This is a genomic window from Candidatus Pantoea carbekii, assembly GCF_000971765.1.
GTDB classification, from domain to species: domain Bacteria; phylum Pseudomonadota; class Gammaproteobacteria; order Enterobacterales; family Enterobacteriaceae; genus Pantoea_A; species Pantoea_A carbekii.
On sequence record NZ_CP010907.1, the window covers coordinates 1,060,172 to 1,117,842 of the forward strand.

Here is a 57,671-nt window from a genome sequence, read left to right on the forward strand (position 1 = left end):
TTTCAATAATGATTTTAGAATCAAAAGAAAAAGCTAACTCTAAAGATGTATTAAACATTTCTATAGTATCAACTTTACTAACACCGATTGAAGATCCTTGATTGACAGGTTTGATAAATAATGGTAATCCAAAACGATCAACTAATTCTTCTACATTAATATATGGACGCTCAGTCTTGGTAATACAAACCCAAGGAGTAACTTTTATACCAGCATCGCGTAGTAAACGTTTAGTACAATCCTTATCCATATTAATTGCTGAACCTAAGATATCAGAACCGACAAATGGGATGTTCATTAAACGTAATAAACCTTGTATACAGCCATCTTCCCCTAATGGACCGTGAAGAATTGGAAAAATGATATCTAATAACAATAGCTTTTTTTTGCTACATTTAATAAATGTCTGATATAGACTGAGTCTTTTACTAGCACTAAATACTAATACGATATTTGATGTATTTGATTTATTCAGTGAACTTAGTGACGGGAAGTTTGTATTAATTAAAAAATCGGATGTATTATTTAAATGCCAACCCCCTTGTTTATCAATTGCTATTAAAACTACTTCATATTTTTGTTTATCAATAGCTTCGACAATATTTTTAGCAGATTGTAATGAAACCTCATGTTCGACGGATTGTCCGCCACATAAGATTCCTACACGTTTTTTTGTCATACCGATTTATCCAAATACACCCCAAGTAAATTATAATTAAATTATTATCGATTAAATTATAATGCATATAAAAATATTATGGGATTTTTAGAGATTCGTTTACTATAACAATAGCTTTCGCAATTACTCTCATGTGATTTTAGATGATAATATTTAGGATGATGCAATAAATAATGGAGGCAATGTACTTATTAATCAATACCAATAAAGCTATACCGATGCTAAAATATCGTTAGCATGAGCATAAATATTACATTATAATAATTAATACGTTATATATACATATACATGGTCAAATTGTATATTTAAATGTTTTCAAAAATTAATATATTGTGATGTGACAAAAAAAAATAAAGATAAGAAACATTCTGCCATTCAAATTGACAGATTAATAGATATTTAACTGTGGCCCCTGCTGGGTTTGAACCAGCGACCAAGCGATTATGAGTCGCCTGCTCTGACCACTGAGCTAAGGGGCCAGCAAAAAAATATATCAGTTTTAATAAAAATCTTTGGTCAATGCGAATGTTTTCATAAACAGTAACATTAATCAAATTTTTGTTTTCAATTTTATATATTTTTACTTTTTCAATCTTTTAAAATAATGTAATCTTAATATAGAATAATTGATATTTCTACCTTTAGAAAATCTACTTATTCTTCAATTCAACATATTCTCATGTAAAAAGAAGGTTATTTATATTACATAAACATACAAATTCGTCAAGTAGCATTAATAATTTTTTGTGATTTAATTTAATTTTTTATTTGAAATAACTAAAAATATTGACGTTTAATTACATTAAATAATTTGTTAAATTGTATGAATATAGAGAAAAATTTATATGCCTAATTACATAAGTGCAGATGAATAAAATTACTTTTCAAAATATCATTTAGCTATTAAATACTAATAATTTTTAAATTTTTCTTAATTTTCTCTTTTAAAGATAGAGGTTATATCCTTTATCTTTCAATTAACATGAAGAAAAATGATTTTTATCATATTATAATCAATTTACAAAAGAAGAAAAATAGCTTCATTTTAGTACAAGTTACTTTAATAAAAATCCCCTCTTAAATATTAGATACCAAGAGTAAGAGGGGGCTCTTTAAGAAATTAATCGTCAAGAAAACTACGCAATACTTCAGATCGACTTGGGTGACGTAATTTACGCAGTGCTTTTGCTTCAATTTGACGAATACGTTCACGCGTTACATCAAATTGTTTTCCTACTTCTTCTAATGTATGATCTGTACTCATGTCAATACCAAAACGCATACGTAGCACTTTTGCTTCACGTGCTGTTAGACCAGCAAGCACATAATGGGTAACAGAACGCAGACTTTCTGAAGTAGCAGAATCTAAAGGTAACTCTAGAGTACTATCTTCAATGAAATCTCCTAAATGCGAATCTTCATCATCACCGATTGGTGTTTCCATGGAGATCGGTTCCTTAGCGATTTTTAATACCTTTCGAATTTTATCTTCTGGTATTAACATCCTTTCAGCTAATTCTTCCGGAGTAGGTTCACGACCCATTTCTTGTAACATTTGACGCGAAATGCGATTAAGTTTATTAATAGTTTCAATCATATGTACTGGAATACGGATAGTACGTGCTTGATCAGCAATAGAACGCGTAATAGCTTGGCGAATCCACCAGGTAGCGTACGTTGAAAATTTATATCCCCGACGATATTCAAATTTATCGACTGCTTTCATTAAACCTATATTACCTTCTTGAATAAGATCAAGAAATTGTAAACCACGGTTAGTATATTTTTTAGCAATAGAAATGACTAAACGTAAATTTGCTTCAACCATTTCTTTTTTTGCACGTCGTGCTTTAGCTTCACCAATAGACATACGACGGTTAATATCTTTTACCTGATCAATAGTTAGACCAATTTCTGCTTCAATTTGAAGTAATTTTTTCAATGAACGCATCACATCTTTTTCTACTTCGTGCAATTTTTGCGAGTACGGTTTGTTCATCGTAAGTGCAGTTTTAAACCATTTACCATTTGTTTCGTTCCCGCTAAATAAAACGATGAAACTTTTTTTCGGCATTTTACAAGATTCGACACATAATTTCATAATTAGACGTTCTTGTGTACGTACCCGTTCCATCATTCCACGCATGTTTTTAACTAAGTAATCAAATTGTTTTGGTACCAAACGAAATTGTTTAAATACCTCTGATAAATTTTGAATTTCGGTTATTGCATCAGCATGGTTACGACCTTTAGTTTTAATTACAGTGCGCGTAGTTTCATATTTATTACGCAATTCAAGAAATTTTTGGCGAGCTAATTCTGGATCGATTGAATTGTCATCTTCAGAATTTTCATCATCGTTCTCTTCATCATTACACCGATCTTCTGTAGATAGCTCAGAACCAATATGAGTTCCAGTTGGTATGAAATCTTCCACAATATTTGGATCAACAAAACCAGTGATTAAGTCGGATAATCTAAATTCACCTGCTTCTACGCGATCATACTGATCAAGTAAATAAGTTATCGCTTCTGGGTATTCAGCAACAGAACATTGAACTTGGTTGATACCGTCTTCAATACGTTTGGCAATATCAATTTCACCTTCACGGGTTAATAATTCAACAGTACCCATTTCACGCATATACATACGTACAGGATCAGTAGTACGTCCTATTTCAGATTCAACACTGGATAATACTTGTACTGCTTCTTCTGTAGCATCTTCATCATCAGCATCAGTACTGTTTTCATTTAGTAGCATCAAATCATCGACATCAGGCGCTTGTTCTACCACCTGAATACCCATATCATTAATCATTTGGATGATGTCGTTAATTTGATTGGAATCAACGATATCTCGTGGCAAGTTGTCATTGACTTCAGCATAGGTCAGATAGCCTTGTTCCTTGCCGCGAGTGACAAGTAGTTTAAGCTGTGACTGCGAGTTTTGCTCCATAAGACGGTATCCACACTTCTGTTAATTAGATTAGTGTCGGTCGACAACAAGCTAACAATAATCAGAAAAGGCTTTATATTACTTTCTTATCCTTCAGGATATAAAATTTAAATTACTGATTTGTAGTACTTCTAGCTTGTTTTCCTATTATTATTTGGGCGCTATGTTCTATGCTCATGCTTAAAATTTTAACAAATATCTCTATCATTATAGAATTATAAACAATTGCTGAATTAAAAAATATTTATATTTAGATTACTATAATGTTATATCAAATTTTCTATTTTAGAAAAACTTAACGTAAAGTACTTTGTTTGTCTATACGCTTTTATTTTCATGATATAAATTTATTTTTTCGCAAGAGCTTGGCTTAAAGCCCATAACTCGCGTCGTTCAGTACCATTAAGACCTTCTGTACGATCGCGAGCAATAAGAACTTCAATATGCTCTTCAAGCATAGAATTATAAATTCTTTCTAGCGAGTCTCTAAATACTTCTTCTACTTCTCTCTCTGCTACCATGTGGTTCCAAAAAGCTAATTTTTCAAGAGTATATCTAAAATTTGTTCCGCGATATAATTCTAGCAATTGTCCTGTAGTTAAATTAGCATTTTGTCTGTAATGATTTACTAATTCCATAAATAAGGTTAAACCTGCTACTTTTGACTGTTGCAATCCATCTAAACTAGGTACAATCTCTGAAAGTTGAGGATTTTGTATTAATAAAGAAATTAATACACGCATTGTTGTTCTTTTAAGTAATGGTACGACTGAAGTGACTTTATCCCCTACTACCTGTGGCATCAGTTTATCTAATCGATAATCATCCAATATACCTAATTTTGCACCCAACATTTCTTTTATGTAAATTCGTAAAATTTTGCCAGGAATCTGTTTTATTAAAGGTAATGCTAACATCGATAATTTTGTTTTACCAGCACATGTGCTTAGATCGACTTGTAAAAGCAAACTTTTGAGTAGAAACGTTGAGAACGACATTGCGGTTCGTATTCTTGATTCAAAAGCTTTTTTGCCTTCTTTACGTATCAGAGTGTCTGGATCTTCATTATTCGGTAAGAACATGAATTGTAATTGACATCCATCGTGCATATAAGGTAGAGCAGTTAAGAGTGTATTCCAAGCTGCCTTGCGACCAGCATGGTCACCGTCATAGCAACAGATTATATTATCGGTTAAACGAAATAATAATTCAATTTGTGAAGATGTAGAGGATGCACCAAGCGATGCCACGACATGATTCATACCAAATTGCACTAATGTTAATACATCTATATAACCTTCAACAACTAATAAAAATTGTGGTTTTAAGTGTATTTTTTTTACTTCATAAAACCCATAAAGATGATGGCTTTTATGGAAGATAGCAGTTTGAGGGGAATTCAAATATTTAGGTTGACCATTATTTATTTCACGTCCTCCGAACCCAATTACACGTCCATATTTGTCGCGAATTGGAAACATAATACGATTACGAAAACGATCATAGCAAGTAGAATTTTTATTATTACTAACTACCATGCCGGCTTTAATAAGTAACTCACGGTTCTTTTGTGTTTGACCAAAGTTTTTTAGTAGATTATCCCAGCCTATAGGTGCATAACCAATAGCAAATTGCTGAATTATCTTATTATTCACACCTCTTTGAGCAAGATATTGTTGTGCGATTTGTGCTTGACCCAAGTTTTGTTGATAAAAATTGCTTAAATTTTCCATCAAGTTATAAAGATTTTGATTATAAGAATGTGCCGTATGACTATTAATACCGTATTCATAAGGAATGTTTAAACCATGTATTCTCGCTATTTCTTCAATACTTTCAATAAAATTCAAGTGATCGTAATTCATTAAAAAATCAATTACATTACCTTTAGCGGCACATCCAAAACAATAATAAAATTGTTTTTCAAGACTTACTGTAAACGAAGGGTTTTTTTCGTAATGGAAAGGACAACAAGTACGATAGTATTTCCCCTGTTTTTTTAGCTTTATACGACTGTTAATAATATCTACTATATTTGTACGAGCCAATAAATCATTGATAAATAGACGAGGTATTTTAAAAATCATAACAATCAGTTATTAAAAATAATAAATACAATAACAAACTATTTTCTTAAATTTAGAAAACGTACTTTCTTGATCAATCTTGTCTGTCTACCTATCCATAAATCTTGACATCGTGTATATACCAAAATTTAATACAGACGAGTACGACGTGCGTTTTCTCTGGCTAGTCTTTTAGCGTGGCGCTTCACTGCGGATGCTTTAGCTCGTTTGCGTTCAGTAGTTGGTTTTTCATAAAATTCACGACGACGAACTTCAGCTAAAATACCTGCTTTTTCACAGGAACGTTTAAAACGACGTAGTGCTACGTCAAATGGTTCGTTTTCACGTATTTTAATTACCGGCATTTACGTTTTTCACCTCGATGAAAGTTGTTTTTGATGTTAATAGATTGATTGAAACGTATTAAATAATCTTATTTTATTCTTATTTAGATTGTTTTGTAAAGTAAGAATAATGTTATATCCAATTTAAACTAAATAGAGATACTTTGAGTTATAATATTACAAATATTTAACATTACATAATGTTGAACTTATAATAAACTTCCAATAAATAAATAGAAAATTTTTATTACTAAAAATTTTATGAAAATTTAGATAGTTACATATAAAATTATACAGAAAAGAAAGATTGGTGTACGATAATGCGAATTTTAGGAATTGAAACATCCTGTGATGATACTGGTATCGCGATTTATGATGATCAATATGGTTTAGTGGCAAATCAATTGTATAGTCAAGCAAAACTCCATGCTAAATACGGCGGAATTGTGCCTGAATTAGCGGCACGGAATCACGTACATAGGACAATACCGCTTATTCAGGCGGCTCTTAGAGAATCTGCTATTTTTCCAAAGCAAATCGATGCGATAGCCTATACTGCTGGTCCTGGATTAATCGGTGCACTGATAGTAGGTGCTAGTATAGCTTGTGCACTAGCATTTGCTTGGAATATCCCCTCCATTCCAATTCATCATCTTGAAGGACATCTTTTCTCACCTATGTTAGAAGAAAATCCGCCTAAATTTCCATTTGTAGCGTTATTGATCTCTGGTGGACACACACAACTTTTTCAAGTTACTAATATTGGCAAATATAATTTATTAGGTGAATCTATCGATGATGCTGTAGGCGAAGCTTTTGATAAAACTGCAAAATTACTTGGATTAGATTATCCTGGTGGAGCAATTTTGTCACTTCTAGCCAAAAAAGGAAGAGCAGGGCGTTTTAATTTTCCACGTCCTATGACTGATCGACCTGGCTTAAACTTTAGTTTCTCTGGTCTAAAAACCTTTGCAGCAATTACCATTAGTCAAAATCAATTAAATGATCAAATGCGAGCAGATATTGCTCGAGCGTTTGAAGATGCAGTAATTGATACCTTAATCATCAAGTCTATGCGTGCATTAAAGGAAACTGGTTTGAAACGCTTAGTTATTGCTGGCGGAGTGAGTGCTAATTTCGCTTTGCGTAAACGTATGCGTAAAAAAATTGAAGATTATAATGGAGAAATGTTTTGTGCTCGCCCTAATTTTTGTACAGATAATGGTGCAATGATTGCTTATGTTGGTATGGTGCATTTTAAAAGAGGTATGGTGAATAGTAAGTCTAGCGCTTTAAGCATTAACGTAAAGCCTCGTTGGCCATTGACAGCATTGTCAATTGTATAATTAATAAAAATTATTTATATAAGAAAACATAATTACTAAAAATTAAGATCCTTTAATTTAAATATTTTAATATTTGGAATAGCATTTTCTTATAAATAAATACCCATGTATTAATATTGAACTATTCAATTATTAATTCAGTATTTAATTTCAATATATTATTGGTATAATAACACAATTTTTAGAGCTTGTTTTTTTGTAATTTTGAAATCTTTTAAAATTGAACTCAATTAAGATGATGATATAATGGACATGGTATATATAGAACAATTAACCGTTTTTACTACTATTGGAGTTCATGCATGGGAACAAAATATAACACAAAAATTATTGATTGATATTCAAATGACATGGGACAATCATTTAGCTGCAGTTAGTGATAATGTTAATCATTGCTTAAATTATAATGATGTTAAGGAAGCCATTCTCATCCATGTTCAAAACAAACGTTTTAATTTAATTGAGCGTGTAGCTGAAGAAATTGCTAATCTATTGATAAAGCGTTTTAAAAGTCCTATTGTGCGGGTGCGAGTAGCTAAACCAGGCGCTATTGCTCAGGCAGAAAATGTAGGTGTTTGCATTACGCGCAGTCTTTAATCAAAACCTATATTTTAAACCTAATTATTATTAAATCAAATATAATGGAACTACGATAAGATTGAATCTATCTTTACAATAAAACAAGTTAATTTAAATAAATAATGTAATTATAGAGATAAATTTTGCAATGTAAATACAGTAATTATCTAATTTTTTAAAAAAAAATTTATTTTCGATTTAGTGAATTTTTGCTGCTCTACTAACTAAGATATTTTTGCTATTAAATAAATTTTAATATCATCTAAACATGAATTTGAATTCTGCAAGTAATGGAACATTAGTTTTTAAATATTTTAAAAAAAATATAAAAGATACTTTGGACTAAGCAATATTTTTGGAAGCTAAAAAATTATCAACAACCATAATACGTCGTCGTGTTAGTTCTTCTTTGATTTTTTCACCTTTAAAGCCAGCAGAAATGATTTCTTTTATTGGTATTGTACATGCTAATGTAAAAACTGTACGTAAGTAGTTAGCTTGCGAAAATACTATATTACAATTAGAATTTGTACGTGCATTAGCTTCACTGATTAATGCTATTTTTCTTACGCGTTGTGGTTTTCGCCAAGCATCGATACGATCAAAAAAAGCTATTAGAGAATTAGCGGATAAACTCTCTATATTTTTTATTGTATCATGGCACTCTGTAGAAATTAGTGCTAAATCACGTATTTGATGCGGTACATGCAAGCGTTGACAAAATTTTTTCATCAGATCAATTTCTGAAAGTTGATCGTTACAATGACTAGGAAATCTTATCCATGATGTTAACATTTTGATGCCATAAAATAGTGTAGCAAATCGTACATCTAGTTCATTAGATAATGTTGCCACTGTACTCAAAGTCATCAACGAATGTATGATAGCATCAATTCCACAATAGTATCTGAGCGAATCTAGTATACTAAATAAACTATTAAGCTCTGGAAATAAAACTGCTAGTGCCCCGCAATCATGTAATACTTGAAAATATACTTGTGGATTACGTGTTAAAAGTGCTTTTTCAGTTTCTTTCCAAATGCGTTCAACGGTAAGATATGCTAGCTCGCCACTTTTGCTCATCGTTGACATAAGTTCTTGTGTGCTTTGTACAATGCGAAAATTCAAATGGGCAAAAGATGCAGCAAAACGTGCTATTCGCAATACACGAAGCGGATCATCACTAAAAGCTTTAGAAACATGTCGTAGATTACGGTTTGATAAATCATATTGACCATTATAGGGATCAAATAACCTGCCATGTTCATCTTGGGCAATGGCATTGATAGTTAAGTCACGGCGCTGTAGGTCTTGCTCTAGTGTTACATTGGGAGTAGAACAAATTGTAAATCCAGTATAACCATTACCACTTTTTTGTTCAGTGCGTGCTAGTGCATATTCTTCATGGCTATCTGGATGTAAAAAAACAGGAAAATCCTTGCCTACTTGTTGAAAACCCTTTGCTAGCATTGCTGCAGGTGTAGAACCAATTACTACCCAATCTTTATCTTTTACAGGTAAATGTAGTAAGGCATCGCGTACTGCTCCACCTACTAAGAACACTTTCAAGTTCAGTACTCCATCATGATTTTATGTTTTAAGTTACTTGCATATAAATTTTTTCAAAAAACAAAAGATTATAATATATAGTCGGGATATATATAATATATAATTGAATTATTTTTAAAATTTTGTATTTATTCAATTTATTAAATATTTTCTTTATTGATATTATGTAGTACGCAGAACAATTTTCTTGTATATATTTTAGCTGTATGTTGAATTCATTGATAATGAAAGATGGATTACGTAATTTTTATTGTCTATATAATTAGATTTTGAATTACGGCTTTAAATGTAATTTAATTTTTACATCCATAAACTATATATCTGATCAAAACATATGATGTTACGAATAAATCATAATTTTGTTGAAAATTTTTTCATAAAATAAATCAAAAACAATCATTATTGTAAAATAATAGTCTATTTAATAAAATATATTTAATTAATCATGAGTTATTTTAATAATATGTTCGCTAATGTAATGTAAAAAAACATTTCAGAACCCAAATTCATTATAAAAATAATAATGCATAGATTATGAACTCTAAAAAATTTACTAGATCAATGCAGTTACATACTGAGATATTTTAAATATTGACTTGAATATAAAATTATTAATATTACAAGATTTTTACAGAGGTTATACAAATCCTATATATATTCCACATATGAATTTTCAATTCTATACATATAATTTTCATTACATTAAATAATCTAACATTGTAGAAACTATGAGCTTACGTGTTTATAACAATGTTTTAACGCTCATTTGATAATCTATTCAGTAATTATTAGCAATTTTTACTATTATCATAATATTTTCTTCCTAATGTGCAGATCTAGATGAAAATAACATTCCCTAAATTTAATAAGGCTTCTGTGTTAGTGATCGGTGATGTAATGTTAGATCGTTATTGGTACGGACTAACAAGCCATATTTCACCAGAAGCGCCAGTACCCATAGTTAAAATAGATACTATGGAAGAACGTCCAGGCGGTGCTGCTAATGTAGCAATGAACATTGCAGGTTTAGGTGCTTGCGCACATTTAATTGGATTAATTGGTGAAGATCACGCTGCATATATATTGCGCAAAATACTAAAGTCAGTAAAGGTAAAATATGATTTTGTAGTAGTTAAAAGCCATCCAACTATTACTAAACTGCGAGTTCTTTCACGTAATCAACAATTAATTCGTCTTGATTTTGAGCAAGAATTTAATAGAATTGATCTTCAACTTTTAGAGGACCGCATATATAATTCACTATTACAAGTTAGGGTATTAGTGCTTTCTGATTACGGAAAAGGTACTTTAAATAATAATGTACAGACAATAATTCAGTTAGCTCGTCAAATCGGAATACATGTATTAGTAGATCCTAAAGGAACAGATTTTAAACGTTATTATGGTGCAACACTACTGACTCCTAATCTATCTGAATTTGAAGCTGTAGTAGGTACATGTAAAACTGAAAATGAAATAGTTAGTCGAGGCATGCATTTAATGACAGACTATAATTTTGCAGCGCTATTAATTACTCGTTCAGAAAAAGGTATGACATTATTACAACCTAGTAAAGCACCGTTACACTTACCTACTCAAGCACAGGAAGTTTTTGATGTTACCGGTGCGGGTGATACTGTGATTAGTGTGTTAGCAAGTGTATTAGCTACCGGTCGAAGCTTTGAGGAAGCTTCTTTTTTTGCTAACGTTGCTGCAGGTGTAGTTGTCGGAAAAGTTGGTACTTCTAGTATTAATGTAATTGAACTAAAAAATGCTATTTATTATGCGTCTCCATTAACCAGTGATTTTGGTATATTAAAGGAAGCAGAACTTAAAGTAGCTGTGCAACAAGCTCGTCGACGTGGTGAAAAAATAGTTATGACTAACGGTGTATTTGACATTTTACATGCTGGTCATATTTCTTATTTAAGGAATGCTCGGAAACTTGGAGATCGTTTGATTGTAGCAGTTAATAGCGATCAGTCAACTGGACGTCTTAAAGGTGATATGCGTCCAATAAATTCCTTAAAAAATAGAATGATCGTACTTAGTGCATTAGAAGTCGTTGATTGGGTAGTGTCTTTTGAAGAAGATACTCCTCGACGTTTAATTAAAGAAGTACTGCCAGATTTTTTAGTAAAAGGCGGCGATTATACAATAGGGGATATTGAAGGCAGTAAGGAAGTATTAAAACATGGTGGTGACGTTCAAATAATTAATGTTGAACACTATACTTCAACTAGTAAAATCATTAAAAAAATTTTGGATAATTCAAATTAATATTCAGTGAATAATTTGTGCTCTGGTTATTAATCATTATTGTTGTATTTTTGTGCAGAGTGTAAATTTTTAATTCAATTAAAAACATTATGTCAATTCTACAATATAATAGTATATTTTTAAATATTATTTACCTAAGCATCATGTCATATAGATAGAAACAGGTGTAATGTGCTAAATACATTATTAAATCATGTATTATATAAAATTAAAGGCTTTAATTTTATATCGATCGATATAGAATAACAATAAATTATTATTTTGATTGTAAAATAAAATACATTATATTACAATACGTTTTAATAAAAAGGCAAAATGTTTGTAATATGCTTAATAAGTTAATAGTATTTCTAAAATTTAGAACATCTTTTATAAACTAATGTCAAAATAGATAATAAAACGCACTGTAGAACAATGTGTTAATAATAGTCAATGTATCATATTTGTATTTGTTGCTTAAAATTCATTATTAAATCTCATTGTAGTTCTAGTGCTTATATTAAAAGGTTTATACCATGGATCAGGTACTTACTCATGAATTTGGCACGCCAGAGCAGCGTGTCGAGCGTGCTGTTAATGCGCTACGTAACAGTCACGGGGTGATGGTACTAGATAACGAAAATCGTGAAAATGAAGGCGATATGATTTTCTCTGCTCAAACAATGACAGTTGAACAAATGGCAATGAGTATTCGCTATGGTAGCGGAATTGTATGCCTGTGTATTGATGAATATTATCGTCAGAAATTAGCTTTACCAATGATGGTAGAAAAAAACACCAGTTTTTATGGTACCAATTTTACAGTTACTATTGAGGCAGCTTTTGGAATAACGACCGGCGTATCAGCGAAAGATCGAATTCAAACTATTCGCACGGCTATTGCTGATAGTGCAAGACCAAGCGATTTGAATCGTCCAGGACACGTTTTTCCACTGTGCGCTCGTAAAGGAGGAGTATTAGAACGGCAAGGCCATACTGAAGCAACGGTTGACTTAATGATCTTAGCAGGTTTAAAACCAGCTGGAGTATTATGTGAATTAACTAATGATGACGGTACGATGGCGCGTTTACCTGAAGTAGTCGTTTTTGCAAAAAAGCATAATATGTCAGTAGTTACTATTAAGGATTTAGTAAGCTATCTTACTGTTTAATCATAAAAAATATTTTTTCAATTTTTAATTTGCATTCATTAAGATTAATAAATATCAGTAATGTTTGATTCTGAAATTTTTTTCTCTAAACAATAAATTAGCTAAAAATTTTTACGCATGGTAGGTAATTTATATATTAAAAATTCTAAAATCATTGCAATAGAGAAAAATGATCACTTGAATCTTACATCTATACTGAATTTTTATAAGTGAGGGTGGAAAAGTGCAGAAAAAAAAATCCCCTATAACTTTTACAAAAAAAGACGTAGAAATTATTAAACGTGAAAAATGTTATAATGGTTTTTTTTCTATTGTAAATTATTATTTTCGACATCGCTGTTTTAATGGTCAAATGAGTAACGAAATCACACGTGAAATTTTTGAACGTGGTCAATCAGCTATTTTATTACCTTACGATCCTTTGCGTGATGAGGTAGTGCTAATTGAGCAGATTCGTATCTCAGCATTTGATTCTAGTCTAACGCCTTGGTTATTAGAAGTAATAGCTGGAATTATTGAACCGGGTGAAACTCCTGAGCAAGTAGTACGACGCGAGGCATTTGAGGAAAGCGGTCTAGATGTTATACGAATTAAACCAATAATGAATTATTTAGCAAGCCCAGGCGGGACATCTGAACGTGTGTCAGTACTAGTTGGTGAAGTAAATACCAGTTTAGTTCAAGGAAATCATGGTATCAAAAAAGAAAATGAAGATATTTTCGTTCATGTAGTAACGCGACAACAAGCTTATTGTTGGGTAGAAGAAGGAATTATTAACAACGCAGCATCTATTATTGCTTTACAATGGTTAATGTTACATTATAACGAACTAATTCAAGAATGGAATTACCAAATTATGTGATAACGTTTCTTACTATAAATTTAGCAAATTACAGTTAAATATAATACTTTTTAATATGTTATATTATGTTATTTTTAAATTATAGAGAATAGTTTTTATTATATTGAATGATAGTTTTTTATTAGCAATATTTCAATTCACTGTGTACAAATTTTAATATGGGATCAAATATTACATGATATACATATAAATATACACTGTTAAATCATGATATATTTTATGTATAAAAATTACCATGTCGTTATTTTTTTAATAGCTAAACTTAAACATAGTTAATCTATATGTTTTTTAAAGTAATATAATATATATTAGATATAGTTTTGTATAATTATATTATCTTGTTAGCAAGAATTTAAATGAAAATCAAAAGTTATTAATAGATTATTAATATAAATTAGATTTCATGTGATCAAAAAAAGCTTGATGCTTATAAAATATAAGATTATTATTATAAAATAATATAATTTTTTTACAGTCTATTGCTATTATAAATTATAATATAGATTGAGCATTAGCATGACTAGAAAACGCCAATTCAATAATTTAAATATTTTTTGAATATAATCATTCAATATATTATTCTTGATATAAATTTAATAAGAGGATTTATTGATAATACACAATAAGTGTTAATTACAATTTATTAATACTTAAAGCATAAAAATCAGTATATTATTAGCTCTTAGGTGCTGTGAACGTTAAACTACATAACATATTAAAAGGATATAAAAATCGTGAATCGAAGAAATTTATGTTAATAATTGCCCGTTTGATTATTGTAACTATTTATTCATTGTTAATATGCATATTTGGCAGTATTTGGTGTGTATTATTTTCTCCACGTAACCCACGTCATGTAGCAAATTTTAGCCATCTATTTGGACGCCTTTCAAAAGTATTTGGTGTGAAAATAGAACTGCGTCAACTAATCGATACAAAAAAATACGGTAATGTCATTTATATTGCGAATCATCAAAATAACTACGATATGATCACCGTATCTAATATTTTACAATCATACACTGTTACTGTTGGTAAAAAAAGTTTATTCTGGATTCCATTCTTTGGTCAATTATATTGGTTATCAGGTAATTTATTGATTGATCGTAATGATCACATTCAATCTTATAAAACTCTTAATGAACTAGCAATAATATTAAATAAAAATCATATTTCGTTATGGATTTTCCCAGAAGGTACACGTAGTCGCGGTAGAGGTTTATTGTCTTTTAAAATTGGTGCATTTTATTTAGCAGTAGCAGCTAAAGTACCAATAATTCCAATAGTTGTTTCTAACACACATAAAAAAATTAAATTGAATCGTTGGAATAATGGCTTAGTTATCGTTGAAATGTTACAACCTATAGATACATTACAATTTAAATCTTTTTCAATACGTCAATTAAGCACGTATTGTCATCAATTAATGTTAGAAAAGCTAATAGAATTAAATGCTGAAGTTATTGAACGAGAGCGAAATGGCAATATCTAACTACCTTAGCTTAATGAATTTTAAATCTAGCAGAATTATTCTTCAGATTTTATTCAATTTATTATAAAGTGAATCTACTAGCACCCCGAAATGTTTAAAATGTAACTCATTCTAATTATGAAATAATGTATTAACTTGTCTCGGATTAGTCTTTACAAATTAAATTTACACACATTCCATTTACTAATATTATGGCTGTATAGCCATTTAATAATGTATAGTTGTATTATTTTAAGTCTGTTAATAATTTAATATTATGATTATGCATCATATAAAGGGTTATTTTCTTTTAATTAGAATTTTACGACTTTTAATTATGTATTGCAAATAATTTTAATAATTTTTTAATACTAATTAGTATTAAAATGGTTTAAGTTTATTTTCTACCGATTAACTTATGTTCAAAAAGTAAAAAAGAGATAACTTTATAATATTAAATGAGAAAGTTTAGATGCTTTAACTCAATATTTTATTGATATTAAAATAATTACATTGATAATAAAATTATTACAAATCGAATTTTAAAGCATAGTATGATGGTATTGATTGAGAAAATATCTTTTAAAAAGACTAATTAAGCGCAATATATAAAATCATAATTTAAAAAATGCATTTTAATAACAAATATAAGTATGTAAAAGTGTATTCCGTAACACGAAGACGCTTGACTTATCAAGTAATTATCTACATTAAATAATGCTATAATATAGATAATTACTTGAATAAATTAAATAATTTCTTCTACTGTTACACAGATAATTATCATAACCATCAATAGCGTATGCATTAATAACACTGATATTGCATCATGGATCAGTATAATTACATTTTTCAAATTTTTATTTTTTTATTATTAGCAATTCGAAAAACCAATGCCTAGTATGCGATTTCAGTAATTTACGATAATTAAGAATTAATATAAAATTTTCTAATATTTTTAAGATAATATTTATTTTTATTTCTTAAAATAAGAAAATAATTCTATATTTTATTAAACAATTAATTACTATAATCCATTGATTTTTATAACTATATTGTTATTGATTTAATGTTATGGAATTCATTTATCTTAATACGTTAGTACTCATTTAAGAAGTAAAAATTACATCGCATATTAATATATATACAGTTTGCTGGTATAGTAACAGGTTATTTTTCGAGATAAAAATCTATGATCAAACCAAAAATAGTAGAATTTTGTATATATAAACCATATATAGTACTATACGCTAAGAAAATGATCCTGTAGTGTTAAAGCTGATACAATAGATTATTCTTAATATGTCGTATAGATAAAGGAACGTATGTTTTTCTAATTTCTTAAACGTACAAAACCTGCTTTAAGATCCGCTATTAAATCATCTACGTTTTCCAAACCAATATGCAAACGTACTAATGTGCCGTTAAAATCTACTCCTCCTGCTGGACGAATCAGAGTCAGTTCTTCAGGTTGATTCGTTAAAATAAGTGACTCGTATCCACCCCAAGAATAAGCCATGCTAAAATAACTAAAATTATTTAGATAATTTTCCAAGCGTTCAGTATTCAACTTTTCTTTTAAAATAAATGAAAATAATCCGCTGCTACCATTAAAATCACGGAGCCAAAATTCATGCCCCTTGCTATTAATTATGGCCGGATGATTTACTCGTAATACTTCTGGTTGTACAGCAAGCCACTCTGCAACCTTCATACTACTTTCTTGATGTTGACGTAAGCGTGTACTAAGCGTTCTTAAACCACGACTGGCTAAGTAGGCAGTATCGGCATCAACTATTTGCCCCATTAAGTATGAGTTTTCACGTAGCTGTGCCCAACAACGTTCATTTGCAACAGCAGTACCAATCATGGCATCACTATGACCAATTAAATATTTCGTACCTGCCTGAATTGAAATATCAATATCATGTTTTAGTGCGTTAAATAGTATACCTGCTGACCAAGTATTATCAATCATAATAATAGTATTGGGTGCTTTAGCACGAATAGCATTTACGATAGCAGGGATATTTTGTACTTCCATTGTTATAGAAGCTGGTGATTCTAAAAATACAATACGCGTATTAGGTTGAATAAGTAGACTAATTTCATTACCAATAGAATGTTTAAAGAAAGTTGTAGTTATGTTCAATTTACTCAGAATCTTAGTACAAAATTTTTGTGTGGGTTCATATGCAGCTCCGCTCATTAATATATGGTCGCCTCCTTTAACGAAGGCAAGAATCGCATTACTCACCGCTGCTGTTCCGCATGGATAAAGTGCGCATCCAGCACCATTTTCTAGCTCAGTCATTGCATCTTGCAACGAAAAATGGGTTAATGTGCCACGTCGACCGTAAAATAATTCACCTTTAGTTGAACCAGCAGTAGCGCATTTTTGATGTTCGACTGTATCAAAAATTAATGATGAAGCTCGTTGAATAACGCTGTTTACTGCCCCCTGAGTATAACGTTTACTACGTCCTGCATTAATTAAGATAGTGTCAATTTTTTTCATGTAAATAATACCTTAGTGCTATATTTATAATGTTTTATTTTTATTAAAATGAAATATCTTTCAGCATACTTCTAATATAGCATAGTAAGAGTTTACAAGATGCTAAAACACAATATCTATTTGTTACATATTAACTATTTAGAAAAATGACAAATCATTATTATATATATGGCATAGTATTCATAAAATGAATAAAGTTTCAAAACAATTTTAAAAAATTAAATTTTAATTTTAAAAGTAAAATACTATCTACTTTACTAAACGCATAAACAATTTTTATTTCAGTGAGACAAGATCACTATATTGATTAATAGATTATTTGATTGCTTAAGAATAAGCATGTAGTTTAATAACGTATGATAAATGCAATGTTTAAATTTAAAAATCTAATACAGTAATATAGCAAATATATTTACTTAATCAATAAACACTGTTTCGAAGTACAGGTATTGTAAAAACTTAAATAAAGAATATATCAAGCTAATCATGCGATATCACAATAAAAAAATTTAAGTGAAATTATAATTCATAGAACAGAGAGAAAATATTTTAATTAAAATTAATATAATCAAAATAACTATTAAATATTTGGTAAATTTGATAAAATTGCTGTGAGCAGAAAAATTTTTATGAAGTTTTATTCAAAAAATTTAAATTTTTATACAGATATCTTTAATAATTCTATATTTTATAAAAAATAAATGTTAGTTATATTAATAACAGTGAAAATCAAATTGATAAAATATTTAATTTTAATGAAAATTACGATCTAGTTTAAAGTATCTGTATTAATGCAATTAAGAATAATTCAGCATTATCCAGAATTATGAATCGTTATCTTTAAATCATAAGTTAACAATCCATTAAAAAACATGTTATTGAAGCTTTTATTGTTTTACTACATCATAAATCTTAAAGAGAGAAAAAGATGCATAATAATTTAGGAAATAATTATGATAAATCGTTAGTGTCTAATGCATTTGGTTTTATGCGTTTTTCTTTAAATTTTCAACCATATGATAGTAATGCTCAATAGGTCATTACAGGTGTCCCGTTTGATAATGCGACTACAGGCCGTTCAGGTAGTCGCTTTGGCCCAGCTGCTATACGTCAAATTTCTACCCATCTTACATGGGAAAACTGTAATTGGCCATGGGATTTTGACCTATGTCAGCGTCTCAAGGTATTAGATTGTGGAGATCTTGTTTACAATTTTGGTGATGCTCAAGAATTTTCTAACAGGTTACAGTTGCATTCAGAAAAATTGTTATATAATGGTAAACGCATGCTAACCTTTGGAGGTGATCACTACATTACATTGCCCCTATTACGTGCATACAAAAAATATTTTGGCAAAATAGCATTAATACATTTTGATGCCCATACAGATACATATTCTAGCGAAACAATATTTGATCATGGTACAATTTTTTCAACAGCACTTAAAGAAAAATTAATTGATCCCATTTGCTCTATACAAATTGGCATTCGTACTGCATTTAATAGAAGCATAGCTTTTAAGGTATTGGATGCTCAATATGTAAATGATTGCAATATTGATGATATTTTAATTCATATAAAAAATACAGTTAAAAATTTACCCGTTTATTTGACATTTGATATTGATTGTCTCGATCCAGTGTATGCTCCAGGTACTGGAACCCCTGTTATCGGTGGTCTTACTAGTGATAAAACACTCAGAATAATTCGTCGTCTGCGGCATATTAATATAGTAGGCATGGATATTGTAGAAGTAGCACCATTTATGATCATGCTGATTTGATTTCATTAACAGCAGCTACTTTAGCAATGAATATGTTATATTTACAAGGATCTGATAAAAATTAATGATATTGAGAACGGAAAATGCATATTGATTGAATATCATAGTTTTTTAGTTAATGAATAATAAATTTTACATTTCATTTTCGTTTTTTTAATAAAAGTCTAATGTATATCTTCTTGTTAGTAATAGATTATATCTAGTAATATCAAATATATAACAAATTTTATTTAATAAAAAATAAAGTAACATATAATAAAATTTCAATATTAATAAATTAAGTAATTTTTTAATATTACATGTTTCTATTAGATAGAAATTATTTACGATATTTAGTTGTGAAGCAGATTTTGTAGTAAAATAGTTTTAAAAGAACTCAAGATATGCATCTTGAATATCTAAAGAATTTTAGATCAATTATTAAGAGTTAAAAAATGTATATAATAAAAAAGATTTTTCTATACGCGGTATTATCTAATTGATAGATAATACTGAATAAACAATCTCATTGACACATACATTTACAATGTTACATATAGCAAATTTTGTAGATTGCATTTTTGATTATTTTAAAAAATTTTATTTTATTTATTAAATTATGATATCAAAAATCGCAACATTTATTTTATTTAATTTTTATCTTTGAGTATAACTATATTAGTTATACTGTAGAATTTCAGATTTATTCAGAATAAAACATGTCTTTTAATTGCGATATTTTAACTGGTCACTTAATTATTAAATCAAAAGTAATAAGTGATGTAATTTTATCATTAATACTTCGTTCATTTTAGCACATAAATATATATAGTTTTTAGTAATTTTTGTTTTTAAACCATAACGATATAGATTGAATCGATTTAATATTTTTCATGCTAAGCTCAATAAAACCCTTAGAAATTTGTAATTGCAATGCACTTAATTTAAAAATATTTTTTGCTTTTCTTAACATTATTTCTTCTTTTAAAGAAGACATTTAAGATTCTATTCTAAGACAGAAGATAGCAATTAATTAAGGTGAGATTAGTTTGAAGCTATTTAAACAAAAGAAAGAAGTTTTTTATTATAAATATATTGCTATTAATTATCTTAATATTTTCATGTTAGAAATTTTGGGATTTTTCAACGAATTCTTGGTATAATTTTCTATGTTGCTTATTGATTTATAAATGAAAGTATAGAATTTTTAAAAAAAGAAAAAAACTAAATAAGAAAGTTATGTAATGTAACACTAAATAAAATTATTTAAATAAACATGTTTTCATTGGTGATTAATACTAAAATACTTGAAATTTTTTTAAAGAAAAAATATTACACAATAATCTATTGTTTATAATGTCTTTTAAAGATTTACATAAAATTGAAAATTATAAAAGAAGAATAACTTATTGAATTATAAATATAATACTATTTTTAAATAAGTTTATCTAATGATTTTTACAAAAAAACATTTTTATTTTTTAATATAGAAAATGATTAATAGTTAATTGAGAAAAAATGAAATATTTAAATAAAATCAATTTATTAAATATTTTTAAAAAAATATAAAAACCATTTTTTTATCTGGAAAGATTTTTTTCCTTTTTGTAATAACTTCAGGTTAGTGTATTAACAGAATTAATATATTTCAGTAACTATCATGTATATGATTGATAATCTAGAGAGATAAGCTAAGATAAACGTTAGGAAAAATACAGAAGATCACAGACATAATATTTAATATATAAAAGTAAATATGTATTTATAGCGCTTAATATATAGCTAAAATTATTAATTTGTTATACCTGATGTGAGATAGTTACAATACATATTAGCAGGTAAAACAGTATGTTGAAAAAGATACATCTCATGATTGGAGTAAATCGTGCAGAATAGTAAAATTCCGGAACACGTTCAAGAAGTGCAATCCGAAAATAGAAAATTACTTAAGCAATTAGATAATCGTCATATACAATTAATAGCGATTGGTGGAGCGATCGGAACTGGATTATTTATGGGATCAGGTAAAATTATTCATCTTTCTGGTTCTTCAATTATTCTTACTTACACAATTATAGGTTTTTTTCTTTTTTTTGTAATGAGAGCCCTTGGTGAATTACTTTTATCAGATTCATCTTTTAATTCTTTTGCTGATTTTTCTACTGCATATATTGGTCCTTGGGCAGGTTTTTTTATTGGTTGGACGTACTGGTTAAGTTGGGTAGTTACTTGTGTTGGAGATGTGGTCGTTATAGGTGGTTATATGCAATTTTGGTTTCCAAATCTTTCTCTATGGATTTCTGCTTTTAGTGCATTAGGGTTTATGTTACTGATTAATACTCTTTCTGTACGTTTATTTGGTGAAATGGAGTTTTGGTTTGCGATTATTAAAATTGTAGCTATATTAGCATTAATATTAGTAGGTTTTGTAATGATCTTAGCAGGTTATACATCACCCGATGGTGTTAAAGCTTCCTTTAGCCATCTGATACAGAACGGTATGATATTTCCAAACGGTTTTCAAGGCTTTGTTTCTGGTTTTCAAATTGCTTTATTTTCTTTTGTTGGTATAGAATTAGTGGGCATAGCAGCTGCTGAAACTAAAAATCCTGAAGTCAATTTACCTAAAGCGATCAATGGAATACCTATAAGAGTAGTGCTATTCTATGTATCTTCTCTTGTATGTATTATTTCAGTATGTTCATGGGAGTATATTGTTCCAGATAAAAGTCCATTTGTCGGTCTATTTACATTAGCTGGTTTACCTACAGCAGCAGGAATAATTAATTTTGTTGTATTAACTTCTGCTCTTTCTTCAGCTAATAGTGGAGTATTTTCAACAAGTAGAATGTTATTTGGTTTGGCAAGGGAAAATGCAGCTCCGCATGCATGGGGCAAACTTTCAACACTTAATGTCCCATTAAGAGGATTGTTTGTTTCAGGATTGTGTATGTTCATTGGTGTAACACTTCTTTTCATTACACCAACAGTTATGGCGGTATTTACATTGCTGTCAACACTGTCATCAATAATGTTAATTTTTATTTGGAGTATGATTTTAATCTCGTGGCTTTCATATTATAAACAAGGAAAATGTATCTCTCACAATTTGAATTATAAATTACCTGGTGGAAAAGTAATGGCATGGAGTGGTTTAATATTTTTTTCTTTTATGTTAGTAGCATTAGCTTTTCAGCAAGATACTCGTAATGGTTTATTAATAGCACCTTTATGGTTTATCTGGTTAACAATCCTTTGGAAAACCAAAAAAACAACTAATCATTTAAAATTAAAGCAGCAGTAGAGAAATTTAATATAAATTAAAAATAAAATTTAAGAAAAAATAAAATATAATTTTTTTTGATAATAAATTTATCTAAATAATTGTAGAAAAATTTCAAATCTAATTAGTAGGTAATGCTATTTTATCTACAGAGTAAAAATTTTCTAAAATCCACTGAAACATGTAAATATCATATATGGAATTAAAGCAAATAATTAATTATTTACTAATATAGTAAATATCAAAAAATTATTACATGTATAATGAATGTAAATAATTAATTTATATCAGATGCTATAAAAATTAATTATAGAAAATATGATTTTTATAATAATTTAAAGGTAGATCGTAGATTAAATGTAATTTTTAATAAAATATTAAGATAATATATTGAGTATCAAGAAACTTGCTCTTAACGCAATAAATTTCAAAAATTTTTTTAAATATGTTGTAAATATTAATATATATTCATAAGTTAAAATTAATTAACTATAAAAAATGTAAACAATTTTGAAGATCTTACAAAATAAAAATAATTTAGAAAATTCTTTCAAAAGAAATCGAAATATAAATTAAAAAAATGAAACTATTAATTTCAAACTTATTAAAATCTAATCTTAGCATATGAAGTGTAATTTTCATGACTAGATTTAAATATAAAATATATATGGAAATGCTTTATTATTTTTATAAAATACTGTAAAACATAATTAAGAAAATTAAAACGTTATTATGTAAAAGTAAATTGAAATTTATAAAATAGTTCGCAGAAAATAATCAAATTGCTTTTGATCTGGATGTGATTAGGCCTCTTAATTATTCGTCGATAGAGAAATCAGATTACAATCTATTGAGCAATCTTCACATGTGCAAATAAATGTTTTTTATAAACATCGGAAAGCTAGTAATTAAATTATGCGTGAATATAAAATTTATTCAATGGCTAATATAATCATTTCTTTTTTTTATTACTATATCCAACTAGTCGAATCTAAAGTAACAAACAACGTCGTAAACAGAAATAAGACTGAAAACATATAATGGAAATTGCTATCTATCAGAATAGATCTTATAACAATCATGCTGAGCTTTCTGGCAATCTACATCAGTCTAAAATGGTCAGATAATGCTTTATGGGTTCATCACACAGAACGCTGACCAATCTTTAAAGGTCAAAGAATCCATATAGCAATTTAAGCACATCTATAGGTTTTTGTGAAGAAAATAATAAAATTGTTTATTGTTCATAGTTATAACGCCAAATATGTTTATAATTCTCCATATATTTTGATTTCTGACATTATGAATCCTTTTGTTACCGTTGTGATCTTATTGCTAATACATAATTATATGTTCGAATACAGTTTATCAATCACTATACATTGATATGCTTAGGTAAATTTCAATGTATTTTTGAAGAAAGAAAAAATCGATTTTTTAAAATGCTTATAAAGTAGGTGATGGATAAATTATCGCTTTAGAACTTTTTAACGTTTACAAAAAAATAACATATTAACCTGGTTGAAAAATATTAAATGATTGAACGTGAATTGTTAAATCAATAATGATCTATGAAGATCAATGTAAGTGTAAGTGAAGCAAAAATATATTTTTCTTTTTTACATAGATTAAGGATAATTAACTTTTAATTAATTGAATTAAAAGTTTTATATTACAGAACTAAACATATCATGCTAATTAATATAGTGAGTATGTTTTTGTAAAGTCAGTGTTTTCGCACAGTTGAATATTCATTAAAATTATTTTCAATGTCAATTTTTTAATAATTGACATTGAAAATAATTCGAGATGTTTTTCGTTCAGAATGCAATAAAATTCTATACATTCCAAAATTGCAAATTTATTTAGAGAACATTAGTCAGTCAATAAAGTACATTGCGTCCTTGTACACTGCCCCAAATTTTATCATGCTCTTCATAGATCATGATATTTTTTCATCAATTATTTCAAATAATTTAATATTTATTTTCATCTTTTAGTCTGCATTAAATAATGTTTAGTAAAATTAGTTCTTGTACCCAAATCGATTATTATCTGCTACACAATACGCCCCCCATAATAGGATACTATTATTTCTTTTACAAGATCAATCCATATAGTGTAGTCATCAATTCATTGAAAAATCTTTTATTGTTACTCCGCATCCTCTTTTTTTTTAAAATATTTTAAGTTTTATTAAAAATTTTTATATGAAAATCCCTTTCTTAATAAAATTAAAGTTTTTATGAATTTAAAATATATAAATATTTAATCATCCAATTGATATAAATAATATTTATTGGATATTAGGTCTGTAAGACAATCAATCTTATAGTAAATTTTCTTAATATATATAGACTCTAAAGCAGATTTTTCCCCTTTTAGATCACATGGTTTGATAAACATTCGCCATGCACCTTATATTGCTAACTAATTGCATTATAATGGTTTTTTGTTTATTATGTAAAATAATCTACCCATTTTCTATCTATAACTTAAGTAACAAGATAACACTGAAATATTAATAATTTAATTAATTTAAATAAATTCATAAAAATAAATAACTGCGTCTGCTGTTTTGAATTGCAACAATGAGGCTCTCATGGTCACAAGCAACTTACAAAAAATAGGTCCGTGTCTAGAGAGGTATAAACAAATAAATGCAACAGCGGAGTGCCTATGATGCTAAAATGCTTTTTTCCTCGGCCTGCGCTGTTTTTCACTTCTGCAGCAGTATGGAGTTTAATAGCAATTTTTGCTTGGTTTAATTATTTTAATGAAATTTTCGAAATATATCCATCAATACAAGAAAGAATGCAACAGCCCCTTCCAACTACAATAGGTCGTTTTGTAGCTCTAAGTCAATTATGGTTTTACACCTATTATTGGTTAGTAGGCGGAATGTTTGCTTGCATTTGGCGCATGATTGATGATCATCCTTGGCAATGTTGGTCTGTATGGGGATCAATATTAATTATATTTGTTACTTGGTTTGGTGTACAAGTTGGCGTAGGTATTAATGCTTGGTATGGACCATTTTATGATATGGTACAATTAGCTTTAAGCCAAACAAAGTCTATAGATATTAAACAATTTTATATTCAATTACTAGATTTCTTAGGAATTTCTTTAATGGCAGTACTTCTTGGTGTATTGAATTCTTTTTTTGTTAGTCACTGGGTATTTCGTTGGCGTATTGCTATGAATAACTATTATACACATAATTGGCATTATTTACGTATGGTAGAAGGTGCAGCACAACGTGTTCAAGAAGATACTATGCGTTTTGCTAGTACATTAGAAGATTGGGGTCTTAGTTTTATTCAAGCAATAATGACGTTAGTAGCATTTTTACCAGTTTTAATCGCTTTATCACATTACGTGGAAGAATTACCTATTTTTGGTGGTATTCCATATGCTTTAGTTATAGCAGCTGTACTATGGTCTTTATTTGGAACTATAATATTAGCGGTAGTAGGAATTAGATTACCGGGTTTAGAATTTCGTAACCAAAGTGTAGAAGCTGCTTATCGTAAAGAATTAGTTTACGGTGAAGATGACCCCAGGCGTGCTACCCCTATAACTTTGCAAGAATTATTTAATCGTGTACGATGCAATTATTTTCGTCTTTATTTTCATTATCTTTATTTTAATGTCACTCGAATTCTTTATTTGCAAATGGATAACGTTTTTGGTTTATTTATACTATTTCCGTCCATTGCAACCGGTGTCATAACCTTAGGTCTATTAAATCAAATTACTAATGTTTTTGATCAAGTGCGTTCAGCTTTTCAATATTTAATTACTTCATGGTCAACGCTCATAACTTTAATGTCAATTTATAAACGTCTACATTGCTTTGAGGAAGTTTTAAAAAATAACCCTATGTGGGGAAAAAATTAATTAGTGAACTGTCATGTTTAAACATGATTAATAATACATATTTAACAATCCCTCAAAATAACTTTCTACCAATTCCATATTTAAAAATAATTCAAAATTCTTCTAATATAATTTTATTTTTTTAATCTTATTTATAGTTTATAGAACAAATTTTATGTATAAATTAAGTTGATAATATAGATTAATTATTAAATTGAACTGCATTCGAGATTTTGATTATCAATACTATAATATAAAAATAATTATTTATTACAGTTAGTAATTAACGTATTACAATGTTAATTTAATTTTATTAAATTTTTTATTTAATATTTTATTAAATGATGTATAACGCATGTTCTTTAATGAATTCATATTAATTATTAATCAATAAATATACATTGATCTATCACTGTGAATTTTATTTTTTAATTGATATTAAAGACATATTTGTAATATATTTTCTAAATAATATTCATTAGGGTAAGAGATTATTTTAACAACATTTTTATTATTATTTTACAGTTTTTTTGAAATTCATATATTATATAAATACATAAACATATAAACTAATGCATTAATTTATATATAATATCGTTTGTATTATTAGGGTATTGAATAAATATTTTCAATTTTCTTAAATTTAAACACTTCTAATACTAAATATAACTTTATTATATTTAGTATATTAGCAGTAAGGTTTTTTTATTAAGATAATTATGGTTATCAAATCTCTCTCATACGTCCTAACTCCTTATCAATTAAAAATAAGCCTTCACCTTTATTACCTACTAATTTCAATTTATCTAGTACTGTTTTAAATAATTTTTCCTCTTTACGTTGCTCTGAAACATACCATTGTAGCAAATTAAAAGTAGAATAGTCTTGTGTGCTTACGGCGCAATTGATCAAATCATTAATTTTGTTGGTTATAAACTTTTCATGCTCTAAAGCTTCGCCAAGCACTTCTCTTAATGAATTCCAATTAAAAGGTGGTGCTGCAATATTGCCTATAATTGGTAATGCACCCGTATCACTTAAGTAATCAAACAAACGTTGCATATGTTCCATTTCTTCGCGGGCATGCATTTTTAGAAAAGAGCCGGTTCCCTCAAAACCCTTACTACTACACCATGCACTCATTTGTAAGTAAAGGTTAGAAGAGAAAAATTCTAAGTTCATTTGATTATTTAATAAAGAAGTCATTTCAATACTTAACATATATAGTATCCTTTAGTGTACTATGTATAAACAGAGTTAATTATATTTGTATTGATTTATTAGTTTTGTATATTACATTAAAGTTAATTTGATATTTTAACATAATTAATTAATATAAATCAATCATATAGATATATAACATATATTGGATGTTCTTATTGAAAAATTAAGAGTAATCGCTTAAACTTATATTATTAGAGCTATTATTTTGTTTAAAATAAATAATATTATTATTATTTATTTTAAACAAAATAATAGAATTAAAAACGAACAATAAAATTGATAACAATCAATTTTGATATTGATAACAATCAATTTTGATATTGATTAAAATTACAAAAATTTATTAATGAACTTTAATAAAAATTTTGCTAATATTGTTATTTATAAATGTTTATATTTAACTACTGAAGTAAGCAAATCTATAAAAATTATATTTTTAATTTATTAGTTTAAAAAATATTAATTGATTTTTTGTAAAAAAACAATGTAATATATGAAAATATTATTTTTAATGACAGATACTACAAATAAATTTACATATGATGATGCTAATATTAATTTTATTAAATAATAGTTAGTAACTTATATCTAAATAATATTAATGAAATGATTTTTACAATATTTCATTTGATTTAGACTTTGTAAAATTGTAAAATTATGCATTAATACTGAATTATTTTAAATATGTCAATTAATATATCATACTGTTAAATTATGATATATTAATTGACATATTTATTAGAATTAGTAATCTTTTATCATTGCAAGTGATATTATCTAAGTAAGGAAATCAATAAAAAATTTAATTTTTAAAAATTATTAAGATATTTCTATTTAATAAAGAAGAATACATATTATGTCCAATATTAAATTTTTAGAAGAGGTTAATCGTCGCCGTACTTTTGCCATTATTTCACATCCAGATGCTGGTAAAACAACTTTTACAGAAAAAGTTTTATTATTTGGAAAGGTGATTCAAACAGCCGGAACTATTAAGGGTCGTGGTAGTAATGGTCAATATGTAAAATCTGATTGGATGGAAATGGAAAAAGAAAGAGGCATTTCAATTACTACATCCGTAATGCAATTTCCTTATTGCAATAATATTGTTAATCTATTAGATACTCCTGGTCATGAAGATTTTTCTGAAGATACTTATCGTACGTTAACAGCTGTCGATAGCTGTTTAATGATAATTGATGCTACAAAAGGAGTGGAAGAGAGAACACGTAAATTAATAGAAGTTACTCGTTTGCGTAGTACACCTATTATTACTTTTATGAATAAATGTGACCGCGATATTCGAGATCCTATTGATTTATTAGATGAAATAGAAAATGAACTTAGAATAGCATGTGCATTAATTACCTGGCCAATAGGGTGTGGCAAACTGTTTAAAGGAGTATATCATCTTTACAATGATCAAACATATCTATATCAGTCTGGTAAAGGGCACACTATTCAACCAATCAATATTTTAAAAGGATTATATAACTACGAACTTGATAAAAATATCGGTAACTATTTAGCTGAAAAATTACGCGATGAACTAAAATTACTGAAAGGTGTTTTACATGAATTCGATCAAAAAATGTTTGTAAAAGGTGAAATTACACCCGTATTTTTTGGCAGCGCATTAGGTAATTTCGGTATTAATCATATGCTAGATGGATTGATTTCTTGGGCACCATGTCCGATTGCACGCCAAACTAATATTCGTATTGTCAATGCAACAGAAGAGCAGTTTAGTGGATTTGTATTTAAAATACAGGCTAATATGGATCGCAAACATCGTGACCGTATAGCTTTTATACGTATAGTATCCGGGAAATATAAAAAAGGTATGAATCTTTATCAGGTTCGTACTCGAAAAAATATATCAATTTTTGATGCATTGACCTTTATGGGTAATTGTCGTGTTCATGTAACGGAATCTTATCCGGGGGATATTATTGGTATACATAATCATGGTACGATTCAAATTGGCGATACATTTACTCAGGGTGAAAATATTAAATTTCAAGGTATTCCAAATTTTGCACCTGAGCTATTTCGTCGTATTCGATTACGTAATCCACTGAAGCAAAAGCAATTATTAAAAGGATTAGTGCAACTTTCTGAAGAGGGTGCTGTTCAAGTATTTCGATTGCTATATAATAAAGAATTAATTGTAGGGGTGATTGGTATTTTGCAATTTGATATGGTAGTAGAACGTTTGAAAAGTGAATACAATGTTGAAGCAATATATGAACCAGTAAATATAGTAGCGGCTCGTTGGATAGAATGTAGTGATGTCAAAAAACTTCAAGAATTTCAATGTAAAAATATGCTCAATCTTGCGGTTGATAATAGTGATAAGTTAACCTATATCGCACCCACTATGATCAATCTTAATATTGTGCAAGAACGTTATCCTGAAATAATTTTCCAAAAGATACGTGAACATTAGATGATACTTAACATCATTAAGATCTACAAGCATTAAAATAATATAATTTATACTATTGGCTAATAAATTTTAAATTCTTATTGTGATTAAGATCAACTGATGATATTTGAAAGTATCATAACTCAAATATAAAATTTAAATAGCTTGCATTTCTATAATAATATGTAGACAGTATTAAATATATATAATTAAATAATGCATCTCAATTAATTTAAACTATTTTGGTCTTTTTTAAAAGAACAAATTTTGCTACAGTTCATTAACTAAATATCCATTTTATATCATAATTATACACTTCTATTTTATAATGTATGTGATTGTAAATAAATCATTTTCAGAATGGAATGTATATAAATGATAATTTATAATTCAATAAGTGTAAATGAGAAAAAATAAAACTTAACTAATTAATTTATATGGAAGATTAAATATTAATGGTTAGTGACATTTTACTTGGTTTCGATTTTGGAACTAAAAGCATTGGTGTAGCTGTTGGTCAAAAATTAACATGTACAGCACGAGCTTTAACTACACTTAAAGCCAAAAATGGAAAACCACATTGGCATCAAATTGCCAAATTACTAAAAGATTGGCAACCAAATTATACAGTAGTTGGACTCCCTCTTAATATGGATGGTACTGAACAGCCTCTGAGTAAACAAGTATATACTTTTGCTAATGATTTATTTACACGTTTTGGTATTACTGTTAAATTACAAGATGAACGTTTGAGTACTATAGAAGCACGCGCTTTGCTTTTTAAAAAAGGTGGATATCGTGCGTTACGAAAATCTAAAATCGATTCACAATCAGCAGTAATTATACTACAAGATTGGTTTGAAATGAATAAATTTTACATCAATACTTCTTTAATTTTTTGATTATATTATATTTTAATATCTTAGTGATATATATTTGAAATAATATTTGCTTTACTAAACGTAGTCTGAAAACACATTGATTGGCAATTTTTTATTGCAAACTGTATTTATATAATACGTAAAAATTAAATATCTTGAAATATATTTTTCTTTGAAGATATTTTTTAAGTGCAGATAGATATCATTTAATATGCCTTTTATTGACTATGAGTTTATTTAGTCAAAATAAAAAGTATTATTTGATTATGATTACTCTCCTTTCTACAAGTTGTAGAAAATGTGCTTTTTTTTAAATGAATACAATTGAAATTAACGGTATTAAGACATAATAATTATGAATGATGTTAAAAATAATCTGAAACGAGTGCATGAACGTATTGCTGATGCTGCAAAGCGTTGTGGACGGATCCCACGAGAAATCAAACTCCTTGCAGTTAGTAAAACTCGATCTACAAATATGATAGTAGAAGCAATTACTGCCGGACAATATGCATTTGGTGAAAATTATGCACAGGAAGGAATTAAAAAAATAGCTCAATTAGCGAAATATCGCGAAATAGAATGGCATTTTATTGGGCCGGTACAATCGAATAAAAGCCGTCTAGTAGCAGAAAATTTTTCTTGGTGCCATACTGTCGATTGTTTGCGAATAGCTAAACGTTTAAACGAGCAGCGTCCGAAATATTTACCATTACTAAATGTATTGATTCAAGTAAATATTAGTAATGAAAGCAGTAAATCTGGTGTCATTATTAACACTAACGCACTAGAAGAGTTGGTAAAAGAAATTTTAATTTTGCCTGGTCTGTGTTTACGCGGGTTAATGGCAATACCTGCTCTAAAACAAGATAAAGAATACCAGATAGCAATATTTCGTCGTATGACCAATATTTTTAATGCGTTACAAAAGCGATATTCAAAAATAGATACACTGTCTTTGGGTATGAGTAATGATATGGAAGCGGCAATTTTTGCGGGTAGCACCTTAGTACGAATTGGCACAGATATATTTGGCTTAAGAGATTATAGGTGAATTTAAAAGCAATAATTGAGTAATTTGATTTTTTAATTAAGAATGTTAAATTATATTTAATATTAAACTAAATTATTCCTGCATATTTAAAAATTTTTACTAAAGTATGATTGTCTATATTTTTTAGCTTTTCGATAAAGTTATATTCTGATTATTGACTCTCTAATTTATTAGAGAACCATCTATGAATAATAGTTAAATTTAATAGTTATATAATAAATGAATATTGTTCTTGATAATATCAAAAAATATTTTATTTTATTGTTTGCTAATATATTTTTTAAAATATATCATGAATTGATAAAACGAGTTAATTAAAACAGTTTTGAAATCATTGATCATGCATTAAGCTAATTAATGAAAATATTAGAATTATTGACTTGTCGCATTTTATACCTAATAGCTTATCAAGAATTTTTTACTATTCTAATTAGAATTTAGATAATAATTTTTCTATTATATACAAATATTACCAATATTTTTAATAAGGTTAGCAATCTCATCTTCAAAAAAATTAAACTTTAGTTTAATAAAAATCATATTAATGCAATGGGTGATTTTTTAATCTTAATTATTTATAAATAACCATTTAAAATAGTTTTTATTTTATAAAAAATACCATCAGAAAGTAATGCAATACGTTAACTGCAAACATAAAATCTTACCTAATGCAAATTAAATTTTTCAATTTACTGTTTTTGTTATGTATTTATAATTATAAAATACTTAAAGATCTATTAGGTTAAAATCATTAACATATATTATTTTATATAATTTACTTTAATAAAATATTTTCTAAATTGGTTCGGATTAAAATGTATTACCATTTTAGAATTACTGTAATATTACAATTTTAAAAAGATAGTCCTAGATTAATACAATTTTGAACTATTTGTCATTATATTTAAATATTGTTATTAAAATAATAGAAATAGTATACAATGTGCGAATTACCATCGTTAAGTCTATATATTCATATTCCTTGGTGCATAAAAAAATGTCCATATTGTGATTTTAATTCACATACTTTAAGGGGTGAACTCCCAGATATAGAGTATGTACAACATCTGCTTAATGATTTAGAACAAGACTTACCTTTTATTTCAAAACGTCAAATACGTACTATTTTTATTGGCGGTGGCACTCCCAGTCTGCTGAGTGGTAAAGTAATCAAGATATTAATAGAAGGCATATATGCTCGATTATCGTTAATATCAAATCCAGAAATTACTATTGAAGCAAATCCAGGCACGGTAGAAGTAAATCGTTTCATTTCTTATCAAGAGGCTGGTATCAATAGAATTTCTATTGGTATACAAAGTTTTAATTTACAACAATTAATCAGCATAGAACGCGTGCATAGTCCAGACGATGCATTGCAAGCAGCTTATATAGCCTCATGTCTGAAATTACGTAGTTTTAACTTTGATTTAATGTACGGATTACCGAATCAATCATTAGAAGATGCACTTGAAGATATCCAAAAAGCAATTTCGTTTAATCCATTTCATTTATCATGGTATCAGTTTACTATTGAACCAAATACATTATTTAGTGCAAATCCACCAAAATTACCTAATGATGATTTACTATGGGATATTTTTGAACAAGGAAATTATTTATTAACCAGGTCGGGTTACAAGCAATACGAAATTTCAGCTTACTGTAAGCCCGGTTATTATTGTGAACATAATCTTAATTATTGGTATTTTGGAGATTATATTGGCATTGGATGTGGTGCTCATGGCAAACTGACACAGTTAGACGGTCGTATTTTTCGAACAATAAAAACTCGAAATCCATATAGTTTTATGAAAGGTAGCTACTTGTTTAAGAGGTATGAATTAGCCGATTCTGATAAACCGTTTGAATTTTTTGTTAATCGTTTTCGATTATTAGAGAAAATACCACGCTCTGATTTTCAATTTTATACAGGCATGAATGAAAAGGTTATTCGTCCAAATATTAATCAAGCTATTTCTGCTGGATATTTACTAGAAACTAATAATTTTTGGATCACTACTCAGAAAGGAAGACTTTTTTTAAACTATCTATTAGAATTTTTCTTATAAATAAATATGAAACCATACACATGGTATTAAGATATATTAATAATACTTAAAATGTTATTTTTTAATACCTGAATATGTAAGATTACAGTATAATTTTTTTTAATTGATATAACTAGGTATATATATGTAATATATTTTCAATTAAACTTTTTAATTAATCAATACAATATGTTAGCAATTAATTTAATTAATATTATCTAACGCGTTCGAATATTAAAGTGCATATATTATGATTTAATATTCGAGCACGTTGTTCGAATTTTGTTAATAAATGTGTTTTATGTTGATTTATAAAATAATTATTTAGTGAACAATAAGAATAACCATGAACACTATTCATGATTTGTATGATATGGTTTACGTAAGCTTCACAGTCCGTCACTATATGTAATATACCGCCTAAATTTAGTTTTTTCATAATCAGTTCAATAAAGGGTTTTTGTATGATACGGCGTTTATTATGACGTACCTTATGCCATGGATCAGGAAAGAAAAGTTGTAACACATATAATGCATTATCCGGAATCATTCTATATATTACTTGAACAGCATCATAGTATATCAAACGTAAGTTAGTAATGCCTGCTTTTTTAGCTGATAATAAACAGCTACCTATGCCTCGTTTATAAACTTCTATACCTATAAAATTGTGATTTGGATTATCTTTCGCCATTTTTACCAACGAATTACCCGTGCCAAAACCAATTTCTAATATTATTGGTGATGTACCACCAAAAAGCGTTATTAAATCTAATTGCTGTTCCTGAAATTCTATACCGATTTCTTGCCAATAATTTTCAAATGCAAATTGCTGTGCCTTTGTTAATCGTCTATGACGGCAAGTAAAACTTCGTATATAATGAAATTGTTTTGCAAAGCATTTATGAAATTTTTCAAAAATAATAAGATTATTATTAACCATGTTCAAGTTTGTTAATTTAGATTGTTTCAACTACTCGAATCATATACTATAAAATAGTATTTAGTAATTTTTTAAAACTTTTTTATGTTAATATTTTGATATGTATATCGTAGATAGTCTTCGATTTTATAAGTGTGGAAAATTTTTTTTATGATACAAAAAGCGCAGTTTGCACTATTTTTATTAAAATGGTATGAGCATTTTGGACGTAAAAACCTACCATGGCAGATAGAAAAAACTCCATATAAAGTATGGCTGTCTGAAATCATGCTTCAACAAACCCAAGTTAAAACTGTAATCCCTTACTTTCAACGATTCATTGTGCGTTTTCCTACCATTACTGATTTATCAATTGCATCATTAGATGAAGTGCTCTATCTTTGGAGCGGATTAGGTTATTATGCACGCGCACGTAATCTTCATCAAACAGCAAAATTAATTGTAGATAAGTATGACGGGCAATTTCCTAATCAATACGATCAGTTATTAGCAATGCCAGGTATAGGCCGTTCTACGGCTGGTGCAATTCTCTCATTATCCTTTGGCCTACATTTTCCAATTCTTGACGGTAACGTAAAGCGTGTGCTTTCTCGCTGCTATGCAGTTAATGGTTTACCGGGTAGTAAAGAAATACAAAAACGTTTATGGAAAATTAGCGAAAATATAACACCTATAGAAAAAGTTGGTCTATTTAATCAAGCAATGATGGATTTAGGCGCGTTAATATGTACCCGCTGTCATCCTAAATGCAATATTTGTCCATTGCATGATGTTTGTATAGCCTATAAAGATGGTAACTGGAGTCATTACCCAACTAAAAGATCTAAGAAACAACTACCGAACTATACTAATTTTTTTTTAATCATACAACATGGTGAGAAGGTATGGTTAGAACGACGTCCACTTATAGACGGTTTATGGGCAGGATTATTTTGTTTTCCAAAATTTAACAAAGAGATAGAATTAATTGATTGGTTAAAACAACGTAATATTAAAATATATCCTCGAAAACTTAATTCTTTTAAACATATTTTTAGTCATTTCTATTTACATATTGTTCCTATGTGGTTGATATTGCCATCTTTTAATTTATTAATTGAAGATAAAGGATCTGCATGGTATGATTTAATCAATCCTCTATCAGTAGGTTTAGCAGCTCCGGTAAAGAAATTGTTAAATAAATTAAAAAATAATCTTCTGCATACTACACCATAGGTTATGTAAAGTCATTGGAATGTGGAAAAATTAATGAAACGTACTATTTTTTGTAGGTATCTTCAATGTAATGCTGAAGGGCAGGATTTTCAAATTTATCCCGGCCAATTAGGTAAAAGAATTTATAACGAAATTTCAAAGCAAGCTTGGAAAAAATGGATAGTTCAGCAAACAATTTTAATAAACGAAAGACATCTTAATATGCTGCACTTGGAAGATCAAAAATTTTTAGAACAAGAAATGATTAATTTCCTTTTTAAAGAAGAAACTGTATATAATTAACGAGTTATTTTAGAATAAGCAATTTTCTTACATGAAAATTTTTTTACAAGTTAGGTAGTACATGAATAATAAATAAAAAAATGATGATTGTTCTAGTTTTGTTTGCATGTTTATTGACGTTTTGAATACAAAATTAGTCAGGATATTATAATAATTGCACAAAAAAATACTCATAGGTTTAATACATTGGTAGAGCAGTTTTCTGCTAATGTGGAGAGTGTTGTTTGGAAGATCAAAAAAGTTTTAATTTTAGGTACACAAAATTTTGTTAGGTATACTTTTAATTATTATACTCGTAGTCATATAAATTTTGAAAATGATAATATCACCATTGAGACTGATACCTAGTTTATGTAAAACAATTATTGCCAGTTTATTGATGATTAATTAGCAAAGTGCCAATATTCATCTTAATTTAAATAAAAAAATCTTGATATTATAAACAAATTATTGCTTATATACACATATTAGATGATACTGCCTAACTGATCCATTGCAAGTATCATGCAACAATTGTTTAGATTATCTAATTCATAATAAATAAAAAATATGTTTCCGATTTGGGTATTATAGTATGTTAATGACGCAAAATTATCCTGATAAGCGTGAATATCAGTATCTACCTAATAGTACGTAAAGTTTACTAACAATAGAATGTTCATTCTTCGTTAATATTGGAAATTATACAAATTGAATGCAGCTTTAACCTTTATGCAGTTAGTCATTATAATGCAGTTGGATTAATGCAAATTATGCAAAATTCTGCTGGTCTTGATGTATTTAAAACGAAAGGTAAATATGGTCAACTAAGTCGATTTTATCTATTTAATGTAAAAAATAACATTGATGTTACTGCTGAGTATATAGAGTTATTGCACAATTACCTTAATGAAATTATTGATCTATTATCGCAGTGTTATTTAGTAATTACAGCGATAATAAAGAGATTAATAGTATGTTATCTATTTTCTCTAACAAAAAACATGAATCCTTTTCAATTATCAAATTTATGTCACTTGGCCAAGTTCACGAAGAACTAGCTAGACAATCTGCTTCTATAGGATCTTATTGTTACTTATATAAAGTAACTGGTGCGCAAAAAAATGATTATTATTTTTGATGTTTATAAAATATATCATCTTGATTATTGTGTAATACTAAAATTTTAAATTTATTGTAAGACATATAAATTATATTTAATATCATTTATATCCCAAGTAATTTTATTATTTTTTTCTTAATAAGAACCTAAGTATGCGTTTTTCTAATTATATCATAAATATAAAATTAAAGTCTGTTTGATTGAAAATAGTATATGAGGTAGTTAAATATTAAATTTGTTTTAGAATCATCTACAAATGATCTTTAAATCTTTTAATTATGTGTTTAATTATATTTTTTAATTGTAAATTTTTTATTGCTTTAAAATCCATAATCAAGTAAATAATTATTTCATTTAAAATATAACTTTTATAAGTTAAAACTTTCATTATAGATTTGTTATAGAATATTTATTAATATTTATTGAATGTAATTAAAATATTAATAAATTAATTTTTAGTATCATAATATTTTATATTTAATAAATTAATATCAATATTAACTGATTCATATCATCCTATAATCTTAAAAATTCAATTTAATTAATAATTTATAATAAATAAAAAATACAATTATTATATTTGTTAATTTTTCATTAAAGAAATATACACAATATATATGTTAACAAGAATTCATTATACTATCATATATGAACATTTATAATAATAGATCTGAAATGTTCATATAGCATAAAATTGTTTTAACTAAGTAAAATTAATACGTTATATTGCTGAGAACAACGATAATATTTTCAAATAAATCATATTTATATATTTTTTTATTATATTGCTATTCTAATTTTTAGAAAGTTAAAAATTTTTTCTATATAAATGTTAATATGTATAAATTTTGAATTTATTATAAAAATTAGTAGGTAATAGTTATTAGAATGAATTTTTCTAAAATATGTCAAATCAAAAAAATTTCTATTACTATATGAATTATTAAAACTTTAAATAATAAATTGTTTATTAAAATTATGAAGTGTATTCTTAATTACAAGAGTAATTATATTAAAACAATAAGATATAATCTGTAATAAATGTCACATAATGTTTATTTTTGAAATTTATTTAAATTTTTTTTAAAGTAGATAGGAATTTTACATTGTATATATTTTATGTAAAATATTAAAGAAGGTATTTTGTATAACTAAAAAATTAGGTTTATTAAATAATTAATTTTTAACAACTTTTAAGTTAGTACTATTTAAAAAAGAAAAATTTTCCAAATATAAAATTAGCATACACAAGATAGTCAATTCTAATATTAATTTTTAAAAAATATTTATATTCGCCATATTTTAGCATAAAAAGTTTGAATTTTCAATAAAAAATAACACATTGTTTGTCTTTTATGCTAGAGATAGCCTATAATCACTTACTATCATAAGTAGTATTTAATATTATTTTTGAAAATTATCAATTTATTGTAAATCAATTTAAAATTAATCTAGTAATATATTACTGTTCTACATAGTAATTTAGCAAATTGATAATATTAAGTAAGTTACTGATTATTGATCAATTTTATGCGTTTAGTTTATATTTTGATAAAACAATAGTAAAAATTATTTAACCTTTTAAATTTACTAATTATTTTATAATACTAAATAATGGTATTTTAAATAAGCTTGTTTAAAAAATAAAATAGCTTATCTATGATAATATTTGCTAACAATTACTGAAACTTTGATTTTCTTGGTAGAAAGCATAGATTATATGATGTATTTCATTCAATGCAGCCGAATACTAGATCGGCGGTACTAGATATAGATTAAAATCCAAATTAACCAATTATATAATAAATATTCTTTATGTTTCTTGAGTTCAAAAATTTATTAGACACTTCGGTTAGATCAAATGATTTATATTTTTTACAAAATTCTTTTCTTTAAAGTATTTGCTTTTAAAATATATAGAGATAATATTTATATAGACTTAATTAGATTTAAATTTGCTGTATTACATTATTTAACAGGACATTTTGTCTTTGCTGATGTATTTATTAAAACAACAGCGTAAAATTTTTTCATTGTGTTCAATCTATGTTCATAGATGATAAACGGAATCATTATCTGTATAGATATGGTGTATAAAATATTTAATTTAAAATTAAATATTTTCATAAAAAACAAGTCATAATATATAATATTTTTCAATCTTAGGTTGCAAATTAACATACTAGGTATGTGTATATGATGTAATCACTGCATAGGGACATAATTATTTAAATATTGTTATTGTAATGTATCATAGCATATCGCGATAACGCCGTAGTTTTTTGTTTCTATAGATATTAAATTTTTAATATAAAATATACAAACTATTCTTTCATAGCTATATAATTCAAAAAATTATTGCAAAAATATTTTTTTTGATCATTTTTGTTTTATGAAATTCAGTGTCCTATTTACATGCAGGCTGCAAACCAATAATATGCAATTTATTATACAAGATAAAAGAAATGAGATTTTTATTTAAATTAAATAATCAACCTAATCTACTTTTAAAGTATACGATAGCTTCTTTTTAATATATTCAAATGTATAAAGTTTATATTTTTTAAAATTTTGAGTAAATCAAAAAATTTTTTAACAATGAGCATTCTAGTAAAATGATTCTAAAATATGATTTTGTGGTTTACGTTTAGTTATTAGTATATTGTGGTATACATTTAGTTATTAGTATATAATGAAGTTATGAGTATATAACGAGTAACGAAATTTTGATGAAACGTGTTTTTATTATGGTTCTTGATTCATTTGGTATTGGATGCAGTAAAGATTCTGAGAAATTCGGTGATCAAGGAGCAGATACATTAGGTCATATTGCTGATGTCTGCTTTCAAAATTTTAATCATGAAATCCTACAAGCTCCTTTTTATTTACCTAATCTAAATGCATTAGGATTGGGTAAAGCCGCTGAGATTTCCACCGGAAGATTCCCAACAGGGCTTAATGAACATGCAGAAATAATTGGTGCTTATGGATGTGCTGGCATGTTATCATCTGGTAAAGATACACCATCAGGTCATTGGGAAATGGCTGGTGTACCAATCATGTTTGATTGGCATTATTTTTTAGATCAAGAGAACAGTTTTCCAAAATTTTTACTAAAAAATTTAATCAAAAAAGCTAATTTGCCAGGGTATCTCGGTAATTGTCATTCTTCTGGTACATTAATTATTAATGAATTAGGTGAAGAACATATTAAAACAGGTAAGCCAATTTTCTATACCTCTTCAGATTCTGTATTTCAAATTGCCTGTCATGAAAAATTCTTTGGTTTAACACGTCTCTATCAGTTATCTAAAATCGTTCGTCAAGAACTTATTGATGCTGGGTATAATATTTGTCGTGTGATAGCACGTCCATTTATAGGTGAGAAAAAACATGATTTTAGACGCACCGGTAACCGTCAAGATTTTGTGGTTGAGCCACCTTTACCTACTATTTTAAAAAAATTTGTGGATGAGAAAAATGGTGAAGTAATTGCAGTGGGTAAAATCGCAGATATTTATGCTAGACAGGGTATTACGCAGATCATTAAAGCTAATGGGTTAGAAAATTTACTAAATGCGACGATTACACAAATAAAGAAAATATCGAATGATTCTATCATTTTTACAAATTTCGTCGATTTTGATTCTATTTGGGGGCATCGGCGTGATATTGCTGGATATGCAAATGGACTTAAATTTTTTGATTCCCGTCTACCAGAACTTATGGCTTTAGTGCAGCAAGATGATATCTTAATTCTTACTGCTGATCACGGTTGTGATCCAAGTTGGCATGGTACTAATCATACACGTGAACATGTTCCCATTCTTCTTTACGGACCTAATATACAACCTAGGTCGTTAGGCTATCGCGATACATTAGCTGATATTGCACAAACTATTGCAAGTTATTTTAGTCTCTCTAAGATGCAATACGGTACTAGTATGTTACAATATAATTAAAAGTGGATAATGATCATGGTAACACCTCATATTAATGCACAAATAGGTGACTTCTCAGATGTAGTACTAATGTCTGGTGATCCATTACGTGTTAAATATATTGCTCAAACATTTTTAGAAAATATAGTTCAAGTTAACAATGTACGTAATATGTTTGGTTTTACAGGCATATATAAAAATAGAAGAATTTCAGTGATGACACATGGAATAGGTATGCCATCTTGTTCTTTATATACCAAGGAGCTTATTACCGACTTTGGAGTCAAAAAAATAATTCGAGTCGGGTCGTGTGGAACTTTGCGTACTGAAATTAAATTACGTGACATCATCATTGCCTTAGGTGCTTCTACTGATTCAAATATAAACCGTATACGTTTTAAAAATCATGATTTTGCTGCGATTGCAGATTTTAATATGGTACGGAATGCAGTGGATGCTGCAAACATGTTAGGAATACCTACATATGTTGGTAACATTTTTTCTTCAGATTTATTTTATAACCCAGATATTCAGTTGTTCAATATATTAGAACAATATGGTATATTAGGTGTAGACATGGAAACTGCTGGTATGTATGGTACGGTGGCTGAATTTGGCGCAAAAGCATTAACTATATGTACTGTGTCTGATCACATTAAAATAGGTGAACGCAGTTCTTCTGAAGAACGTGAGACAACTTTTAATGACATGATTAAAATTGCATTAGATTCCATTCTGTTAGAAAAAATTTATTAGCATAATGTCAGAGTTAATCAGAATTATTAATCCTATATCTAGAAAACTGATTGATTATAAATTTTTAAATTCAAATATCATAATAATAATATATTATGATGTGTAATTAATTTTAAATACAAGAAATTGTATTTTATTTTTATAATGTCTTTATATATCACGTACCTGATGTTAAAATATATTAAATTTAATAAAAAATATTTTTTAATAAATATATTGATATCTCTTTAGTCCACAGCTATTGAATTAATATAGCTTTTTCTATTTAATTTAGAATATTATTAATTTATTTATTTTTTAAATTTTTTTTAAGATTATGTTTTATTAATATGAATATATTGATTCAATTGTCTCTGCTGTCTTAGTAACGTATAACACATAAACTTTATCATTCTAAATGTATTTAAAATATGAGCAAAATTTTATCATTTTAGTTTGTAAGTAAGCTGTTTAGTTATTAACTATCTGCATTTTTATGAGTTGAATAATATTCATATAGAGGACACTATAACATATATAGAGTTTATAACATTAGTGTTTTGAAAGGTGTATATTTGTATTATTTTAGAATTTGATATATAATTAAACTGAAAGGGTTAATAAAATTAGAACATAATATAATTTTTTAAAAAAAACAATCGGTATTATTATTTTTTAGTGGATAATAACATTGATCTATTTTTCGACAAAAATTATAACAAATATAAATATTAATATGTTAAACATAGTCATCTATATTAACTAATGTTTTGTCATATGTATATTATATACATGTTAGATTCATTTATTACGTCGTTTAATAAAAATATTTATAATATATTTTTTGTAATACCAACGGTAAATATAAATTTATAATTTAAGAAAATTATTTTTAAATTATAAAAATGCCAAACTTTACATAGATTGATTTATGTAATTCTTTGAGGAATTTTAAATGAGCAATTTAAGAGGTGGTAATGGTAATTTTGCTATGAATCCTGAACGAGCACGTGAAGCCGGTAAAAAAGGAGGATCCGTAAGTAGCAGTAACTTTCGTAATAATCCTAAACGTGCTGTTAGAGCAGGACGTAAAGGTGGTAAGAGAAGCCGAACAAATTCTAGATAATAAATTCTTTTAACCAAGAAAGTGAAATATACTACCATTTGAATTTTGTATTTAAATTTTAAGTATTCTATTGAATTCATTTTGCACAATTAATTAAGCTTTTATGAAATAATAGGCAAAAATATGTCTTGCTTGAATGTTAAAAAGATTTGATATATATCAAATCATTGGTGCTAGTATAATAATTAACTTACTAATGCTTAGTTAATTGGTGCTTTTATTTTTAAAATTAGGATCTATACAAAAATATACTTTATATTATTTAAATACAGGGATTTTTTAATAATATAAAAATCAACCTTGTATTAATTTATAATTAACAACTATTATAACGCGTTATTTATATTATATCATAGTTAGTGGCGCATTAAACGTTTCTCGATAGCATTTATTAACATACCAGTAATTGAAACAGGAAAAACTGACTCAATTTCACAGACACACGTTGGGCTAGTTATGTTGATTTCAGTTAATTTATTGCCTATAATATCCAGTCCTGCAAAAATTATTCCTTTAGTTTTAATTATAGGTGCAATACGACGAGCAATTTTCCAATCGCTTTCGCTAAGTGGACGTGCTTCACCATACCCGCCTACAGCAAGATTGCCTCGTGTTTCATATCCTTGAGGTATTCGCGCTAAACAATACGGTATCGGTTGCCCATCTACTATTAGTACACGTTTATCCCCTTCTTCGATTTCCTTTAAATAATTTTGTGCTATACAAAAATACTGACCATGATTAGTAAGTACTTCTGTAATTACACCAAAATTTGGATCGTTTTGTTTAATGCGGAAGATGGACATACCTCCCATCCCATCAAGCGGTTTGATGATAATATCACCATGTTGTTGCCAAAAAGCATGTAATTTTTCTTTTTTAGACGTAACCAATGTATGAGGTGTTAAATCCGAAAACCAAGCGGTATAGAGTTTTTCGTTGCAATTACGTAGGCTTTGTGGTGTATTAATAATCAATGTACCTTGTTCTTCAGCATATTCCAATAAATAAGTAGCATATATAAATTCAGCATTAAACGGCGGATCTTTACGCATCAATATCACATTGAGATTAGATAGTTTTATATCTTGTTCGTTATAAAATTGGTACCATTGTTCACAGTCGTTTTTAACACGAAGTGTGCGAGTATGTCCATATGCAATACCATTATGTAAAAAAAGATCATCTATTTCCATATAATGAATTTCATAACCATGTTCTTGTGCTTTAAGCAAAATAGCAAAACTCGTATCTTTTTTAATATTAATGGAAGAAATAGGATCCATAATAATTCCAAGTTTTATCATTATATTTTCCAATGTGATTAGAATACAATTTTTTTATTTTTAGTATACATAAACTAGATCGTTAAAATTTTTTATCAGAAAAATGATAAATATTTAATATGTAAAATTATAAATTCTATTTATATATCATTTCATTCTCTTTACAATTGCACTCTAATTTTTTAATTTATATAAAATATAGTATTTAGTTATTAGAAATAATATTCTAAAAATAATTACCAATAAAGGAGTGCATAAGAATACATGAATCATATAAAATATTTCAAACCATTTAATATGATCTTATATTTTTAACGATTTACTTTAATTCAATATAATATTTAATTTTTTATATAAATAATAAATAATTTATAATCGTATGTGATGATAAAAAAATTTATCTCATTATTATATAAATATATTTTTAATTTTTTAAATACAAAAATAATATTTAATATAAAATAGATAATACCTGCAGATTAATTAATATATTTGTATTTGGAAAAATTTATTATGCATAGGATGTACAAATTAATTTGATTTAAGTTAAAAAATTTTTGAAAAAGAATGCATATTGTTTAGGTAAAAAAGATTACAGAAGAAGAATAATTCTATTAAGAATAGTATACTCATTCTATATTGATAATTACTTCATTATTTAATTTTTGTAAAAATTAAATAATGAGAAAGAACCATATTGAATAGTATAGTCTCAATTATTTTTGTAGCTCTTTCTCACATAAAATTTTTATTTTTGACCAATATCACGCAATTTTTTGCCTAACATTAAATTACACTCGATATGTTCTAAGGAAATATTTTTAGTTTCTGGAACAAGTATAATAGTCAATACAATAAATAGTATATTCAGTGCAGCGTAGATCCAAAAAGTTACTGCTTTACCCAATATATCTAACATACTTAGGAAAGTAGCACCAACTATCATATTTGCAATCCAATTAGTAGTAGTAGATACTGTAATACCAAAATCACGACCTTTAAGGGGCTGAATTTCTGAACATAGCACCCAAACTAGTGGCCCTGCAGACATTGCAAAACCAACTATAAAGATTAGTAACATAATAATAGCAAAATACTGTGCACTCACAGAATGAATAGTTATATGCAGCATGGTTCCAAGAATACCTATACCACAAGCCATAACTAAAAAACCTAATATGAGCGTTGGTTTTCTTCCCCATCGATCTACTAAACCGATAGCAATAAAAGTAGCTAATACATTTACTAAACCTACAAGTACCGTACCCCACATTTGTTTTGTTGTATTTGCAAAACCCGCAATTTCAAAAATTTTAGGTGCATAGTACATGATTATATTCATGCCTGTAAATTGTTGCATTATTTGTAGCAAAATACCAAGGAATACTGCTCGACGGAAATTTCTGTTATGTTGAAATAATTGCCAACCAGATTGTTTAACCTTTAAACTTTCACGAATTTCGTCTAATTCACGTTTTGCATGTTCGCTGGTATCTCGTAAACGATCTAATACACGTTGTGCATCACGGAAGTCGCCTTTCGCTGCTAACCAACGTGGACTATTAGGTAAAAATAACACCCCTGCTAATAACAAAATAGCCGGTATAGTAATAATACCTAACATATAACGCCATGCACCTGTATTACTGAATATAGTGTCTGATATATATGCCATGAGAATGCCGATAGTAATCATTAACTGATAAAGTGAAATCATACTACCGCGAATTTTTTCCGATGCAATTTCAGAAAGATACAAAGGAGCCGTATAGGAGGCAACACCTACAGCTAACCCAAGTACTATTCTTGCAGCAATGAGCATACTTATATTGAGTGCTATTGCAGACCAAACAGAACCTATTACAAATAAAATTGCACCTACCATTAAACTTTTTTTGCGACCAAGACGCAATGACATCCAACCACTACCAATCGCACCTATAGCAGCACCGAACATCATAGAGCTTACAATCCATTCTTGCTGGTTTAAAGTAACTTGAAAATCCGTAGCAATAAAAGGTAAAGCACCAGCGATAACGCCTATATCAAGACCGAATAGCAGGCCAGCTAAAGCAGCTAAAAAGCATACAAAAAAAGTCATTGCCTTATTTGAAGTTCTGCTTGTGTAAGTATTACTAAGCATATTGCCTCCCAAGTTTATCTATCATTTTTGTATCAATTTTAAACACTTGCTAACAAAAGAAAAAGTGAGAACGGCCATAAAATATAATTAATAACATATCACGAAACCATGTAATTCAGTATGTTATCGGAAATATTATGTAATTGTCTGGGTTAGTTGTAGCACTTTTTAAGTTTTTAAAATTCATTTATACATTATCTAATAAATATCTAAATTACATATAGTAAAATGTTTAAGAATTAAATTTCTGATACTTTTGTAAATCTTAAAATTTAGTATTAAAAATAATTAAATTTCTTAATATATATGCACAGTGATAATCTTTTGTTAAAGGAGTACAAGATGCATTTGTTTTAAAAATATATTATGATAAAGTTATCTTATGATAGATTGGATCTTTCTTAAAGCTCCTTTATAAAATAAACTAAAATTATATCGAATATTTATAATCCTGCTGATTCACGTAATTGAGCTGCTTTATCGGTTTGTTCCCATGGAAAGTGTTCACGGCCAAAATGCCCATACACTGCAGTATCTTTGTAAATAGGTTTTAATAAATCTAGCATCTGTATTAAACCATATGGTCGTAAATCAAAAAATTCATTTATTAGCAATGTAAGCCTATCAGTTGGCATTTTTTTTGTTCCGAAAGTTTCAATCATTATAGAAATTGGTCTTGTAACACCTATAGCGTAAGATAATTGAATTTCACAACGATCAGCTAAACCTGCTGCGACAATATTTTTTGCTACATAACGTGCAGCATAAGAAGCAGAACGATCAACTTTCGATGGATCTTTACCTGAAAACGCTCCGCCCCCGTGGCGAGCCATACCTCCGTAGGTATCTACGATAATTTTACGACCAGTTAAACCACAGTCTCCCATTGGTCCACCTATTACGAAGCGACCTGTTGGATTGATATAATATTTAGTATTAGCGTTTATCCACTTCATCGGTAAAACCGGTTTAATTATTTCTTCCATTACTGCTTCATGTAAATCAGCTTCGCAGATCTCTTCTGCATGCTGTGTAGACATTATTACCGTATCAATACCAATAACAGTATTACCGTCATATTGGAGTGTAATTTGACTTTTTGCATCCGGACGTAACCATGGTAGTAAACCATTTTTTCGAACTTCAGCTTGACGTCGTACTAAACGATGCGCATAAGTGACAGGTGCAGGCATCAGCACTTCAGTTTCATTAGTTGCGTAACCAAACATTAGGCCTTGATCTCCTGCCCCTTGTTCTAGTGGATTACAGCGGACAATGCCGCGATTAATATCAGTAGATTGTTTTCCAATAGCGTTTAGCACCGCACAAGAATCAGCATCAAAACCCATATCTGAATGAATATAACCAATTTCACGCACAGTATTCCGTGTAATTTCTTCTATATCGACCCAAGCACTAGTAGTAATTTCACCACCGACTAATACCATACCAGTTTTAACATATGTTTCACAAGCTACATGAGCTTTGGGATCTTGTGCGAGAATAGCATCTAACACAGCATCAGAAATTTGATCTGCAATTTTATCAGGATGTCCTTCTGATACAGATTCGGAAGTAAATAAGTGCTTAGCCATTCTGTTTTTCACCGTATAAATAGTTCGAATGCAACTCAATAATAAATAACCTGCTCATTACTAAATATCTTATGCAGAATAATGTTCTATCATTGAACATTGTAAAAGATAGCATTGCTATATTGATGTAAATAATGATCCAAATATTCAATCATCTAACTTGCTATTTTAGGTCGTTTATTATGCAAAATACCAGCGTTTTTTTGGATTTTTCCTTGTGATTTTTTGTATCGAAACAAGTTAATAAGAACATCATAAATTAAAAATAAAACTTTTTTAATTTTCTAGTTATCTAAAATATGTAAGTATTAGTATAAATGATTAATATGTTTGGTAGAATGAGAGTGACACTTTAGATAATATTTAAATATTTGAAGTGTATAAATTAAAAGAATCTGTTAGCTATCAAAAATTTTTTATTTTGGATGGTAGTTACATTGTGTACAATCACTATCTTAGTGAATGACTTTCATAATCAATGATTTTAATCATGTATAACTAGTATGTCATTATACAATAATTACATTTAATAATATTAATTACTCTATATTCTGTTTATTAAATTTATTTTTATTAATATTGTTACATGTAACTTACTCTAATGCGCCTGATAATCATAGAATGTATTTAGATATATTTTATATTACATACTCTGTTTGATATTTAATGTGAAAATTATTTTTCACATTAAATATTTTCTATTAGTAGATACATATTAGAATAGTTCTTAATGGATTTCATAATAAAAGCAGAAAAATTTTTAATTTGCTATTTAATAGTAAATTAAAATATTGAGGATTGCAATGTCTGACGATATTAAACATATTAAAGGTTCGTCAGTCTGCGAACATAGTGGACTGCACTCTATGCAAGAAGTAACAAAAAATAATAATAAGGAAGCTAGTAAAACACTACGCACCTATAATATCGCATGGTGGGGTAATGGTTATTACGATGTTAACGAACTCGGACATATCAGTGTATGTTCCAATCCGGATCGACCGGAAATGCGAGTGGATTTGGTGAAGTTAGTTAAAAAACGCGAAGCGGAAGGTCAACGTTTGCCAGCACTTTTTTTTCTCAAATACTACAACATCGGCTACGTTCAATTAATGCAGCATTTAAACGTGCACGTGAATCTTATGGTTATAAAGGAGATTATTTTTTAGTTTATCCCATTAAAGTAAATCAACACAAACGCGTCATCCATCGAGTTGTTGATAAATTCTGGTGAGCCTTATAGGTTTAGAGGCTGGTTCTAAAGCTGAATTGATGGCTGTATTAGCGCATGCTGGTAAGACGCGTTCGGTAATTGTTTGCAATGGCTATAAAGATCGTGAATATATTCGGCTTGCACTGAGTAGGTGAGAAGCTAGGTCATAAAGTTTATCTTGTTATTGAAAAATGACAGAAGTTCCTCTACTTCTTGAAGAAATGGAGCATTTAAATGTAACGCCGCGTCTCGGTATTCGCATACGTTTGGCATCACAGGGATCAGGTAAATGGCAGTCAAGTGGAGGAGAAAAATCTAAATTTGGCTTAGCAGCTTCACAGATACTTTAGCTAATTGAAATTATGTGTAGGGCGAGTTGCCTAAGTAGTTTACAATTGTTGCATTGTCATTTGGTTTCTCAAATTGTAAATATTCAAGACATTGTTACTGGTGTAAGAGAATGGCATATTTTTATATAGAATTATCTAAACTTGGCGTTAATATCAAATGTTTTGATGTTGGTGGTGGTTTAGGTGTAGATTATGAAGGCACACGATCACAATCTGATTGTTCAGTAAATTACGGCTTAAATGAATATGCTAATAATATTTTTGGGCCATTGGAGATGCTTGTAAAGAACATGGTTTGGAATATCCAACGGTAATCACTGAATCTGGACGCGCAGTAACAGCGCATCATACTGTATTAGTATCGAATATTATTGCCGTAGAACGTAATGAATTTATTACACCACTAGCACCCAATATAGATTCTCCGCGCCCCATTCAAAGTATGTGGAGTACTTGGAAAGAAATGCACGAATGTAACATTCATCGGTCTCTTCGCGAATGGTTACACGATAGTCAAATGGATCTTTTTGACATTCATACTGGTTATTCATCTGGTATTTATAATCTGAATCAACGAGCTTGGGCAGAACAATTATACTTAGCTATTTGCAATTATATCCAACAAAACTTAGATCCTAGCAATCGTGCACATCATCCTGTTATTGATAAATTACAAGAACGTATGGCAGATAAAATTTATGTTAATTTTTCTTTATTTCAATCGATGCCAGATGCTTGGGGTATTAATCAACTATTTCCAGTATTGCCTTTGGAAGGATTGAATCAAACACTGAAACGTCGTGCAGTGCTTTTGGATATCACTTGTGATTCTGACGGTATAATTGACCATTATATTGATGGAGATGGTATTGCTACTACAATGCCTATAGCAGATTATGATATCAATAATCCACCTTTATTGGGTTTCTTTATGGCAGGAGCATATCAAAAGATTTTAGGAAATATGCACAATTTATTTGGCGATACTGAAGCGGTCAATGTATTTGTTTTTTCAAATGGCAACATAGAAATACAGTTATCAGACCAAGGTGATACAGTAGCAGATATGCTACAATATGTGCAGCTAAATGCTGCTGATTTATTGATTTGATTTAATAATCAAGTTAACCAACAGATTGATATTGATCATAAACTACGCCAACAATTCCTTAAAGAATTCGAAATCGGATTGTATGGATACACTTATCTTAAAGATGAATAATAAATACTCATTGTTTTCTTGAAATTTTATTGATTTTGATTCTTATCTATTGTGTATTTGAAATTATTCAAAAATTTATGTGTAATAAACATTAAAATACAGTTCATATAATCAATTTTATTTTTAATTACCAAAGTTTAATTTGTTAAATAATTTAAAAGAATTTAGCTGGAGACATTGATATAGATTGCATTTTTAATTCAGATTAAGCACGTATGCACATTATTTATATAAAATTTTAATGCATATTCATCGAAAGCAGACATAGATGTTGTTGCATGAAAAATCTCATACAAATTGATGATGCCCAGACTCGGAATCGAACCAAGGACACAGGGATTTTCAGTCCCTTGCTCTACCAACTGAGCTATCTGGGCATGTTAAAGTGAATATTTAATCTTCAGTTGTTGGATAAGCCATTAATAAATTTAATAAATATTTTTTAAAAAAATACTGAAATTATTTAAAAAACGAAATTAATTGACGTTTCTTAAATAAAAAGATTTTTTTCAATTTATTAATATGCAGACAAGTACATGCTCAATATACTTTCTTTTTCTAAAGAAAATATTTATGATTCTTAATCAATTAAGAAATTATCTTTCTAATACTTTTAAACCTTAATGTTAATGATTCAAAGTAAAATTTGATGTATTTCAGTACATAATATTTTATTTTTTAAAGCTAAACGTAATGTAAAAATAATTGGATTTCAAGTGCATAATAAATTTTATGTCATTCTTATTCTGATTATACATCCCTTTTAGCTTCTTGGCAAATTCATTAAATCAACAATATATACCGTACTACACATAGCAATATTCCCTTATACCATATTAAATAAAAATGTAAATAGAAATTAATTCTAATATTGTATGCAAAATTTTCCCTGATTTTAAATATTACTGAATTTGCATACTAAATATAACTGTAATATTATTACATCTCGTTTAATTGGAGTTTTATTTAATTTAACCCATAAAATTAAACGGTATTTGATTAATCAATGACTAAACAAAATATTATTAATATATTTTTTAAAAAAAACGTTAGTAAAAAAACGCAACTGAATCAAATTTAACATTGTAATATGTAATTAAAAAATTTTTATAAAATTAATTTTCCAAAAAGAAAACCAAACGTTACGGAAAGAATTATAACTAGTGTGCCGGGTACGATAAAGGGGTGATTGAACACATATTTACCAATCTTAGTTGAACCAGTGTCGTCTATCTTTACTGCAGCTAATAGAGTGGGGTAAGTAGGCAAAACAAAAAGAGCTGATACTGCTGAAAATGAAGCTATTGCTACTAGTGGTGATACACCGAGCAATAATGCAACAGGCATAAGTGCTTTCGTAGTGGCTGCTTGTGAATATAGTAGAGTCGAAGCGAAAAAAAGTATTACAGCTAGCATCCATGGATAAACTTGTAACATATTCCCCGCTATGCTTTGGATATCTTTTAAATTCGCCTTAATGAAAGTATCACCTAGCCATGCAACACCCATTACACAAACACAAGCGTTCATACCAGATTTAAAAGTACTGGCATCAAGAATTTCATTAGTATTTACTTTACAAGTTAGGCAGATAATAGTAGCAACAGTAAACATCAATACAGTAATGGCATCGCTACGTGATAAAATAGGATTAATAATTAATGCAACATTTTTGCTTATAGCCATAGCATACAGTATAACCAAACATATACCTACTAGAAAAATAAATACTGCTTGTTTAGCGCTAGATTTAATATCAGAAATTTTTTGATTGAAAAGCTTTAATTTTTGTTTTGTTAGTCTTTTTTGATAAATTATATCATGTGTCGACTTTTGTCTCAATATATTAATCATTATTGCTGTACATAAAACTGCAATTAGAGTTGAAGGGAACAAAATACAAAGAAGAGTCAAATAGCTAACACCATGGGGTTCTAAAATCGAAGCAAAAAATACTACAGCTGCAGAAAGTGGTGAGGCAGTAATAGCAATTTGTGATGCTATTACTGCTATTGAGAGAGGATGACATGGAGGGATGTTTTGTCTTTTTGCTACTTCAGTAATCACCGGTAACGTAGCAAATACGGTATGACCGCTACCTGTTAGCAAGGTCATCAGATAAGTTACTAATGGTGCAAGTATTGTGATATAACGTGGATGTCGACACAATAAATTTTCTGTTATTCTAACTAGGTAATGCACTCCTCCTGCTACTTGCATGCTAACAACGGCTACGATCACGGCTATAATAATTTCAATTACATCGAAGGGAATAATTCCCGGTTTTATTCCAAAAAATAAGGCAAGAATTAGCACTCCTGTACCACCACAAAAACCAATACCGATACCACCAAGACGTGCTCCAAGCCAAATTGTTAATATTACTATTATTAATTCCAATAATATCATGATTTATCAGTTCCTTGGAATGTTTTATTGATCATTATTCTTTAACTGGAAACTCTAGCAAGATTTGAACTGTGAATTAATATTACTAATAGCACATACTTAAGCAACGTTTTTAAGTTATTGAGTTTAATTACTGTATATAATTTTACATTAGTAAATTATTTGTTAATATGATTATGATCAAAGTTTATTGTTATCATTGATTAATATAATTTCTTATTTTTTAATTGATATAAGCATTGAAATCATGATATAAGAATTATAATAGGAAATGTTTTATTAATTAAACATTATTTTTTAAAAGCGGGAAAATTTTTTTCAGAGTAAAAATATATACGACAAACAAGATAATTTGATTATTATTAATTGCATTGACGTAATTTAATAAATAATGAATGATGTAATTCATTTCACATAAACGAAAGTAATATTTTGTATATTATGCTATACTTTGCAGATAGTTAATAGTATAGAACATGTAGATGCTATGGATGTTCAGAATAAAGTCACTTAGAGATAGCATTAAAAATTATCCAATTTGCACTTACAAAACTACGATTTATATAACTTTATTAGTATCAGAATTATTTTAATAATTTTATTATAATTGTTTTAGTTAATGTAAGTTTGTAATTTTGAGAATGAATGTATTGTGATGTTAGTTAAATTTTGACCTTATATGTATACATGTCAAGATGTAAATTTTTAAAATAGTAATTAATAATAATATGTTATAGAAAAAATAGATATTAAAGCATTCATTCTTCTTTTATTGTACTTTTTTACAATGCAGATTATAAATTAATTTATCTAATTTTTTCTATTTGAACTAAAATAAATGTATAAGTAAATCAAGTACATTAATGTTTTAATATTATAAATATTACATATTCAAATGTATTATCTTTTACTAAAGAAAACAATATTATTTTTTGCTCTACGTTTGCATGAATTCTTATAAAGATCGAAAATTTTTTATTTTTACCCCCTTGAAAGCGGTTTTTACCGACCTTATCTTTCCCATCATGCCGGAATGCTCAGACCGGTATTCAAACCAGAGCGAAATGGTTAAATTTCTCAAAGGAGAGCTATCACATGAAAATTCGTCCGTTGCACGATCGCGTTATCGTCAAGCGTAAAGAAGCTGAATCTAAATCTGCTGGCGGTATCGTTTTGACTGGTTCTGCAGCTAGCAAATCAACGCGCGGTAAAGTAATGGCTGTAGGTAATGGCCGTATCCTAGAAAACGGCAGTGTTAAACCATTGGACGTAAAAGTGGGTGATACAGTAATTTTTAATGAAGGATATAATGCTAAAACAGAGAAAATCGATGGCGAGGAACTACTAATTCTCAGTGAAAACGATATTCTGGCGATTGTTGCGTAATTTATACGTAATTCACTAAACGAAACGAATTTAAGGGATATTTGAAATGGCAGCTAAAGACGTAAAATTCGGTAATGACACACGTGCAAAAATGTCACGTGGTGTAAACGTTCTGGCAGATGCAGTGAAAGTTACCTTAGGACCGAAGGGTCGCAATGTGGTTCTAGACAAGTCTTTTGGTGCACCAACCATCACTAAAGACGGTGTTTCTGTTGCACGTGAAATTGAGCTAGAAGATAAGTTCGAAAATATGGGTGCACAGATGGTGAAAGAAGTTGCCTCTAAATCAAACGACGCGGCTGGTGATGGTACTACCACTGCGACAGTACTAGCTCAGGCTATCGTGAACGAAGGTTTAAAAGCTGTAGCTGCAGGCATGAATCCTATGGATTTAAAACGAGGTATAGACAAAGCGGTAGTAGCTGCAGTTAAAGAGCTAAAAGTGCTATCTGTTCCTTGTTCTGACTCTAAAGCAATAGCTCAAGTAGGTACTATTTCTGCTAATGATGATGAAACAGTCGGAACTCTTATTGCTCAAGCAATGGAAAAAGTAGGTAAAGAAGGTGTCATTACTGTTGAAGAAGGTACAGGATTACAAGATGAACTAGATGTAGTGGAAGGCATGCAGTTTGACCGTGGATACCTCTCTCCATACTTTATTAATAAACCAGATTCTGGTTCAGTCGAATTAGAAAGCCCATTCATTTTATTAGTTGACAAAAAAATTTCTAACATTCGTGAAATATTACCTTTGTTAGAAGCTGTTGCTAAAGCAGGTAAACCACTTTTACTTATTGCAGAAGATGTAGAAGGTGAAGCATTAGCTACATTGGTAGTAAACACGATGCGTGGTATTGTAAAAGTAGCAGCAGTAAAAGCACCAGGTTTCGGAGATCGTCGTAAGGCTATGCTTCAAGATATTGCTGTTTTAACCGGTGGTACAGTAATTTCTGAAGAAATCGGTCTAGATCTGGAAAAAGCTAAATTAGAAGATTTAGGGCAAGCAAAACGAGTAGTTATTAATAAAGACACTACTACCATTATTGATGGTATGGGGCAAGAATCTGCTATTTCTGGTCGTGTCATGCAAATTCGTCAACAAATTGAAGAAGCAACTTCGGATTACGATAAAGAGAAACTTCAAGAACGTGTAGCAAAATTAGCAGGTGGTGTAGCGGTTCTTAAAGTTGGTGCAGCAACCGAAGTTGAAATGAAAGAGAAAAAATCTCGTGTTGAAGATGCGTTAAATGCAACTCGCGCTGCAGTAGAAGAAGGTGTAGTTGCAGGTGGTGGCGTAGCGTTGGTACGTGTTGCTGAAAAAATTGTTAATCTAAAAGGCAGAAACGAAGATCAAAATGTCGGTATACGAATTGCACAACGTGCCATGGAAGCACCGTTACGTCAAATTGTTGCTAACTCCGGTGAAGAACCTTCTGTAGTAGCTAACAATGTTAAGGCAGGCGAAGGTAACTATGGTTATAATGCACAAACTGAAGAATACGGCAATATGATTGATTTTGGTATTTTAGATCCTACTAAAGTGACTCGTTCTGCTTTACAATATGCAGCTTCAGTAGCAGGCTTGATGATCACAACTGAATGTATGATAACTGATTTACCTAAGAAAAATGATGCACCTGACCTAAGTGCTGGTGGAGCTGGTGGTGGTATGGGTGGTATGGGTGGCATGATGTAAGTTAAACTTAGCTGCTTAAGCATCCTCTAAAAACTCTGCTCAAAAGTAAGCAGAGTTTTTTTTAACTCTAAAAAATACTATTCTTGCATCAAGAGAATAATAAATTTATCTTAATTTCTTAATAAATGCTAAAAAAAAGATATTTAAATTAAAATTAATATAGTTGAGAATAATTTTTATCATAAAATTCTGGGTGTTATATCTGAAATGCAATGCATTAGAAACGGTTCATCTTTTTTAACGATTTGATATATATTATAAATTAATTCAATTAAAATCATTAATTTTTTTATAAGAATATAAATCAAGAGGTGTTTTGCTTAGTTCTCCAATTATTTCACGTGTTAATTTTGGCACCATATAGCCTGACACCATTGTCAGCAATTCACGTACTAATGCACACGCTTGATCGTCAGAGACAAAAAAATGTGCAGTACCTTTTACTTTGTCTAATACATGTAGATAGTAGGGTAGAATGCCTATGTCAAACAAAGAATTACTAAGATTTGCTAAAGTTTCTGCTTTATCATTTACATTTCGTAATAAGACACTCTGATTTAAAAGCGTCACACCTGATTGTGTCAACATTTTCATACTGTAATATAAATCGCTATTAATTTCTTGTTTATGATTGATAT

34 protein-coding genes, 2 tRNA genes and 3 pseudogenes (2 of these 39 running past the window's edge) are annotated in these 57,671 nt (G+C 28.4%); 23 read left to right on the plus strand and 16 right to left on the minus strand.

Annotated elements, in window-relative coordinates; all coding sequences use genetic code 11:
- The 5 genes from ddlA to rpsU all read right to left on the minus strand — a co-directional run.
- On the minus strand, positions 1 to 679 hold the 5' portion of the coding sequence (gene ddlA / locus BMSBPS_RS03855) for a D-alanine--D-alanine ligase (RefSeq protein ID WP_022564288.1). 431 nt of this gene lie to the left of the window's left edge; only the first 679 of its 1,110 coding nucleotides appear in the window; it begins with the start codon at positions 677 to 679; its stop codon lies off the left edge, out of view.
- Positions 680 to 1,085: 406 nt separating this feature from the next.
- Positions 1,086 to 1,158 (minus strand) — tRNA-Ile (locus tag BMSBPS_RS03860).
- Between the two features lie 641 nt (positions 1,159 to 1,799).
- On the minus strand, positions 1,800 to 3,638 hold the full coding sequence (gene rpoD, locus BMSBPS_RS03865; RefSeq protein WP_022564289.1) for an RNA polymerase sigma factor RpoD: 1,839 nt from the start codon (positions 3,636 to 3,638) through the stop codon (positions 1,800 to 1,802).
- 347 nt (positions 3,639 to 3,985) lie between these two features.
- Positions 3,986 to 5,725 (minus strand): DNA primase, encoded by a 1,740-nt coding sequence (gene dnaG / locus BMSBPS_RS03870; protein ID WP_046201191.1) that lies wholly within the window; start codon positions 5,723 to 5,725, stop codon positions 3,986 to 3,988.
- Positions 5,726 to 5,853: 128 nt separating this feature from the next.
- Positions 5,854 to 6,069: a 30S ribosomal protein S21 gene (gene rpsU, locus BMSBPS_RS03875; RefSeq protein ID WP_022564291.1), complete on the minus strand. Its 216-nt coding sequence runs from the start codon at positions 6,067 to 6,069 to the stop codon at positions 5,854 to 5,856.
- A 299-nt stretch (positions 6,070 to 6,368) separates the two neighbouring features.
- On the opposite strand from rpsU, the gene tsaD reads away from it, so the two are divergent.
- Complete coding sequence (gene tsaD, locus BMSBPS_RS03880) at positions 6,369 to 7,394, plus strand: tRNA (adenosine(37)-N6)-threonylcarbamoyltransferase complex transferase subunit TsaD (RefSeq protein ID WP_022564292.1); 1,026 nt, start codon at positions 6,369 to 6,371, stop codon at positions 7,392 to 7,394.
- Between the two features lie 246 nt (positions 7,395 to 7,640).
- Entirely contained in the window at positions 7,641 to 7,991 is a 351-nt protein-coding gene (gene folB / locus BMSBPS_RS03885) for a dihydroneopterin aldolase (protein ID WP_022564293.1), read from the plus strand.
- A 324-nt stretch (positions 7,992 to 8,315) separates the two neighbouring features.
- On the opposite strand, the gene BMSBPS_RS03890 is transcribed toward folB, so the two are convergent.
- Positions 8,316 to 9,542 (minus strand): multifunctional CCA addition/repair protein, encoded by a 1,227-nt coding sequence (locus BMSBPS_RS03890; RefSeq protein ID WP_022564294.1) that lies wholly within the window; start codon positions 9,540 to 9,542, stop codon positions 8,316 to 8,318.
- A gap of 840 nt (positions 9,543 to 10,382) precedes the next feature.
- Here BMSBPS_RS03890 and hldE point away from each other — a divergent pair.
- The 4 genes from hldE to BMSBPS_RS03910 all read left to right on the plus strand — a co-directional run bounded on the left by hldE (position 10,383) and on the right by BMSBPS_RS03910 (position 15,327).
- Complete coding sequence (gene hldE, locus BMSBPS_RS03895; RefSeq protein ID WP_022564295.1) at positions 10,383 to 11,822, plus strand: bifunctional D-glycero-beta-D-manno-heptose-7-phosphate kinase/D-glycero-beta-D-manno-heptose 1-phosphate adenylyltransferase HldE; 1,440 nt, start codon at positions 10,383 to 10,385, stop codon at positions 11,820 to 11,822.
- 515 nt (positions 11,823 to 12,337) lie between these two features.
- Positions 12,338 to 12,973, plus strand: coding sequence for a 3,4-dihydroxy-2-butanone-4-phosphate synthase (gene ribB / locus BMSBPS_RS03900; protein ID WP_022564296.1), 636 nt, complete (start codon positions 12,338 to 12,340; stop codon positions 12,971 to 12,973).
- A 223-nt stretch (positions 12,974 to 13,196) separates the two neighbouring features.
- On the plus strand, positions 13,197 to 13,835 hold the full coding sequence (nudF, locus tag BMSBPS_RS03905) for an ADP-ribose diphosphatase (RefSeq protein ID WP_022564297.1): 639 nt from the start codon (positions 13,197 to 13,199) through the stop codon (positions 13,833 to 13,835).
- Positions 13,836 to 14,586: 751 nt separating this feature from the next.
- Positions 14,587 to 15,327: a 1-acylglycerol-3-phosphate O-acyltransferase gene (locus BMSBPS_RS03910; RefSeq protein ID WP_044169960.1), complete on the plus strand. Its 741-nt coding sequence runs from the start codon at positions 14,587 to 14,589 to the stop codon at positions 15,325 to 15,327.
- A gap of 1,312 nt (positions 15,328 to 16,639) precedes the next feature.
- Here the strand turns inward: BMSBPS_RS03910 and metC are convergent.
- Positions 16,640 to 17,830: a cystathionine beta-lyase gene (gene metC / locus BMSBPS_RS03915; protein WP_102029174.1), complete on the minus strand. Its 1,191-nt coding sequence runs from the start codon at positions 17,828 to 17,830 to the stop codon at positions 16,640 to 16,642.
- A 922-nt stretch (positions 17,831 to 18,752) separates the two neighbouring features.
- Between metC and speB the strand changes: the two are divergent.
- A pseudogene (gene speB / locus BMSBPS_RS04415) lies at positions 18,753 to 19,672 on the plus strand (agmatinase).
- Positions 19,673 to 20,421: 749 nt separating this feature from the next.
- Here speB and BMSBPS_RS04630 read toward each other — a convergent pair.
- Entirely contained in the window at positions 20,422 to 20,583 is a 162-nt protein-coding gene (locus BMSBPS_RS04630) for a hypothetical protein (RefSeq protein WP_158414192.1), read from the minus strand.
- A gap of 885 nt (positions 20,584 to 21,468) precedes the next feature.
- Here BMSBPS_RS04630 and BMSBPS_RS03925 point away from each other — a divergent pair.
- The gene (locus tag BMSBPS_RS03925) at positions 21,469 to 22,890 is read left to right on the plus strand and encodes an amino acid permease (RefSeq protein ID WP_200895192.1); all 1,422 of its coding nucleotides are present in this window, start codon (positions 21,469 to 21,471) and stop codon (positions 22,888 to 22,890) included.
- 2,661 nt (positions 22,891 to 25,551) lie between these two features.
- Entirely contained in the window at positions 25,552 to 26,772 is a 1,221-nt protein-coding gene (gene sbmA, locus BMSBPS_RS03930) for a peptide antibiotic transporter SbmA (protein WP_044170078.1), read from the plus strand.
- A 705-nt stretch (positions 26,773 to 27,477) separates the two neighbouring features.
- Here the strand turns inward: sbmA and ftnA are convergent.
- A complete protein-coding gene (gene ftnA / locus BMSBPS_RS03935; protein WP_022564305.1) occupies positions 27,478 to 27,972 on the minus strand; it encodes a non-heme ferritin in 495 nt (164 codons plus the stop codon).
- A gap of 859 nt (positions 27,973 to 28,831) precedes the next feature.
- Here ftnA and prfC point away from each other — a divergent pair.
- The 4 genes from prfC to hemW all read left to right on the plus strand — a co-directional run bounded on the left by prfC (position 28,832) and on the right by hemW (position 34,410).
- Complete coding sequence (gene prfC, locus BMSBPS_RS03940; RefSeq protein ID WP_022564306.1) at positions 28,832 to 30,424, plus strand: peptide chain release factor 3; 1,593 nt, start codon at positions 28,832 to 28,834, stop codon at positions 30,422 to 30,424.
- Positions 30,425 to 30,858: 434 nt separating this feature from the next.
- Entirely contained in the window at positions 30,859 to 31,305 is a 447-nt protein-coding gene (ruvX, locus tag BMSBPS_RS03945; protein ID WP_022564307.1) for a Holliday junction resolvase RuvX, read from the plus strand.
- Between the two features lie 334 nt (positions 31,306 to 31,639).
- Complete coding sequence (locus tag BMSBPS_RS03950) at positions 31,640 to 32,338, plus strand: YggS family pyridoxal phosphate-dependent enzyme (RefSeq protein WP_022564308.1); 699 nt, start codon at positions 31,640 to 31,642, stop codon at positions 32,336 to 32,338.
- 941 nt (positions 32,339 to 33,279) lie between these two features.
- On the plus strand, positions 33,280 to 34,410 hold the full coding sequence (gene hemW / locus BMSBPS_RS03955) for a radical SAM family heme chaperone HemW (protein ID WP_022564309.1): 1,131 nt from the start codon (positions 33,280 to 33,282) through the stop codon (positions 34,408 to 34,410).
- A 193-nt stretch (positions 34,411 to 34,603) separates the two neighbouring features.
- Here hemW and trmB read toward each other — a convergent pair whose 3' ends face one another.
- Positions 34,604 to 35,332 carry a tRNA (guanosine(46)-N7)-methyltransferase TrmB gene (gene trmB / locus BMSBPS_RS03960; RefSeq protein ID WP_044169963.1) on the minus strand — a complete coding sequence of 243 codons (729 nt, stop codon included), beginning with the start codon at positions 35,330 to 35,332 and terminating at the stop codon, positions 34,604 to 34,606.
- 150 nt (positions 35,333 to 35,482) lie between these two features.
- On the opposite strand from trmB, the gene mutY reads away from it, so the two are divergent.
- From mutY to BMSBPS_RS03990, 7 genes and pseudogenes are all read left to right on the plus strand, one after another.
- Complete coding sequence (gene mutY / locus BMSBPS_RS03965) at positions 35,483 to 36,547, plus strand: A/G-specific adenine glycosylase (protein ID WP_022564311.1); 1,065 nt, start codon at positions 35,483 to 35,485, stop codon at positions 36,545 to 36,547.
- Between the two features lie 33 nt (positions 36,548 to 36,580).
- Positions 36,581 to 36,829: an oxidative damage protection protein gene (locus BMSBPS_RS03970; RefSeq protein ID WP_022564312.1), complete on the plus strand. Its 249-nt coding sequence runs from the start codon at positions 36,581 to 36,583 to the stop codon at positions 36,827 to 36,829.
- 153 nt (positions 36,830 to 36,982) lie between these two features.
- Positions 36,983 to 37,177: a murein transglycosylase domain-containing protein gene (locus BMSBPS_RS04825; RefSeq protein WP_407638118.1), complete on the plus strand. Its 195-nt coding sequence runs from the start codon at positions 36,983 to 36,985 to the stop codon at positions 37,175 to 37,177.
- Positions 37,178 to 37,494: 317 nt separating this feature from the next.
- Positions 37,495 to 37,869: pseudogene (locus tag BMSBPS_RS04465) on the plus strand (transglycosylase SLT domain-containing protein); the annotation flags it as partial.
- A 2,791-nt stretch (positions 37,870 to 40,660) separates the two neighbouring features.
- Positions 40,661 to 41,893, plus strand: coding sequence for a phosphopentomutase (locus BMSBPS_RS03980; RefSeq protein ID WP_046201192.1), 1,233 nt, complete (start codon positions 40,661 to 40,663; stop codon positions 41,891 to 41,893).
- A gap of 15 nt (positions 41,894 to 41,908) precedes the next feature.
- Positions 41,909 to 42,628 (plus strand): purine-nucleoside phosphorylase, encoded by a 720-nt coding sequence (deoD, locus tag BMSBPS_RS03985; RefSeq protein WP_044169964.1) that lies wholly within the window; start codon positions 41,909 to 41,911, stop codon positions 42,626 to 42,628.
- Positions 42,629 to 43,562: 934 nt separating this feature from the next.
- A complete protein-coding gene (locus BMSBPS_RS03990; protein WP_022564318.1) occupies positions 43,563 to 43,733 on the plus strand; it encodes a con-10 family general stress protein in 171 nt (56 codons plus the stop codon).
- A 356-nt stretch (positions 43,734 to 44,089) separates the two neighbouring features.
- On the opposite strand, the gene gshB is transcribed toward BMSBPS_RS03990, so the two are convergent.
- The 3 genes from gshB to metK all read right to left on the minus strand — a co-directional run bounded on the left by gshB (position 44,090) and on the right by metK (position 48,757).
- Positions 44,090 to 45,040 (minus strand): glutathione synthase, encoded by a 951-nt coding sequence (gshB, locus tag BMSBPS_RS03995; RefSeq protein ID WP_022564319.1) that lies wholly within the window; start codon positions 45,038 to 45,040, stop codon positions 44,090 to 44,092.
- Positions 45,041 to 45,767: 727 nt separating this feature from the next.
- Entirely contained in the window at positions 45,768 to 47,162 is a 1,395-nt protein-coding gene (locus BMSBPS_RS04000; protein WP_022564320.1) for a sugar porter family MFS transporter, read from the minus strand.
- 443 nt (positions 47,163 to 47,605) lie between these two features.
- On the minus strand, positions 47,606 to 48,757 hold the full coding sequence (gene metK / locus BMSBPS_RS04005; RefSeq protein ID WP_046201193.1) for a methionine adenosyltransferase: 1,152 nt from the start codon (positions 48,755 to 48,757) through the stop codon (positions 47,606 to 47,608).
- 803 nt (positions 48,758 to 49,560) lie between these two features.
- Here metK and speA point away from each other — a divergent pair.
- Positions 49,561 to 51,542, plus strand: a pseudogene (gene speA / locus BMSBPS_RS04765) (biosynthetic arginine decarboxylase).
- A gap of 304 nt (positions 51,543 to 51,846) precedes the next feature.
- On the opposite strand, the gene BMSBPS_RS04015 reads toward speA, so the two are convergent.
- Positions 51,847 to 51,919, minus strand: a tRNA-Phe gene (locus BMSBPS_RS04015).
- Between the two features lie 730 nt (positions 51,920 to 52,649).
- Positions 52,650 to 53,951: an anaerobic C4-dicarboxylate transporter gene (locus BMSBPS_RS04020; RefSeq protein WP_046201194.1), complete on the minus strand. Its 1,302-nt coding sequence runs from the start codon at positions 53,949 to 53,951 to the stop codon at positions 52,650 to 52,652.
- Positions 53,952 to 55,046: 1,095 nt separating this feature from the next.
- Between BMSBPS_RS04020 and BMSBPS_RS04025 the strand changes: the two genes are divergently transcribed.
- Positions 55,047 to 55,337: a co-chaperone GroES gene (locus BMSBPS_RS04025; RefSeq protein WP_022564327.1), complete on the plus strand. Its 291-nt coding sequence runs from the start codon at positions 55,047 to 55,049 to the stop codon at positions 55,335 to 55,337.
- A gap of 46 nt (positions 55,338 to 55,383) precedes the next feature.
- The gene (gene groL, locus BMSBPS_RS04030; protein WP_022564328.1) at positions 55,384 to 57,033 is read left to right on the plus strand and encodes a chaperonin GroEL; all 1,650 of its coding nucleotides are present in this window, start codon (positions 55,384 to 55,386) and stop codon (positions 57,031 to 57,033) included.
- Positions 57,034 to 57,300: 267 nt separating this feature from the next.
- Here the strand turns inward: groL and epmB are convergent, their stop codons facing one another.
- Positions 57,301 to 57,671, minus strand: partial view of an EF-P beta-lysylation protein EpmB gene (gene epmB / locus BMSBPS_RS04035; RefSeq protein WP_044169965.1) — the 3' end only. It continues 676 nt past the right edge of the window; 371 of the gene's 1,047 nt are visible here — the last part of the coding sequence; its start codon lies beyond the right edge, outside the window; its stop codon occupies positions 57,301 to 57,303.

Excerpts from the sequence above, each read along its gene's own strand:
- rpoD (WP_022564289.1), bottom strand. The coding sequence starts at position 3,638 with ATGGAGCAAAACTCGCAGTCACAGCTTAAACTACTTGTCACTCGCGGC.
- dnaG (WP_046201191.1), bottom strand. The coding sequence starts at position 5,725 with ATGATTTTTAAAATACCTCGTCTATTTATCAATGATTTATTGGCTCGT.
- rpsU (WP_022564291.1), bottom strand. The coding sequence starts at position 6,069 with ATGCCGGTAATTAAAATACGTGAAAACGAACCATTTGACGTAGCACTA.
- tsaD (WP_022564292.1), top strand. The coding sequence starts at position 6,369 with ATGCGAATTTTAGGAATTGAAACATCCTGTGATGATACTGGTATCGCG.
- folB (WP_022564293.1), top strand. The coding sequence starts at position 7,641 with ATGGACATGGTATATATAGAACAATTAACCGTTTTTACTACTATTGGA.
- hldE (WP_022564295.1), top strand. The coding sequence starts at position 10,383 with ATGAAAATAACATTCCCTAAATTTAATAAGGCTTCTGTGTTAGTGATC.
- ribB (WP_022564296.1), top strand. The coding sequence starts at position 12,338 with ATGGATCAGGTACTTACTCATGAATTTGGCACGCCAGAGCAGCGTGTC.
- BMSBPS_RS03910 (WP_044169960.1), top strand. The coding sequence starts at position 14,587 with ATGTTAATAATTGCCCGTTTGATTATTGTAACTATTTATTCATTGTTA.
- BMSBPS_RS04630 (WP_158414192.1), bottom strand. The coding sequence starts at position 20,583 with ATGTCTTCTTTAAAAGAAGAAATAATGTTAAGAAAAGCAAAAAATATT.
- sbmA (WP_044170078.1), top strand. The coding sequence starts at position 25,552 with ATGCTAAAATGCTTTTTTCCTCGGCCTGCGCTGTTTTTCACTTCTGCA.
- ftnA (WP_022564305.1), bottom strand. The coding sequence starts at position 27,972 with ATGTTAAGTATTGAAATGACTTCTTTATTAAATAATCAAATGAACTTA.
- prfC (WP_022564306.1), top strand. The coding sequence starts at position 28,832 with ATGTCCAATATTAAATTTTTAGAAGAGGTTAATCGTCGCCGTACTTTT.
- ruvX (WP_022564307.1), top strand. The coding sequence starts at position 30,859 with ATGGTTAGTGACATTTTACTTGGTTTCGATTTTGGAACTAAAAGCATT.
- BMSBPS_RS03950 (WP_022564308.1), top strand. The coding sequence starts at position 31,640 with ATGAATGATGTTAAAAATAATCTGAAACGAGTGCATGAACGTATTGCT.
- hemW (WP_022564309.1), top strand. The coding sequence starts at position 33,280 with ATGTGCGAATTACCATCGTTAAGTCTATATATTCATATTCCTTGGTGC.
- trmB (WP_044169963.1), bottom strand. The coding sequence starts at position 35,332 with ATGGTTAATAATAATCTTATTATTTTTGAAAAATTTCATAAATGCTTT.
- mutY (WP_022564311.1), top strand. The coding sequence starts at position 35,483 with ATGATACAAAAAGCGCAGTTTGCACTATTTTTATTAAAATGGTATGAG.
- BMSBPS_RS03970 (WP_022564312.1), top strand. The coding sequence starts at position 36,581 with ATGAAACGTACTATTTTTTGTAGGTATCTTCAATGTAATGCTGAAGGG.
- BMSBPS_RS03980 (WP_046201192.1), top strand. The coding sequence starts at position 40,661 with ATGAAACGTGTTTTTATTATGGTTCTTGATTCATTTGGTATTGGATGC.
- deoD (WP_044169964.1), top strand. The coding sequence starts at position 41,909 with ATGGTAACACCTCATATTAATGCACAAATAGGTGACTTCTCAGATGTA.
- BMSBPS_RS03990 (WP_022564318.1), top strand. The coding sequence starts at position 43,563 with ATGAGCAATTTAAGAGGTGGTAATGGTAATTTTGCTATGAATCCTGAA.
- gshB (WP_022564319.1), bottom strand. The coding sequence starts at position 45,040 with ATGATAAAACTTGGAATTATTATGGATCCTATTTCTTCCATTAATATT.
- BMSBPS_RS04000 (WP_022564320.1), bottom strand. The coding sequence starts at position 47,162 with ATGCTTAGTAATACTTACACAAGCAGAACTTCAAATAAGGCAATGACT.
- metK (WP_046201193.1), bottom strand. The coding sequence starts at position 48,757 with ATGGCTAAGCACTTATTTACTTCCGAATCTGTATCAGAAGGACATCCT.
- BMSBPS_RS04020 (WP_046201194.1), bottom strand. The coding sequence starts at position 53,951 with ATGATATTATTGGAATTAATAATAGTAATATTAACAATTTGGCTTGGA.
- BMSBPS_RS04025 (WP_022564327.1), top strand. The coding sequence starts at position 55,047 with ATGAAAATTCGTCCGTTGCACGATCGCGTTATCGTCAAGCGTAAAGAA.
- groL (WP_022564328.1), top strand. The coding sequence starts at position 55,384 with ATGGCAGCTAAAGACGTAAAATTCGGTAATGACACACGTGCAAAAATG.